Origin of the sequence: Aestuariibius violaceus (assembly GCF_040779325.2) — a bacterium.
GTDB classification, from domain to species: domain Bacteria; phylum Pseudomonadota; class Alphaproteobacteria; order Rhodobacterales; family Rhodobacteraceae; genus Aestuariibius; species Aestuariibius violaceus.
Window position 1 is genome coordinate 1 of record NZ_JBFONT020000013.1, and the last position, 55893, is coordinate 55893.

Sequence of the window (55893 nt, forward strand, 5' to 3'; positions counted from 1 at the left end):
GCGCAGGATCGCAGCGACACATCCAAGCCAGCATAGTATTCCATTCGAATTCTCCCTTGTTCACAGTTTGCCTGTGATCCTATCGGGAGCTCGACCTCAGTGCAGGGTCAGCCCAATTACGCATGCTTTGTGCTGAAGGATTGTCATAAGTAGGATTGCCTTACGCCTTAACCCTGCGATTAAGGCGTCCTACAAGCGTTAACGGCTAGTCTTCGATCGCAGAGAAGGGAATTCGCTTGTCGGAACCAATAATTCGCCCCGCGTCACTTGGGGACTTCGGCGCGCTGTTGGAGTTATACTCTGAACTGACGGGTGGCCTTCCTGTCCTTGACGGAAACGCGGGAAGGGTAAAACTGCAGGAAATTCTTGAGCACGAAGGCACGTATTTGTTTGGAGCTGAGGTATCAGGAAAACTGGTTTCTGTCGCAACGCTTCACATTTGTCCGAATTTGACCTTTGGGGGTCGATCTTACGCACGGATTGAAAACGTGGTGACACTGGCCTCCTATCGAGGTCAGGGCCTTTCCAAGCAGGTCATGGAGCATGCGATTGAAACTGCTAGGAGTAAGAATGTCGTTTCAATCATTTTACTCACGGGAAAGGGTCTTGAAGCGAGAGGTTTCTACGAGAAATGCGGATTCAATGCCGAAGAAAAGTGGGGTATGATCTTAAAGTTCTAAGTATTGCGTTTCATTCGGAAATAGCCTGCTGCGGTCGCGTTGAAAGCCGATATTCATGCAAAGCGCAGCATCTGTCACTCCGGGCTCTTTCCGGCCGTTGTGACGCAACACCTCACCCCACCCGACGCCCCGACGCCCAGCGGTCGAGCCAGGCGAGACCGGCGAGCGACAGGCCGAGGGCAAGGAAGGAGCCGACGCGGACGAGGCCGGTGAGGCCCGCCGCGTCGATCAGGAAGACCTTCGCCACCGTCAGCCCGATCAGCGTCAGCCCCGCCCGGCGCAGCAGGGCAGAGCCGGAGGCGACGGCCTGGTAGAAGAGGGCTGCGCCCAGCAGCAGCATGGCGCCGGTATAGGTAGAGATCTCGCCCTGGGTGATGCCGTAGCGGATCGCCAGCCCTTCGGTCCCCTGCCAGAAGATGCGGATCTGCAGGATCGTCCAGAAGGCGGCGAGCCCGATGGCGCCGCCCATCGCGACGCGGCCCGCGGTCTCTGGCAGGCGCCGGCTCGCGACGGCCAGCAGGATGGCGGGCAACAGGTAGGACAGGGCCGACGAGTTGAAGATCGTCACGCCCGTGACCTCGGCCAGCCAGTCGTCGAAGAGCGGGTTGATCAGCAGCGCGCCTGCGAGCGCGCCGAGCGCCATGAGCGTGTAGATCAGCGCCAGGGTCGGGCGGATCCAGCCGGCGCGGCCCAGCTTCCTCAGACGCTCGTACTGGGCCAGCGCGAGGATGCCCCAGATCGTGGCGTAGATGCCGGCCGTCTCGGTCACGCCGATGGCGTTGGGCTCGACCTCGATCAGCCAGCGGGTGAAGAGGACGCTGATTGTGATGCCGCCGAAGGCCCAGAGCGCGGTTTCCAGGTAGACGCGGGTGCGGGGCCTGGGATGGGTCGTCAGGATGGCGAGCGCCGCGGCTGGCCCGGCCAGCGCGGCGGCGTGGTGGACCAGAACCTCGAACAGGGGTCCATACGTGCTGAACACGGTGCCCGGGTCGATCACCAGCCGCCAGGTCAGCGTAGCGAGGCCCGCCAGGGTGAAGAGCGTCATCTCGGGCATGTCGAAGCGCCGGTCGAGCAGGCTCGCCACGACAAGCAGGACGGCCAGCGCGACGGTGAGCGCAGCGAGCCCGAGCAGGGTGAAGAGCGCCAGCGCGATCATCGTGAGCGCGCCGAGCGTGGCATAGGCCGTCCGGTTGCGCGGGCCGCCATCGGCGGCGGCGAAGCGTTCGGCGAGCAAGGTGAAGAGCGCAGCGAGGCCCAGCAGGTGCAGTGTCCACGGCCAGGTGCCGAGGCGGAATTCCGGCGCCTGGAAGAGCATCAGAGCGAGCGCCGCAGCCGACGGCAAGGTCACGGCGAGCGCGGCCCAGAGCGCCCGGAAGGAGCGCGAGCGTTCCGACCGCCAGGCAAGCCCGAAGCCCGCGAGGACGGCAAGGACGAGCAGGACTGAGAGAAGGACCGGCGGGGCCGCCGGGATGTCGGGGCTGAGCATCAGAAGCAGGAAGATGGCGACGGGCGCGAAGACCGCATCGGCGATCGCCGGCGCGCGGACCGCCCAGATCGCGATGGCGAGCGTCAGAAGGGTCAGCCCGCCGGCGGCGATCACCACGGCATCGGCATCGGTCGCGAGGCCGAGCAGCGCGAGGCTGGCCGTGCCCACGGCGCCGGTCGCCGCGACCACGTGCCAGTCGGGCAGGACTTTCGGCCGGGTCTTGAGCGGCAGCCACAGCGCGAGAGGGCGGCCCTCGTGCATCGGAACAAGTCTGCGGATCGGCAGGACCAGCGCCGCAAGGGCCAGCAGGGTGACCATGATCTGGACCGGGATGGGCTCGGCCCCCATGCCGGCCATGACGAGGGCTGATCCGGGCGGCAGCGTCAGCGCCGCGCCGGTGATCCAGCCGGTCTGCTTGACGGCGTCGATCGCCAGCCCGGTGAGCGCCAGCAGGGTCAGGTAGACGATGAAGGGCGTCGCGTCGCCGCTGTCGGCGCCCAGCAGGTAGGGCGCGACCGCCCCGCCCGCGATGCCGATCGCTGCCAGGAACGGCCCGTAAAACCAGCCGAAGACCAGCGCCACCGCCGACACGGTGGCGAGGCCGAAGAACGTGCCCTCCACGCCGATCAGACCGTAGAGGTGGCGCGCGGCCAGCACCGCAGCGTAGAGGACGACGATCCCCGCGCCCGAGAAGGTCGAGGGCAGGAAGGCGGTGTGCGTGTCGGGCCCGTCGCCCGAGCGACGCCGGATCCATTCGCCCGCCGCGCAGAGCGAGGCGCCAAGGACGAGCGCAGCGAGGACCCGCAGGGTGGGCGTGAGGATGCCCGTTTCGATCCCGTACTGGACGAGGAAGATCCCGGCGAGCGCCAGCGAGATGGCCGAGAGGACATAGGCCCAGTTCTGCGCGAGCCAGCCGAAGAAGAGATCGGCCTGGGTCGGGCGGACCGCTGGCGCTGGCGGGCGCGGTGGGGCCGGGGTGGGTTTCGCTGCGGCAGGCGGGCGAGGCGGCGGCGAGGCCGTCGTGACAGGGTCCGGTGCCCGCGTGGCCTCTGGCACCGGGGACGGTGCGGGTGTCTTGGGCCGCGGTGCCTGCGTCGGAGCCGCGGTGGGTGCCGCCTTGTTGTCTGTGGTCGATTGAGGGGGACCGGCACGGAAGGCCGCGATCTGCTCGAGCTCCCGCATGCGGCGCTTCAGGCCCAGGACCTGGAAGACCAGAACGGGGACCGCGATCAGGCAGAACAGCCCGTAGACCACGACGAGGACCAAAAATCCCATCCGCTTCCCCTTTTCTCCCCTCCGGGCAGGCTAGGGGCCGGACGAGCGGACGGCGAGTGGGGTTTTCCGGACCATTCGCCCGGTGTGGCATTCCCGCCGTTGACCGCCCCGGCCGCCTGCGGGCAGAGAGGGCCCGGGGGCCGGGGAGGACAGGATGGGATCTCTCGATATCGGGGTGGCGGGGGCCGGAATCGGTGGGCTGGCATTGGCTTCTCTCCTGGCGGACCGGGGGCACAGGGTCACGGTGTTCGACCGGTTCGAGCGGCCCGCGCCCGTCGGCTCGGGCCTGGTGATCCAGCCGGTCGGGCAGGCGGTGCTGGACCGGATCGGGCTCGGTGTCTCGGCGCGGGCGGAGGGCGCGCCGGTCTGGCGCATGCTGGGGCATGAGGCCGATCACGGGCGGCGCGTGCTGGATGTCGTCTACGGGCCCGGCGGCGGGGCGCGATACGGGCTGGGGATCCACCGGGCCAGCCTGTTCGATCTGCTTCTGGCCGCGGCAGAGGCGCGGCGGGTGGACCTGCGCTCGGGCTGTGCGGTGGCCGGGGCGCGGGACGGGGTTCTGAGGCTGGCGGATGGCAAGGACGAGCGGTTCGACCTGGTCGTCGACGCGACCGGGGCGGGATCGCCCATCGCGCCGCTGGAGGCGCGGGCGCTGCCCTTCGGCGCGGTCTGGGGGACGGTCGATTGGGTGCCCGATGTGCTGCCGGAAGGGCAGCTGACCCAGCGCTACCGGCGGGCGGACCGGATGGCGGGGGTGTTGCCCTGCGGACGGGGGAAGGCCGCGATCTTCTGGTCGCTGCCGGTGGGGGCTTACGATGGGTGGCGTCAGGCCGGTCTGGTCCGATGGCGCGAGGAGATCGCGGCTTTGTGGCCCGAGGCTTTGCCGTTCTTCGAGCAGGTCGGGGGCGTCGATCAGATGACCATGGCCCGCTACGGGCACGGGACGCTGCGGCGGCCCTATGCCTCGCGGCTGGCGATCATCGGCGATGCGGCGCATCGGGCGAGCCCGCAGCTGGGGCAGGGGGCGAATATGGCGTTGCTCGACGCCTGGGCGTTGGCTTTGGCGCTGGAGGGACGGCCGGTGGCCGAGGCGCTGCGGGTCTACGGGCAGGCGCGGCGCTGGCACGTGCGGGCCTATCAGGCGATGAGCCGGGCGTTTACGCCGCAATACCAGTCGGACAGCCGGGTTCTGCCGTGGCTGCGCGACCGGGTGCTGTTCCCGGTCTCGCGCGTGCCGCCGGTGCCCCGGATCCTGACGGCTTTGGTTTGCGGGACGATGCTGCCGCCTCTGGGGAGCCTGGAGCCGCGGGAGACGGCGCTGGCCGACCGGCCTGCCTAGGGCGCAGCGCGCTTGCGTTCGTCGTCAAGCGCGCGGGGCGGCTGGCGGGCGGCGCGCAGCGCCGTTGTGGCCTCCTGCCCCTCGACCGCGGCTGCGGCCAGCGTGGCAAGGCTGTAGGTCGGTACCTTGGCGTGGCCTGCAAGGAGCGCGCGGGCCAGCGCGTGGATCGTCAGATAGCTCTGGTGCGCGCCCAGGATCGCTGCCCCCGGCGTGGGGTGGCCATTTGCGTTCTGCTCGCAAGCGCCTGCATCGACGGAAAAGTAGCTGCGGCAGATCATGGGGCGGGCCGCATAGGCGCGGCACATGTGTGTCTCTGGGTCGAGCGCGGGGCAGGCCTTGTCGTGCCACGCGCGGCCGTCGGGATGGCCCTTGAGCGGGGCGAGCGCGGTGTGCAGCCGGGCGGCCTCGGCCCTTGTGATCGTGCCGCCGTCGCGGCCGGTGAGGATGCAGCAGAAGGCGCAGCCTGCGCGGCAGGCGGCGCGGGTCAGGGGCTCGGGCGGGGATTTCGCCTGCATATCCAGTTCGATCCCGCCGATGCTGAGCGCGGCGCTGCCGTCGGCGAGGGCGCGGAGGACGTCCGCGTCGGCAACCTTCTGAGCCGCGGCGGTGTCGAGATAGACCGCCAGAAGCTTCTTCGCCCGATCCAGGAGAGCGGGCGGCGTACCGGACTGCCGCAGGGACGGCACCTTATTGCGCAGGTCGCGGAGTGTCGGCGGGGGGGAGGTGCGGGCCATGGGTGCCGGGATACCGTGGGCTGCCGGTATGGGCAAACGGATGGGGGCGGACAAATTTTTCCAGAAAAATTTGAAGGGGCAAAATCTTCTAGAAGATTTTGACTTTGCAGAATTTTCTGGAAAATTCTGGCATGGGGCCCGCAATCCGTCGGGTGGCCCCGTGTTCAGGAAGGATATGCCATGCCATCAGCCGATCTGCTTGCCGCCTTTTTCGTAGCGACCGCGGTCTTCGCGTACATGCCAGGCCCGGCGATGCTGTATGCCACGGCGCAGACCATCGCCCGCGGGAGGCGGGCCGGGTGGATGGCGGCTTTGGGCATTCATCTGGGCGGGTATGTCCATGTTGCGGCGGCGGCCCTTGGCCTTGCGATCCTCTTCGAGGCGGTGCCGGTGCTTTACACGGTGCTGAAGCTCGCGGGCGCAGCCTACCTGATCTGGCTGGGCGTGACGCTGTTCCGGTCGGACGCGCGGCTGCACGATGTGGGCGCCCAGATCGTGGCGAAGAGCCCTCGCCGGGCCTTCTGGGAAAGCGTCACGGTCGAGGTGCTGAATCCGAAGACGGCGATCTTCTATCTGGCCTTCCTGCCGCAATTCACCGACCCGGCGGCGGCTTGGCCCATCGGAATGCAGCTATTCGTGCTGGGGGCGATCGTGAACGTGGTCTTTTCCTCGGCGGATGTGCTCTGCGTCCTGCTCGCGGACCGGGTGAGCCTGTTTCTGAGGAACTCGCGAAGGGCGGGCCGTCTCGCCCAGCGGATCGGGGGCGGGATCCTCGTGGCGCTGGGGCTGAATGTGGCGTTGAACCGGCATTGAGGACCGCGGTCAGCCTTGGCTGTCGATGTATTCCCACACCTTGGAAATCACGACCGATCCCTCGCCCACCGCTGATGCGACCCGTTTGACCGATCCGGCGCGGACGTCGCCGACAGCGAAGATGCCGGGCTCCGAGGTCTCGTAGCCGGAGGGTTTGCCGATCGCCTCGCCCGTGCAGACGAAGCCCTTGTCGTCGAGCTTCACCAGGTTCTCCATCCAGCCGGTGTTGGGCGCGGCGCCGACCATGACAAAGACGGCGCCGGTCTTGAGGCGCCAGTCCTGGCCGGAGGCCTTGTCGCGGATCGTGATCGCCTCGAGCGTGTCGTCGCCGTGGAGCGCGCGCATCTCGGTATTGTAGTGGATGGTGATTGCCGGGTCGGCCTCGAGCCTTGACGACAGGTAATCGGACATCGACGTGGCGAGCGACGGCCCGCGGACCAGCAGGTGGACGTGCCGCGCCGTGCGGGAGAGGAACATGGCCGCCTGGCCTGCCGAGTTGCCGCCGCCGATGACGACGACGTCTTGGTCCTTGCAATAGCGCGCCTCGATATCTGTGGCGGCGTAGTAGATGCCGTGGCCTTCGAACTCCTCGATCCGGTCGATGGGCAGGCGGCGGTACTGGACGCCGGTGGCCACGATGATCGAACGGGCGCAGATTTCGCTGTCGTCGTCGAAGGTCACGCAGAAGATGCCGTTGTCCTCCTTGCGCAGCGCGCAGGCGCGGCGGGGGACGGCGAAGCGGGTGCCGAACTTCATCGCCTGTACCTCGCCCCGCCAGACGAGGTCGGCGCCCGAGATGCCCGTCGGGAAGCCCATGTAGTTCTCGATGCGCGACGACGTGCCGGCCTGGCCGCCGATGGTCTGATCCTCGGCGACGATGGCCGAGAGCCCCTCGGCCCCCGCATAGACGCCCGCGGCCACACCGGCGGGGCCACCGCCGACGATGAGGGTGTCGAAGACGGCGCCGTCTTCGACCTCCATCAGCAGGCCGAGCCGTTCGGCGACCTTGGCGGGCGTTGGGTTTTCGATCGCATCTTTCTTGCCGAAGATGACGGCGGGCTGCGCCTCGCCGATATGGCATTGGTGGGCGATCGCCTCTGCCTCGTGTTCGCCGAGCGTGAGTTCCCGGTAGGGGATGCGGTTGCGGCCGGCGAAAGTGGCGATCTGGCGGATCTCGCGGCTGACCTCGCCGCCGATCAGGGTGAGCGAGGCGTCGTCGCTTTCGATCTGGCGGCGGCGGCGGGCCGCGTAGACGGTGATGATGATGTCCGACATCTCGGGGATCTGGGACATCAGATCGAGCATGTCCTGGCGCGGCACGCAGAGCAGCGTCGTGTCCCTGACCGCGCGGGCGGACATGAGGTTCTTGCCGCCGGACAAAAAGCTGATCTCGCCGAAGAACTGGGTGGGGCCCAGCGTCGCCTCGCCGTAGCGATCGCCGGTGCGGGGGTTCACGGCTTCGATCTCTCCGTCGAGGAGGTAGTGGAAGGTATCGAGCGGATCGCCGGCGCGGACGAGGTAATCGCCCGCCTTGAGGTGCTGTTCGATGCCGAGCCGGCGCATGGCGGCGACGTGGTTGTCGTGGAGGGGGGTGCGCACCATCGTGCGCAGGTCGGCGGCGAGGGATTCCATCGGGTTACTCCTTTGCGCCGCCAAATAGGCCAGTCAGCGCGCGTTTCACGAGGTTGGTCACGGAGGGTCTGCGTTCGGCGAGAAATGGCAATGGGCGGCAGACCTCGATCGCGGCGACGCCCACGCGCGCGGTGAGCGCGCCGTTGATGATGCCCTCGCCGAAGCGGCGCGAGACGCGGGACAGGACGCCGCCGCCCGCCACCGACGAGATCAGGTCGTCGCCTACCGCGACGGCGCCGGTGGCGACGAGGTGCGAGAGGACGGCGCGTGTCAGCCGCCAACCGCCGAGCGCGCCGGAGCGGCCGCCGTAGATTTCGGCGATGCGGCGGATCATGCGGAGATTGGCGGTGAGCGCGGTGAAGACGTCGGCCAATGCCAGCGGCACGATCGCGGTGACGGTGGCGACCTGGCGCGCGGCGGCCTCGACCTCGCGCCGGGCGCGGGCGTCGAGGGGGGCGAGGAGGGTGGTTTCGGCGAGCCCGAGGAGCGCGTCGGCGTCGAGCGGCTCGTCCTTCCGCTCCTCCAGCCGGTCGCGGCCCCAGGCGGTGTCGGGGCGGCCTGCGTAGAGGCGGGCGAGGTCGGCGGTGACGGCGCGGGCGGCCGTTAGGTCGGCCGCAGCGATGGCGGCATCGGCCGCCTGGTGCAGGTCATCGATCCGGCGCAGGCGGAAGAGCGCTGCGGCCTCGCGCAGGGCCAGCGCCGCGAGGACGAGGAGGAAGGCGGTCAGGAGGGCCGTCGCAATGGCGCCGAGGATGGCGTTGCGGGCGATCAGGCCGGTCACGAAATCCCAGGCGGCGACGCCGAGGGCAAAGGTGACGATGGCCACGAGCAGCGACCAGAACCAGCGGGCGAGGGGGGACGGGCGGGCGGCGGCGAGGCGCGCGGCCTGTTCCATCGCCGCCGGCGGGCGCGTAGGCGTCAGGTCGGGGACGGGCGGCGCGCTAGCGGGGCTGTCGGCCGCCCGATCGTCGAGATCGATGAGGACGGGCCCCTTGCTCATGGCGCGAGGCTTTGGGGCGGGGCAGAATTTTCGACGAAAATTCTGGAGGTACAAAATCTTCTGGAAAATTTTGGTTTTGCAAATTTTTCTGGAAAAATTTGGTGTCGCGTGGCGGTCACAGGATGTCTCCGAACAGGAACTCGGCGGCGCGGTCGAGACGGATATGGGGTGGCCCCTCGCCCGGTTTCAACGTCAGCGGCGCGGGGGCGAAGGTCATCACCTCGTAATCGGCGTCGAGCCAGGCGTCCGATCCCCGGCGGGCGGGGTCGAGGAGATGGGAGGGATCTTCAGGCAGGGTGCCGGGGTGGAAGGCGGCCTGTTTGCCGGTCAGCAGCGTCCCGCGGACCACGTCGAGGGGGCTGCCGTCATGCGTCACGCGGTCCTCGGTCGTGGCGCGGAGCGCGGCGATGGCCAGCGCCTTGGTCTTCGCGCCCGCGAAATCGGCGCGGTCCTTGGCGTCGCGCAGCAGGGCTTGGGCGATGGCTGTCAGCTGGGCATGCTGGGAATGGTGCAGGTGGTCGGCCTTGGTGGCCGCGAAGAGGATGCGTTCGACCCGCCGGCCGGTGAAGAGGCTCGTCAGGAATGCGTTGCGGCCGGGGCGGAAGGCCGAGAGGATCTCGGCCATGGCGAGGCGCATGTCCTCGACCGCGGGCGGCCCCGCATGGATGGCGCCGAGGACGTCCACGAGGACGACCTGACGGTCGATCCGGGCGAAGTGGTCGCGGAAGAACGGCTTAACCACGTTGCGCCTGTAGCTGTCGTAGCGGCGGGCGAATTCGCGGGCGAGCGAGCCGCGGGGGGCACTGGACGGCGGCAGTGGCGCGAAGGTGAGAACGGGAGAGCCCGCAAGGTCGCCCGGCAGCAGGAACCGGCCCGGCGTGCAGTCGGAGAAGCCCGCGGCCCGGGCCGCCTGGAGGTAGGCGGTGAAGCCGGCGGCGAGCATCTGGGCCTTGGGTTCGTCGAGCCTGGCCGCGGGATCGGTGTTTGCGATCTGGGCGCGGAAGGCCTCGGCCTCCTGTCGGGTCTCGAGGCGGGCGAGGGTGTCTTTCGACCAGGCGGCGTAGTCCTTGTCGAGAAGCGCCAGGTCGAGAAGCCATTCGCCGGGATAGTCGACGATGTCGAGGTGGACCGTGCGCGGCCCCTGCAGCCCGCCGAGGAGGCCCGCCGGTTGCAGACGCAGCGACAGGCGCAATTCGGAGATCGACCGGGTGCCTTCGGGCCAGTGGGGGCTGGCGCCGGTGAGGGCGGCGAGGTGATCCTCGAACGGGAAGCGGGGGATCGTGTCATCGGGCTGGGGCTGGAGATAGGCGGTGCGGATGGCGCCCGAGGACGCGGCGCGGAAGTTCACCATGCGGTCGCGGTCCATCAGGTTGGCCACGAGCGAGGTGATGAAGACGGTCTTGCCGGACCGGCTGAGGCCGGTCACGCCGAGGCGGATCACCTTGTCGGAAAACGGCGCCGTCAGCGTGTCCGTCACGCCCTGAACGCCCTGGGCGATGCCCTCGACCAGCCTGCCTACGACCATGGAGGGCATCCTTCTTTCGTCATCCGGGGCAAGATAGGGGCGGCGGGGCGTAATGGGTAGGGGCGCTGTTTCGGAGCGTGGGCGTGGTTGGAGAAGGCGGAATGAGTATTTTTGGCCAGATGAAGGGGGGAGGGTGCGCCTGGCATTGATCTTGGGGACGGGGGCGCTTAGGGGCGCGGGCCATGCCGAGATACGCGCTGAAGATCGAATATGACGGGGGGCCGTTCGCCGGGTGGCAGCGGCAGGCGGATCAGCCGTCGGTGCAGGGGGCGGTGGAGGCGGCCTTGGCCAGGCTGGAGCCGGGGCCGCACACGATCGCGGCCGCGGGGCGGACCGATGCGGGGGTGCATGCGCTGGGGCAGGTGGCCCAGGCGGATCTGGGCAAGGACTGGGATCCGTTCCGGCTGTCGGAGGCGCTGAATTGGCATCTGAAGCCCATGCCGATCGCCGTTCTGGAGGCGGCTTTGGTGGATGATGCGTGGCATGCGCGGTTTTCGGCGGTGGAACGGCGCTATCTGTTCCGGTTGGTGGTGCGCCGGGCACCCGTCACGCATCTGAAGGGGCGGGTCTGGCAGGTGCAGAACCCTTTGGATACGGAGGCGATGCGGGCGGGGGCGGCGGCTTTGGTCGGGCGGCACGACTTCACGACGTTTCGGTCGGTGATGTGCCAGGCGAAGAGCCCGGTGAAGACGCTGGACGAGATCCGCATCGAAGAGCGCGCGGTGAATGGCGGGGTCGAGATCCGCTTTCATCTGCGAGCGCGGTCGTTTCTGCACAATCAGGTGCGATCAATCGTTGGGACCTTGGAGCGGGTCGGGGCAGGGTCCTGGGCGCCGGAGCGGGTCGTTGAGGCCTTGGCCGCTCAAGATCGGGCGGCGTGTGGTCCGGTTTGTCCGCCGGAGGGGCTGTATCTGGCCGGGGTCGGCTATCCGGAGGATCCGTTCGCGCGGGGATGGGCGGCCTCGTAGACCTCCATCAGGCGGGCCGTGTCGACGGCCGTGTAGGCCTGGGTCGTGGAGAGCGAGGCGTGGCCGAGCAGTTCCTGGATCGCGCGCAGGTCGCCGCCGGCCGACAGGAGGTGTGTCGCGAAGGAGTGGCGGAGCGCGTGGGGCGTGGCCGTGGCGGGCAGGCCGAGCAGGGCGCGGGTTTGCGCCATCGCGTTCTGGATGATCTTGGGGTTCAGTTTGCCGCCGCGCGCGCCGCGGAAGAGCGGGCTGGCGGGGGCGATGTCGTAGGGCACGAGCGCGGTGTAGCGGTCGACCGCCTCGCGGGCGGCGGGCAGGACGGGGACGATGCGCTCTTTACCGCCTTTGCCGGTGATGCGGAGGGTTTCAGCCAAGGGTGCGTCGGCGCCGGTGAGCGACAGCGCTTCGGAGATCCGCAGGCCGCAGCCGTAGAGGAGCGTGACCACGGCGGTGTCGCGGGCGGCGATCCAGTCTTCGCGGGCGGTCTCGGCGACGGTCGTCAGGACGTCGCGGGCGGCCTCGGGCGCAATGGGGCGCGGCAGGCGGGTCTTGGCCCGGGGCGCGCGGGTGGAGAGGATCGCCGTCGGCTCTAGCCCCTCGCGGCGGGCGATCCAGCGGGTGAAGCCTTTGACGGCGGAGAGGGCCCGGGCGAGCGAGCGGGCGGAGAGGCCGCGGGCGCGTTCGTGGGCCATCCAGGCGCGCATGTCGCGGGTTTCGACCCGGGCGAGCGGGGCTGTGCCGTGGGCGCCGCCGGAATGGTCGGCCATGAAGGCGAGGAAACGCGAGACGTCGCGGCGGTAGGCGTCGAGCGTGTTCTGCGAGGCGTCCTTGAGGGCCTTTTGCGCGGCCAGCCAGCTTTCGAGCGCATCGGAAAGGGCTGGCGAGATCAGGGACATCCTAGTCGAGCCAGGTGCGCATCACCCGCTCGAAGCACCCGGCGAAGAAGTCAAGCAGGTCGATGCCTTGCTGGGGCGTGAAGCGGTTTTCGTCGCGGGAGCCCATGACGAGCATGCCGGGCATGCGGCCGGGGCCGAAATCGAGGCGCAGGCAGGCCTCTGATTTGACCGCACGGCCGAAGATGGCCGAGCCGTCGGGAAGACGGCGGAGGACGACGTTGCGGTTGGGCGCGTCGCGGCCGCGGTCGATATAGGTGGTGACGAAGCCGGGTTCGGCCGAGCTGAGGACACGGCCGAGGCGATCGAGGGCCGGGTCGTTTTCGGTTTCGAGCGTTTCGAGAACGAGGCGCATCGTATCGACCTGAAGCATGTCGGCGACCTCTCCGCCCAAGTCGGACAGGAAGGTTTCGAAGTCGCGGGCATCCATCATCCTGAGGATCGCGCGGTGGACCTGGTGAGTGCCGGCGAGGTTGTCGTAAGCGGCGGAAATGACCGTGCGGTGCAGATCCTCGAGCCGGTCGAGGCGGCCTTCGAGGCGGGTCATGGCGACGCCGCGCAGGTCGACGACGTTGCGCCCGTGATTGCGTTCGTTGGCGGAGACGAGGGCGCTCATCAGGTCGGCGTCCTCGAGGAGCATGTCGGGATTGGAGAGAATGCGGTTGCGCACACGCTCTTCGAGCGCGGTTTGGGATTGGGTCATCTGCTGCCTCGTCAAGGGCCGGGTTTGTCCCGGTCGCAATTGGGCGTGAGCATAGGAATCGGGGATTTGCCTGTCCAGCGCGGCGATGACGTAGCGGCGGGATGCGGCTTTTGGGCCGCATTGGCTTGTGAGGCGCCGTATCCGATGTCTGGCCCGGCGGAACCGCCGGGCCGCGCCCGACCCTCCCCACGGGAGGGCGCTCGGTGATGTCACTCGCAGCTTAACCGACATGGATGCTTTGAAGCGAGCGCCTCGATCATATCGGGTAGCGCCCACCCAGGGTCGGGCGCGGCCCTCATTTCTTAGTTCCCGAGTGCCGCTTCGATCTTTGACACAACCGCACGCGAGAGCGGCCCGGGGTTGCTGCCCCAGGTGGCGGCGACCTCTCCGTCGCGGCCGATCAGGGCCTTGTTGAAGTTCCAGCGGGGGACGAAGCCGGCCTCGTCCAGCAGCCAGTCGTAGACCGGGTGGGCGTCCGCGCCGCGGACGGAGGTAATGGTCGTCATCGGCAGGTCGAGGCCGTAGGTGAGTTCGCAGAACTCGGCCACCTCCTCGTCGCTGCCCAGCTCTTGCCGGAAATCGTCGGAGGGGACGGCGAGGACGACGAGACCGTCGTCGCGATAGCGCTCCCACAGCTCTTGCAGGCCCGCATATTGATCGACGAAGCCGCAGAGGGAGGCGGTGTTGACGATCAGGATCGGTTGGCCCGCCCAGTCGGACAGCTCCAGCGTGCCGCCGTCGATGGAGGGGAACGTGTCCTCCTCGGGCAGGGCGGCGGCGAAGGTGGGCAGGCAGCAGAGCAGAAGCGTCCGGATCATGGTTTCATCCTGTAGCCGATGCGGAACCAGTACCAGCAAAGGGCGATAAGCCCGGCGCACGAGATAAGGCAGACGGCGAGGCCCAGCCAGGGCGAGCTGTCGGAGACGCCGATCATGCCATAGCGCGCGCCGTCGATCATGTAGAAGACCGGATTGAAGCGGGTGATCGCCTCGAGCGTCGGCGGCAGGGCCGTGATGGAGTAGAAGGTGCCCGAGAGGAACGCGAGCGGGGTGACGACGAAGTTGGTGATCGCCGCCATCTGGTCGAACTTGTTGGCGAAGATCGCAGCGACGATGCCGAGGGCCGCCATGAAGGTCGCTCCAAGCAGGGTGAAGGTGAGCGCCCAGAGCGGATGGGCGATGCCGATCCCGAAGGCGAGCCACAGGCCGATGGCGATGACGGCGGCGACGATCAGGCCGCGGGCGATGCCGCCTGCGATGTAGCCGGTCACAAGCTCGCCTCCCGAAAGCGGCGGCATGAGCGTGTCGACGATGTTGCCCTGCACCTTGGCGACGAGGATGGAGGACGACGAATTGGCGAAGGCGTTCTGGATCACGGTCATCGTCAGGATGCCCGGCGCCAGGAATTGCATGAACGGCACCCCCAGCACGTCGGGCCGCCCCGGACCGATGGCGATGGTGAAGATCAGAAGGAACAGCCCCGCGGTGATGAGCGGCGCCGCGATGGTCTGGGTCCAGACATTGAGGAACCGCAGCACCTCGCGCTTGGCCAGCGTCCAGGTGCCGAGCCAGTTGATCCGCCCGAAGCGGCGGTTGCCCATCGTCTGGTCGCCGGCATGATCTGCAGGTGCGGCGGTTTCGGTCATTCGGGTCTCTCCTTGCGTCGCGCGGGTTGTATCCGGCGATGCGCTGCTTAGAATAGGGGCTTGTCAGAATTCTCAAGGCCCAGGCTCGGGCCCGGGCCCGGCCTGACGCCTCGCCCGCAGATTAGCAAGGAAGATCCATGTCCTGGACCGACGAGCGCGTCGAAACCCTCAAGCGCATGTGGAATGAAGGTCAATCCGCCAGCCAGATCGCGAAGGAGCTGGGCGGAGTGACGCGGAACGCGGTGATCGGCAAGGTGCACCGCCTTGGCCTGTCGAACCGGTCCGGCGGCGCGCCCGCCGCACCGGCCAAGGAGAAGGCCGCACCGAAGCCCGCCACGCCGAAGCCCATGATGACCGAATCCGCCTCGCCCAAGCCCACGGCCGCGCCGCCGATGAGTCCGGCGCGCAAGGCGATCATCCCGGCGGGCCAGCCCCTGCCGCCGCAACCCTCGGCCAACGAGATCAGCCCCGAGGCGCTCGCCAAGGTCAACGAGGTCGAGAAATCGGCCAAGAAGATCAGCCTGATGGAGCTGACCGAGCGGACCTGCAAGTGGCCCGTGGGGGACCCGGCGACCGAGGATTTCTGGTTCTGCGGTCTGCCCGTCCAGCAGGGCAAGCCCTATTGCGAGGCGCATGTGGGCGTGGCGTTCCAGCCGATGTCGTCGCGCCGCGACCGCCGCCGGTAGGGTGAAGCGGCCGATCCCGATCCTCCGCAGCTTTTCGGACGCGGAGGCGAAGGACTTGGACGCGCTGCTTGCGGAGCCGTAGAAGCGGGGGCATCCGCGGCTTAATCCCGGCATCGAAGAGCGGCCCTGGGGCCTGCGCGACCTGGCCGTCCTTGATCCCCCCGGCACCCGGAGTGTCGTTCTGTCGCCGATCCCGGCGGAGTAGACGCCGGGCCGGGAACAGGTCGTTGTCCGGCGCGTTGGCCGGGGACATGCCTGCCCCCTCCCTTCCCTCCGGCGAAAGACCGCCGCGTGATCGCGACGATTGCGGTCCTTGGTGCGGTTTCGGCTGCGCTGGTCCTCGGTGCCGTTCTTGGCCTGTCCGGTCTGCTCCGCGACCGGACGGAGGGCTTTCTGGTGGCGGTCGCCGGCGGGGCGTTGATCGTGTCGCTGATGCTGGAACTGGTCCAGCCGTCGGTCGAGACGACGAGCCTGGGGCTGACGCTGATCTTTCTGGTCACCGGGGCGCTGATCTTTACGGCGGTGGATTACTGGGTCGACGAGGTCTGGGGAGCGGAGAACGGCAGCGGGATGCTGGTCGCCGTGACACTGGACGGCATTCCCGAGAACGTGGCGCTTGGGGCGCTTCTGGTCAGTGCCGGGCCGATGGAGGCGGCGGCGCTGGCGGGTTCGATCCTGTTGTCCAACCTGCCGGAAGCCTCGGCCGGGGCGCGGCGGATGCAGGACAGCGGATTGTCGCGGGGGGCGGCCTTCGGCGTCTGGGCTGCGGCCGCGGGGCTGCTGGCCGCGGCGGCGATCCTCGGGAATCTGCTGCTTGACGGGGTGTCGGAGCAGGTTCTGGCCGCCGTCCGGTCCTTTGCGGCCGGATCTGTCATCGCCGCGCTCGCTACCGAGATCTTCCCGAGCGCCTTTCGCCGCAGCGCGCATTACTCCGGCATCGCGGTGGCGATCGGCCTCGCGCTGGCGATGATGCTGCACGAGGCCGGTTAAGCGGGTGCCTTCTGACCCATCGACGCCAGCGCCCGGGCATGGATCGTCTCGCTGATCGCGGTGAAGGCGAGCGCCACGACGATGCCGCCGAGGAAGCCGAAGAGCGGCTCGCCCTGGCCCGCGCGGTTCAGATGCGCCTCGCCGATGCCGATCACCAGCCAGTCGAGGCCGAGCATGACGAGGAGGATCATCCAGAGGCTCGCCCCGTACATCAGCCGCTGATTGGGCCGGAAGCGGAAGCGGGCATGGAGGTGGTAGCTGTCGATATCGACCTTGGTGCCGAACTGGTAGCTGGTCAGGATCTCTCCCACGCAGAACCCGGCAAGGCCGAAGAGGTAGGCGGCGACGCCTGCGGCCAGCATCATGCCGTCGGAATGGAGCGGGGTGACGCCCGCGCCCGGGATGCCCGTCAGGTAAGTGTCGAGCCAGCCGCCGATGCCTTTCTGCGAGAAGTAGATGACGAGGGCGGCGAGGACGCACAGCGCCGCGACCGAAGCCATCAGGGCCGCGTTGATCGTGGAATAGCGGTCGCGGTGGCGGCGGAGGTCGGCCTGGAGGCTGCCTTCGCGGAAGCTTTCAAGGTCTTCCAGCGCGCCGGTCGGGTCGGGATCCGGACCCGTGAGACCATCCTCGGCGATGTCGCGGAGCCGGGTGAAGCGGTCGTCCTGGCTGCCGCAATTGACCATCTCGCGGATGGTTTCGGCCGTCAGGTGGATGCGGTGGTAGAGCGCGCGGGCCTCGGGCGGCATGCGGGTGCGGTCGCGGGGCCGGTGAAAGATGAGGTCGACGGCATTGCCGTCACGCTCTTCGATCTGGACATCGGTGAAGTAGAGCGCCGGGCTGTCGCCGGGCGCGGAGGCGGAAACGATCTGCATGGGTCTTCCCCATTGAAACCTGAAACAACAATGTGTGGAGCATAGCACAAACGGCGGTTGCGGGCTAATCCCGTGTGCCGCCTTGGGACCTGCGCGGCGTTTCGGCCGTTTCGCCCGCCGCGATCAGCGGCTATAGGGCGGCCCATGTCCGCCAACCCGCCCGATCTGCGCCCCGATATTGCCCGCCCGCGCCTGCTGCGCGAACCTGTGCGTGCGGGGCGCAAGCAACCGACCATCGGGATGGTCTCGCTGGGCTGTCCGAAGGCGCTGGTCGACAGCGAGCGGATCCTGACGCGGCTGTGGGCCGAGGGTTATGCGATCTCGCCCGATTACGCCGGCGCCGAGGCGGTGATCGTGAACACCTGCGGCTTCCTCGATTCGGCGAAGGCCGAGAGCCTCGAGGCGATCGGGGAGGCCTTGGCCGAGAACGGGCGGGTCATCGTGACAGGCTGCCTGGGGGCGGAGCCCGATTATATCACCGGCGCGCATCCGACGGTGCTGGCGGTGACGGGGCCGCACCAATACGAGCAGGTGCTGGATGCGGTTCATGACGCGGTGCCGCCCGATCCCGATCCGTTCGTGGATCTGCTGCCGCCCGCGGGGGTGAAGCTGACGCCCCGGCACTACAGCTATCTGAAGATTTCCGAGGGCTGTAACCACAAGTGCCGGTTCTGCATCATTCCGGATATGCGCGGGCGGCTGGTCTCGCGGCCCGCCAAGGCAGTGCTGCGGGAAGCAGAGCGGCTGGTTGAGAGCGGGGTCAAGGAGCTTCTGGTGATCAGCCAGGACACTTCGGCCTATGGGGTGGATCTGCGGGCCGCTCATCGGTCTTCACAGACCTCTTCGCTGGGGAGCGAGGAGGGCCGTAAGGACCGAGGAGCGGCTGCCTTGACCACGCTGGCGCGGGATCTGGGAAGCTTGGGCGCCTGGGTGCGGCTGCATTACGTCTATCCCTACCCCCATGTGCGGGAGCTGATTCCGCTGATGGCCGAGGGGCTGGTGCTGCCCTACCTGGACATCCCGTTTCAGCACGCCCATCCGGACGTGCTCAAGCGCATGGCACGGCCTGCGGCGGCGGCGAAGACGCTGGACGAGATCGCCGCGTGGCGGGCGGTTTGCCCGGAGATCGCGCTGCGCTCCACCTTTATCGTCGGCTATCCAGGCGAGACCGAGGCGGAGTTCCGGACTCTCCTCGACTGGCTGGACGAGGCGCAGCTCGACCGGGTCGGGTGCTTCCGCTACGAGAATGTCGAGGGCGCGCGGTCGAACGCGCTGCCCGATCACGTGCCCGAGGATGTGAAGGAAGAGCGCTTTCACCGCTTCATGGAGAAGGCGCAGGCGATTTCCGAGGCCAAGCTCGCCGCGAAAGTCGGCCGGCGGATCGAGGTGATCGTGGACGAGGTCGACGCCGAGGCGGCGACCTGTCGAACGAAGGCCGACGCGCCCGAGATCGACGGTAATCTCTTCATCGACGAGGGCTTCGAGGGGCTGGCGCCCGGCCAGATCGTGACCGTGACGGTCGAGGAGGCGGGCGAATACGACCTTTGGGGGCGGCTGGCCTAGGCGCCGGAGGTCTTCGGGATGCGGCGGGCGCGGGTCTCCCGCCAGGCGAGCAGGGCCGCTCCGGTCAGGATGATCGCGGCGCCCAGGAGGCTGATCCAGTCGGGGATGATGCCGAAGATCGCCGCATCGTAGAGTGCCGCGAAAAGCAGCGTCAGGTATGTGAAGGGCGTCACCAGCGAGGCGTCGGCGCGGGCCATCGCGTTGACGAAACAGGCCTGGGCGCAGGCCATGAGCACGCCGAGCCCCGCGAGGGCTGCCCATTGCGCGGGTGTCGGCATCTGCCAGACGGGGATGACGGCGGTGGAAGCGAGGATCCAGCCGATCGTGTTGTTGACGAGCAGGATCTGGAACGGGCGTTCGCGGCTTGCCAGCTTCTTGATGAAGATCAGCTCCAGCCCCATCACTGCCGCTGCACCAAGCGCCAGCAGCGCCGCTACTTGGAACGTGTCCGGTCCCGGGCGGAGCAGGACCAGCGCCCCGGCGAAGGCGATGGCGGCGGCGGACCAGCGGACGGGGCCGACCTTCTCGCCCAGCAAGGGAATGGCAAGGATCATCCCGAAGACCGGATTGAGGAAGCTGATCGCGGTCGCGTCGGCCAGCGGCATCCGCGCGGCGGCGGCGAACATGAGCGTCACGCCGATCGCACCGCAGGTCGTCCGGGCCATGTGGAGGCCGAGATGGGGCCGCTGGAGCTCCGGGCGGAGGATCGCGGCGACCGAGGCGAGCGCGATCAGAGCGAAGAGGAACCGTCCGTGCGTCACCTGAAACGGGTGCAGGGGCTCGCCCAGCGCATCCGTTCCGAGTACCTTGGCAAGTAGGGTCGTGCCCGCGATGAAGGCGGTCGCCACCAGGATCAGGGCGATGGCGAGAGGCGGGTTCGGGCGGGTCATGGGCCTCTCGGCGGGTCAGAACAGTCTGTCGGTATCGTCCCGCAGGGCTTCGGCGATCGTTTCGTCAGGGTCAATAACGAAGTCCTTGTCGATCCTGAAATGTCGGATCTCCCGCAGGGTCGTGGGCGCGAAGCCGGACCAATTCGCTCAAGTGACAGCTGCGCATGAGCGCCGCCGGTTCGGCAGAGCTTCATTCAGGCCGCCCAGCAGAGCGGCGCGGGCAGCTCTGCAGCGGCATAGTCGATCCGCAGCACCCGCCGCCGTGCCGGTGCGGTGCTGGGGCGGGACCGGTGGAGGACCAGCATGTCGAGGATGAGGATATCCCCTCGACCAGCCGTGGAAAGCTCGGTCGGGCCGGCAGAGGCGATCCGCTCGGCATCGGATGCCGGGACGGCTCCGCTCCGGTGGCTGCCGGGGGCGATCTCCATCGCGCCTGTTTCGGCGGTTTGGGGATCGAGATGCAGGCGGACGAAGCGCTTTTGCCGGAAGATCTCGACCGGGGGTTCGCAATGCCAGATGCCGTCCTTGCGGCTCCAATTGGTGAAACCGGGGACATCGTGGCGGTCAGCGACGGCGATGACACGGTCTTGGTGCCAGGGGACGGTCCAGTTGTCGTCAGCAGTCTTGTCGAAGGCTACGGCGCGGACGGGGCGGGCGCCCGGCAGGTGGGGGGCGATTGCGTCATGGAGCGGGCGGCCTGGGCCGGTGAGATCGCGGAGGGGGCCGTTGAGGGACAGGCGGCCGTTGCCCTTGACGAGGGCATCGAACGGGGCGAGCGCGTCTGCATTGAGGGCATTGCGGAGCCACAGCCGGCCGGTCTCGGTGACGGTGTCGGTCATGGGCGAAGAGGGCTTTGCGTCGCAGGCAGGGTCAAGCATGGTCTTGGGATGGAGAGTGCCCGGTTGGAGGTGAGGCGCACAAGATCCCTTTCCTTCACGCAAGATCATCGCTAAGCAAGCTTCATGACCATGACGCTACAAAGCTTGCTTCGACGCCGACGCTGATCCTTTCAGCCGCCGTCCCGTCCTGTTCATCTCTCAAAATCGTTGACCTTGCTCCCTGCCCTCGGGCACGAAGCCTTATCTGCAAAGGGTTGCTCCCATGATCCCGTCTGTTCTGCCGACCTATAACCGCGCGCCGTTCGCTGTCGACCGGGGCGAAGGCTCCTGGCTGTGGATGGAGGATGGGCGACGTTTCCTGGACCTCGGCGCGGGGATCGCGGTGAACGCGCTGGGGCACGCGCATCCGGCGCTGGTTGAGGCGCTGACGGCGCAGGCGGGCAAGCTCTGGCATGTGTCGAACCTCTACCAGATCCCGGCGCAGCAGGCGCTGGCCGACCGGCTGGTGGAGGAGACGTTTGCTGACACGGTGTTTTTCACCAATTCGGGGACGGAGGCCTGTGAGCTGGCCGTGAAGATGGCCCGGAAATACTGGGATGACAAAGGGGCCGACCGGAAGGTGATCCTGGCCTTCGAGGGGTCGTTCCACGGGCGGTCCTCTGCCGGGATCGCGGCGGCGGGGTCGGAGAAGATGACGGCCGGGTTCGGGCCGCTGCTGCCCGGGTTCCGGCATCTGCCCTGGGGCGATCATGATGCGCTGCGGGCTGCGATGGCAGAGCCCGATGTGGGCGCCGTTCTGATCGAACCGGTGCAGGGCGAGGGCGGGATCCGGCCCTTGCCGGACCAATGCCTGAAGGGGCTGCGGGATCTTTGCGATGAGCATGGCGTTCTGCTGATCCTCGACGAGGTGCAGTGCGGCGTCGGCCGGACGGGGCGGCTTTTCGCCCATGAATGGGCGGGCGTGACGCCGGATATCATGATGGTCGCCAAGGGGATCGGCGGGGGCTTCCCGTTGGGCGCCGTTCTGGCGACGGAAGAGGCCGCCTCGGGCATGGGCAAGGGCACCCATGGGTCGACCTACGGGGGCAACCCGCTCGCCTGTGCCGTGGGGCTGAAGGTGATGGAGATCGTGGCCGACGACGCCTTCCTGTCCGACGTGCGGCGCAAGGCGGGGACGCTCAGGCAGGCGCTGGAGGGGCTAGTCGCCTCGCATCCGGATGTCTTCGAAGGGGTGCGCGGGTCGGGCCTGATGCTGGGGCTGAAGTGCCGGGTGCCGAACACGGATGTGCTGACGCGCGCCTATGACGAGGGCGTTCTGGTCGTGCCTGCGGCGGATAATGTGTTGCGGCTGCTGCCGGCGCTGACGATTTCGGAAGAGGAGATCGCCGAAGGCGTCGCGCGGCTGGATCGTGCGGCGGGGGCGCTGAAGGCCGATGCCGCCTGAGGGGGCGGATGTCTCGGGCTTGCAGGCGTCGGTCGCGACGATCCTGCGGGTGATGAAGATCACCGAGACGTCCTTTCGCGTGGCCCATCGGGAGCTGAATTTTTCCCCGCCCGACCTGCAATCGCTGCGCTTTATCGCCCAGAACCCCGGATGCCGGTCTGGGGAACTGGCCGCCTATCTGGGGGTCGTGCCGACCACGGCGACAAGCGTCGTCGACCGGCTGGTCAAGCGCGGGCTCGTCTCGCGCACCCGGCCCGAGAGCGACCGGCGGTCGGTGGCCCTGACACTGACCGAGGACGGGCGGGAGGCCTTCGCCCGGATCGACGCGGAAGAGAAGCAGACCATGCGTGTGATGCTCGATGCGCTGCCGGACGCGGATCGGGAGGGGTTCGTCCGGGCGATGGCACAGATTGCAGAGCACGTTTCAAAAATTCGTTAATTGCAAATTACGAAATTCGTATTAAATGCGACCTCAGTCGGATTTTCGGAGGCTGGGATGCGCAGGATTTTACGGTGGGGTGCAGCGGGTATTGGTGGCGTCTTTGTCGCGGCTTTGGTCGCGCTGGGGCTGTGGCATCTGTTTGACCGGACACCTGCGCCAGCGGCGGTGGCTGAGACTGAGACCCGGTTCGACGCAGGGCGGCTGCTGGTTCTGGCTGATGCGGACATGGCGGCGACGGCCTATGCGGACGGGGTGCTCTACCCGATCGTGGGGGCGGAGGATGCGATGATCGTCCTCGGCGGCGATGATCTGGGCGAACGGCAGGAGATCCGGGCGCCGAACACCGTGATGGGCTGGCCGGGGGCGATGACGGCCGATCCGGACGGGCGGTTTGCCTATGTGATCGAGGGCAACGGTATGGTGGACCGGTCGGTCGAGGCCGTGCCCTCGGTCTGGGTCGGTGTGCCGGACGGCGATCTTCTGACCGTGATCGATCTGGCGGGCGGTGAGGTCTTGCAGGAGATGAGCGTGTGTTTGCGGCCGAAATCGGTGGATATCGCGCCGTCAGGGGGTTGGCTGCTGGTGGCGTGCGGCGAGGCGGATGGAGAGCTGGCGATCGTGCCGCTTGAAGACGGTCTGCCGGGCGCTGTGCGGCGCTTCGATCTGGACCTGCCGGAGCTGTCGGAGCGGCGCCGGGATGAGGGGCTGACCTATGCGATGGTGCATCCATCGGGTGCGGCGGCGGGCGTTATTCAGAGTAACGTCGGTGTGGCCCTTGTCCGGTTTGAACTGGACGAAGGCGGGGTGCCTGTGGCTGCGGAGGCAGAGGACGTCGCGCTGGATGACGGCTGGCTGTCCGTCGGGCGGTGGACGCGGGAGGGCGGGCACTTTCTGGTCGCCGATGTTGCCTGGGGTCCGGCGCCGACCGATGCGCTGTTCAACGGGCCGGGGGCGATCCTCTCCTACGCGCTGGACCCGGAGGGGGAGGCGCGGGGTCTCGTCTCGGAGGCGGTCGTGTCGAAAAGCCCGGAGGCGTTTGAAATCAACCGGGCGGGCGATCTGGCTGTCACGGTCAATATGGAGCGGACGTATCTGCCGCAGGGTATCCCTTTGGGCATCGCGCCGGGACGCGGGGCATCGTCTTTGTCGCTCGTGACGGTCGACGGGGGGACCGGGCAGCTCGAGACTGTGACGGAGCCGGTCGGTTTCCGCGGCGTGCTGCCGGAGGATGCGGTGTTCGACCGGGACGGGGATCACCTGGCGGTCGTAATCTATCAGGACCACGACGCGCCGCGCAGCGACGGCTGGGTTGAATTCTTCGGGATCGAGCGGGAGGGCGCCGGGATGCGGATCGTGCCGACGGGAGAGCGGATCGGGCTGCCCCGAGGCACGCACGATCTCTTCGTGATCGACTGATGCGGTTCCGGGAGGTCTGTCCGCAAGTCTTCATGGCCAGCCGGGGCGGGGTGAACATGTATGTCATCGCCCATTCGGACGGGACTGTGCTGATCGATGCCGGCCTGCCCGGTGGAGCATCGGCGCTGATCGCGGCTTTGGCCCGGTTTCCGGACCTCGCCGGGGTCGTTCTGACCCACGGCCATTACGACCATGTCGGCGGCGCGGCGGTGGTCGCACGGGCGCGGGGTGTGCCGGTCTGGATGCATCCTGACGATGCGGCTCTGCTGGCTGAAGGGCGCTGGCGGCGGGCGGGGCGCGCGTCTCCGACGCTGCACGGGCCGCTCCTCAAGCGGCTGGTGGCGGATCGCTATCCTGATGAGGTGCCGGCGCTGGCGGATGTTCTGCCTGCGCAGAAGGCGATTCCGCTCGCGGGCGGGATCGAGGTCATTCATTGCCCCGGGCATTCCGCAGGGCAGGTCGCGCTGGTCTGGCGCGAGGCCGGGGTCGTCTTTGCCGCCGACGTGGTGATGCATATTCTGGGGCTGAGGGAGCCAATCCTCTACGAGGACCGTGCGGAGGGCCTCGCCAGCATCAGGCGGCTCGCGGAGGCTGCCGAGGGGGCGTCACTGATGGTCTTCGGTCACGGCGGGCCGCTGCGCGATCCCGGACCGCCGATTGCCCGGTTTGCCAGGCGTTTGGAGGGGGTTTCAAGCCACGGGCGGGATGTGTAGCAAGGGCCGATCCACGATCCCAATGCCCGATCCCCGATGAGTGACGCGATGAACCATTTCCTCGATATCCACACGACCGCCCCGGACGACCTGCGCGCGATGATCGATGGCGCCCGCCGGATGAAGGATGCGCGAGCGGGGCGGACCAAGGCGGCGCCGGACGACGAGCAGCCGCTGAAGGACCGGATGGTCGCGCTGATCTTCGAAAAGCCGTCGACGCGGACGCGGGTGAGCTTCGATGTGGGCGTGCGGCAGATGGGTGGGGAGACGATGGTGCTCTCCGGCTCGGACATGCAGCTGGGGCACGGGGAGACAATCGCCGACACGGCCCGGGTGATGAGCCGCTATGTCGACCTGATCATGATCCGGACCTTCGACGAGGCCGTCTTGAGCGAGATGGCGGAATACGCCGATGTCCCGGTGATCAACGGGCTGACCGACCGGACCCATCCCTGCCAGATCATGGCCGACGTCATGACCTATGAAGAGCACCGCGGGCCGATCGACGGGATCAAGGCGGTCTGGTGCGGTGACGGCAACAACGTTTGTGCCAGCGTCATGCATGCCGCGGCGCAATTCGGGTTCGATCTGACCTTCACTGGGCCCGAGCAGCTGGATCCGGAGGAGGAGTGGCAGGGGCTTCTGCGCCGGTCTGGCCGGTCCTTTGCCATAGAGCGGGACGCGGACAAGGCTGTGGAGGGGGCGGATCTGATCTTCGCCGATACCTGGGTATCGATGCATGATGCGCAATCGGCGCGGGAGCGGCGGCATAACATGCTGCGGCCCTATCAGGTGAACGAAGCGCTGATGGCCAAGGCCAAGCCAGACGCGCTCTTCATGCATTGCCTGCCCGCGCATCGGGAGGAAGAAGTGACGAGCGAGGTGATGGACGGGCCAAACTCCGTCATCTTCGACGAGGCGGAGAACCGGCTGCATGCGCAGAAGGCGATCCTGCGGTGGTGTTTGGGGGTGTGAGCCGCGGGGCGAGGCAGAATTTTCTAGAAAATTCTGGATCGTCAAAATCTTCTGGAAGATTTTGCCGCTGCAAATCCTTCTAGAAGGATTTGGCTACGGAAGGATGGCGAGCCAGAGCCAGATCGTCAGGATCGAAAGGGCGGTACCGATCAGGACACCCGAGGCGGCCACCCGCCTTGCCCGGCCATACATGTCGGCGAAGATGTAGGTGTTGATCCCCGGCGCCATCGCCGCGGTCAGCACGGCTGACCGGAATGCCGCTTGGTCGAGGTCAGTCGCCGTGCCCAGCCCCCAGACGATCGCGGGGTGCAGGATCAGGCTGACCGCGCAGACGCCGAGGATCAGCCGCAGGTCGCCTTCGGGCTTGTAGCGGTAGAGCACACCGCCGAGGCCGAAAAGCGCCGCGGGCAGCGCGGCCCGCGCCATGAGGTCGAGCGCGTCGCCGACGGGCTCCGGCACGGGCAGGCCTGTGAGGTTGACGATCAGGCCGAGGGTGATGCCGATGATCAGGGCGTTGGAGAACATCGCCTTGAAGACCTTCGCAGGCAGATGCCGCGCGGGGGTGCCGCGGGCGCGCACGATCTCCATCACCGTGATGCCAAGGCCGTAACAGAAGGGCGAATGGACGGCGATGATGGCATAGTTCGCTTCGAGCGCGTCCACGCCGTAAGCCCGTTCCGTGATGGGCAGGCCGAGGAGGAGGGAGTTGGAGAAGAGGCAGCAGAAGCCGATCGCCACGCAATCCTCCCACGGGCGCCCGGTCAGCAGGCGGGCGCCGAAGAGACCTGCAAGGAAGCCCGCCGTGGCGCCTGCGTAGAAGCTGCCGAGGAGGGCGAGGTCGAAATTAGCCTGGAGGTCGAGGGTCGAGATGGCGTTGAAGAGCAGGCAGGGGATCGCGAAACCTTGCGTGAACTTCATCAGCCCGTCGACGCCGCTGTTCGAAAACCAGCCCAGGCGGACGGCGCCGTAACCGGCCCCGATCAACAGGAAGACCGGGAGGATGACGAGGGTCAGCGCGGCCATGTCAGGGGGTGCGCCCGTGGTGGCGTCGGACGCCTCCGGCGGAGGTATTTAGGGCGAGATGAGGAGGGGGCGGACGGTATTCAGACGTCATGGGTGATGGTCATGCCGTCATGGGCGGGGCGCACGTTGTCGGGGGTCTCGGCCAAGACCGTCTCGTAATCCAGGTCGATATGCATGTTCGTCAGGATGGCCTCTTTCGGGGCCGCTTTTGCGATCCATTCCAAAGACTTGGCGAGATGCGCATGGGTCGGGTGCGGATCGCGGCGGAGCGCGTCGAGGATCCAGTGATCGAGGTTTTCGAGTGCTTGCCAGCTGTCTTCGGGGATCTCGGCGACATCGGGCAGATAGGCGAGGCCGCCGATGCGGAAACCGAGGGCGTCGATCGAACCGTGGTCGACTTCGAACGGCGTCAGCGGGATCGGGCCGCCGGCACCGTCGATCTCGAACGGGCCTTTGATCGTGTGCAGGTCGAGGATCGGCGGGTAGGGGGAGCCTTCGGGTTGGACGAAGGCGTAGCCGAAGCGGGAGAGAAGCGCGTCCTGCGTGTCTCCGTCGGCCCAGACGGGCAGGCGTTGGCGCATGTTGAAGACGATCATGCGCAGGTCGTCGATCCCGTGGACATGGTCGGCGTGGGAATGGGTGTAGACGACCGCGTCGAGCGTGCCGATGCCCGCATCCAGAAGCTGGGAGCGCAGGTCTGGCGAGGTGTCGATGAGGACGCGGGTGGTGCCGTCGTCGCCTTCCTGTTCGACCAGGAGCGAGCAGCGGCGGCGTTGGTTTTTCGGGTTTTTCGGGTCGCAATCGCCCCAATTGTCGCCGAGGCGGGGGACGCCGCCGGAGGAGCCGCAGCCGAGGATCGTGAAGCGGCGGACGGGCATCAGGCGGCGGCTTTCCAGGCCGCGGCCTTTGGGAAGAGGCGGTCGAAATTGTTCTGCGTCTGGGCGGCGAAGTCCTTGTATTCCATGCCGAAAAGCTCGGCGCCGACGCGGGCTGTGTGGGCTGTGTAAGCCGGTTCGTTGCGCTTGCCGCGATGGGGAGGAGGCGCGAGGTAGGGACTGTCGGTCTCGACCAGGATGCGGGTGAGGGGGGCGGCGGCGAAGATATCGCGCAGCGGCTGAGATTTGGGGAAGGCGGCGATGCCGGACATCGAGAGGTAGAAGTCGAGGTCGAGGGCGGCCTGGGCGAGGGCAGGCCCCGACGAGAAGCAGTGCATCACGCAGGCATAGGGGCCTGCGCGGTGTTCCTCGGTCAGGATGCGGGCCATGTCATCGTCGGCATCGCGGGCGTGGATGATGAGCGGCAGGCCGGTCTGGCGGGCGGCCTCGATATGGATGCGCAGGCTCTGCTGTTGGATCGCCTTGCTGTCGGCCGTGTAGTGGTAGTCGAGTCCGGTTTCGCCGATGCCGACGAATTTTGGGTGGGTCGCCAAGGCCTTGAGCTGATCGACGGTGGCCAGCGGTTCGTCCGCGGCGCTCATCGGGTGGGTGCCGGCGGCGTAGAAGACTTCCGGGTACGTTTCGGCGATTGCGCGGACGTTCGGTTCCTCGCGGAGCTTGGTGCAGATCGTGACCATGCGGGTCACGCCGGCGTCGCGGGCCCGGGCGATGAGCGCGTCGCGCTCGCCCTCGAATTGCGGGAAGTCGAGGTGGCAATGGCTGTCGGTGATGGCGGGCTCGGGCAAGGTGTGTCCTCAGGCGGCGAGACGGGCGACCGTCTGTTCGATCCTGAAGGCCATATCGAGGATCACCTGGGCGGGGTCAAGGTTGACCGCCTGGGCGTGGCGCGCGCGCGCCGAGAGGTCTTCGGCCAGGGTGGCCCAGCGGCGGGCGGCGGTGGCGTCAGGGCTAAGCTTTTGCAGCAAAAGGGATTCCCCTGGTGCGGCCTGGATGGGGGGCGGCCCGGTGAGGCCCGCGCGGGCGAGGCGGGAGACGGCGATTTCGGCCAGGTCGAGGAGGAGGTCGAAGCGCTGGGCGTTCTTGGCGCCGGTGACGCTGTCGGCGAGCTTGAGAAGGGCGGGGCGGTCGATATTCGGGAGGCCGGACAGGAGCTTGATCAGGTCCGCGTAGAGCGCGAGGCCGTCCATGGACAGCAGCCGGATCGCGTCGCCGGCGGAGCCTGCGGAGAGGGCCGAGAGGGCAGGGCTTTCCTCCGCCGGAAAGCCCGCCTGGGTGAGCGTGGCGGCGATGTCGTCCGGGCCGAGCGGGGCCAAGCGGAGGCTTCGACAGCGGGACCGGATCGTCGGCAGCAGGCGGGAGGGCTGGTGGGCGATCAGGAAAAGCGTCGTTTTTTCAGGGGGTTCTTCGAGCAGCTTGAGCAGCGCGTTGGCGGCCTGGTTGGTCATCTCGTCGGCGGCGTCGACGATGACGGCGCGGTGGCCACCATCGGCGGCGGAGAGGCCGAAGAAGGATTTCAGCGCGCGGACCTCATCGACGCCGATCGCCGTCTTGAGGCGCTTGGTCTTCTCGTCGGTCGCGCGGCGGAGGAGGAAGAGGCGCGGATGGCTGCCCGCGCGGAGGAGGCGAAGATCGGGGTGGTCTTCGGGGAGGTCGAGGCCAGTTGTGGTGTCGGAAAAGAAAGTATTTTCAGTGGGTTGAGCGAGGAGAAAGGCGGCGAGCTTCCAGGCGAGCGTGGCCTTGCCGATGCCGCGCGGGCCGGTCAGGAGCCAGCCGTGATGGAGCCGGCCCGTTGCGTGGGCGGCCGTGAACGTGCGTTGCGCGGCATCCTGGCCGAAGAGCTGGTGCGTTTCGCGCGGGTGGGGCGCGCCGGGGATGCGGTCGGGTTCGGGGAGCGCTTCGTCTGACATCCTACCACGGATAGCGCGGTGTTGCGTGGGGCGGAAGGTGGGTGTTGCATCGGGGGTGTTTCGGACGACAATGTTGGGGTCTTTGACCCATCGGACCGGAACGCTCCACCGGAGTGTTTCCGAGGCGGTCCTCAGCCTCCGGCGGGAGTATTTTGGGCCAGATGAAGACGTGGACTCTCTCCGTCCCGGGCGGCGTTAAGGTTAATCGGTGTCGAGGTCTCGGGCCTGATCGGGTTCGGCGAGTGTGTCCCGGGCCCGCTTCCGCCTCCGGCGGGCATATTTGTGGCCAGATGAAGGGTGGCTCTCTCGCTCCGGGCGGGCGTTAAGGTTGATGGGTGTTCAGGTTAATACTTGGGCGGGCGCAATGGTGTGGCGATGGGGTTTGGGAGGATCGGGCTTTGGGTGGGCAGAGGATTGAGTTTGAAGATCATTTTGATGGGGAGGCGCTCGATCCCGCGAAGTGGTTCGCGGCTTATCTGCCGCATTGGAGCGCGTTGAAGCGGACGCGGCCGAATTATCGGATTTCGGACGGGGTGTTGCGGCTTTTCGTGGCGGAGGATCAGGGGCCGTGGTGCCCGGATCTGGATGGGGATGTGAAGGTGTCGAACCTGCAGACCGGGCATTTCTCGGGGCCTTTGGGCAGCGCGCGGGGGCAGCACCGGTTCCGAGAGGGGCTGGTGGTGCGGGAGGAGATCTCTCCGCAGCGGCTTTACGTGCCGCATTTCGGGCGGGTCGAGATGCGGGCGCGGGCGCGGCTGGGGCCGCAGCATCTGGCGGCCTTGTGGCTGATCGGGTTCGAGGAAGTGCCGGAACAGTCGGGGGAGATCACGCTTATGGAGGTCTTCGGGACGGCTGTGGGGCCGGAGGAGACTGAGGTCGTGCAGGGGATCAAGGCGATCACGGATCCCGCGCTGGAAGATGAGCTGAATGAGGTACGGTTGCCGCTGCGGGCCGAGGAGTGGCACGTTTATGGGATGGATTGGACACCGAGCGGGGTGCGGTTCTTTGTCGATGGGGCAGAGACGTTCCGGACCCGGCAGGCGCCGGATTATCCGATGCAACTGATGCTGAATTTCTATGAACTGCCGGGGGAGGACCCGGCGGGGGAGGGCTGGTTCGACGTCGATTATGTGCGGGGGTTTGCGCCGGAAAGCGGTTCTGGCTCAGAGGTTTAGAACGCTTTCCGCGCGGGCTGCGATCTCGGTGGCGACTTGGGCTTCGGGGCGGTTGCCGTCGATCAGGATGCAGCGCTCGGGATGGTCGTGGGCCAGCGCCAGGAAGCCGTGGCGAAGGGTTTCCTGGAAGGGCAGGCCCATCTCCTCGAACCGGTCTTCGCCGGAGCGGCGGGCGAGGCCGCGGGTGAGCGCCTCGGCCGGGTCCATGTCGATGACGAAGGTCAGGTCGGGCTCGCGGGCGATGATGCGGGCGTGCAGGTCGTCGACCACGGCGCGGAGGTCACCGCGGGTTGCGCCCTGGTAGATCCGGGTCGAGTCGGCGAAGCGGTCGCAGACCACCGGGCGGCCTGCGGCGAGTGCGGGTTCTATCGTCTTTTCAAGGTGATCGCGGCGGGCGGCGGTGAAGAGCAGGATTTCGGTTTCCGCCGACCAGCGGGCCGGATCGCCGGTAAGGAGCAGGGCGCGGATTTCCTCCGCGCCGGGCGAGCCGCCGGGTTCGCGGGTCAGGACGGGGTCGAGGCCGCGGGCCTGAAGGTGTTCGGCCAGACGCCGGGCCTGGGTCGATTTGCCGGAGCCGTCGATGCCTTCGAAGGTGATGAGGGGGGCGGGTGTCATCCGGCCTGTTTTGGCCGCGGGGGCGGAAGTGTCAACGCGGTGTTGACGGGCCGGACGTCCGGATATCGGGGTGGCAGCAGGATTTGTGGCGAATCGGCTGTTAACGCGGAGTTTTCAGAGGTTTTGGCCCTGCGGCATCCGGGCGGCATCCGGTCGGCATCACGTCGGAGGGGGACGGCCGGACGGATGGGGTAACGGACCGTACGGTCGGTGCGAGGCGCAACGGCCGGACGACGCATAAGCCGTCACTTATATGGCATCGTCAGATGCCAGTCGACCCCGTCCGGGTCGAACCGGGCGGTCACCGTGCCACCGGTCGCATCGGTCAGAAGACGGCCGGTTACGAGCGAGCCGAAGCCGCTGCCCTGTGGCTTGGTGATGGGCGGCCCGCCCCTTTCCGTCCAGGAGATGGTAAGCGACCGGTCCTCGCCCAGGCCGTCCACGTCCCAGGAGAGGTCGACGCGACCCTCCGGCGTGCTGAGCGATCCGTATTTGAGCGCATTGGTCGTCAGCTCGTAAAAGGCCATCGACAGGGCGAGGGCCTGCCGCGAAGGCACTTCGGCGACGGGCCCCTGCATCGTCACGCGGTCGGGCGCGATGCGCCCGATGACCCCTTCTGCAATCTCGTTGACCAGCGCGCGGTCCCATTTCGCGCCGACAAGTCGTGAATGGGCGTCGGCATAGGCTTCGAGCCGGTGATCGATGGCCTTCCGCGTCTCGTCCGAGACATCGAGCTGCCGCAGGGACAGGCTGACGATGGATTTCATCACCGTGAAGGCGTTCTTTACGCGGTGGTTCAGCTCGGCGATCAGGATGTCCTGCGTGCGGCGCAGGATGACTTCCTCGTCGATGTCGATCAGGGCGACGGCGGCGCCGCTGGGCGCCCCGTTTCCGTAGAAGGCCGGGCGTCCGATGATGCGCATCCAGAACCGGCTTCCGTCACCACGCTGGTAATGGACGTCCATTTCGGCGTGGTCCTCGCCATCCCGGATGACCCGGGCGAGCGGATATTCGTGGCTTTCGACGCGGCGCCCGTCCGCGTGATAGGACACCCATTCGCCGTAGGAGTCGGTATCTTCCGAATGGAGCACCCCGTGGCGCACCATGTCTTCGACGCGGCTGTTGCCGTGGAAGATGCGGCCGTTCTCGTCGGCGAGAACGACGCCGACAGGCACGGTTTCCAATGCTGCCTCGAGGAAACGGAGCCGTTCGAGCCGTGCATCATTCTGCTTGAGCTGTTCGGTAAGTTGGGCGTTTTCAAGATCCAGCTTGTCAATGCGCCGGTTTAGGTCTTCGCGATTCATCTTGCACCAAGGATGTCCTGCGACAACCTATCGTGCGTTCTGCGCCGCGGCACAAGCATTCCGCTGCGGCGCGCTTTGCGCCGCCGGGCGCCGGAGGACCCCGCGCTCAGCTCGCCTCGTCGGGCGCCAGCTCTTCCGCCGCCGCGTCGAGCGCGTCGGTGATGCCGGCCTTCTCAAGCAGCACTGTCGCCGCGCGACGCATGTTGGGCATGAAGCCGCCGCGCGGGATGTCGGCCCCGGCGACAAGCGGATAGCGCGTCTCGGGCAGGCCCTCGAACCGGACGACGAGTTCGGCGAGCGTGTCGCCCGCGGCGATCGGCGCCTCGATCGGACCGGTATAGTCGACGGTCGCCTCCAGGCTGTCCTCCCCCAGCATGGGGGCGAGGATGGTCAGATCCTTGGGCAGGGTCAGGCCGACGGAGGTCTCGGCCCCCATCCAGACGGGGGCCTCGGCGATCTGGGTGCCGGCCGCGCCGACCTCTTTCTCGGCGAATTGACGGAAGGCCCAGCTGACGAGGCGTTCGGATTCCTCGGCACGCTGGGCGGCGGTGTCGAGGCCGGTGACGACGAAGATCACCCGACGCCCGTCCTGTTCGGCGGAACCGGTGAGACCATAGCCTGCCTCGCGCGTATGGCCCGTCTTGAGGCCGTCGACACCGATATTCATGCCCAGCAGCGAGTTGCGATTGCGGGTATTGGCCGGCGCGCGGCCGTCGAAAGCGAACTCGGTTTCGGCGAAGAGGGGGTAGTAGGTCGGGAAATCCTCGATCAGGCGTTCGGCGAGGATCGCGAGGTCGCGCATCGACATGACGTGACCGTCGGCGGGCCAGCCGCTGGAATTCTTGAAGACGCTGTCATCCATGCCCAGCTGCTGGGCCCGGTCGGTCATCATGCGGGCGAAGCCGGCCTCGGTCCCGTCAGGGCTGATCGCCTCGGCCAGCACCACGCAGGCATCGTTACCGGACAGCACGATAATGCCGCGGATCAGATCCTCGACACTGACGCGATCGGTCGTGTCGAGAAACATCGTCGAGCCGCCGAAGCTGGCCGCGTGGGACGAGACCGGCAGCATGTCGTCGGGCGAGAGGCGGCCATCGGCGATCGCCTCGAACGTCATGTAGAGCGTCATGAGCTTGGACATCGACGCGGGCGGCATCGGCTGGTTCGCGTTCTTCGACAGAAGGACGGTGCCGGTGCCCTGGTCGATGACATAGGCCGCGGTCGCGCGGGTTTCGAATGCGTGGGCGGTGGTGGCAAGGGTCGCGAAAGCCAGCCCCAGAAGAAGGCGCGTCTTCATATTCGTCCTCGTGCGGTTGCGCGCCCGGGTTCGGACGCTTTGACCTTAATTTGCCACGATGAAGGCGTCGGTAAAGCCCTCGGACCTCACAGCTGCGAGAAGGCGCGCGCGTTCCTCGGTCGACGACGCCGGACCGACGAGGATCCGGAAGGCATTGCCGCTGGCCACGACGCGGGCCGGCAGATCCTCGGCCGTGAGCCGCGCGGCGGCCGCATCGGCATTGCCGCGGCTGGTCGAGGTGGCGGCCTGGATGAAGGGCCGGTCGAGGGAGGCGGCGGGGGTGGCTGTGGCGCCCGCTTCTGCCGCGTCGATGGCTGCGGCGGCCCCGGCGATCGGGTCGGCCCCGTCGAGCGGCTGGGTCTCGATCGCGCCGGGCGCCTCAAGCCCTTCTGTCGCGGCCTCGGGCGGCGCCTCGACGACGACCTCGACCTGTTCGGTGCGCACGGCGACGACGTTGAGCTCGGTTGGCTGGCCCGCGACGATGCCGAGCGCCTGTGCGGCGTCGGAGGAGACCTGAAGCCGTGGTCCGGGCGCTTCACGCTCGCGCCGGAAAAGGGCGCCGGTGACGTTGATGTCGGTCTGGGTGTTGCGGATGATCACCCGCTCTGGCTCTTCCACGTCGGGATGGGCGACCCAGATACCGCCGAGCGACGGGCGCCCGTCCCACAGCCCCGGTTCGGTGACCGAGAAGATGTCGGGTTTTTCGACGTCCTGTTCGATGACGTTGACCTGTCCGGGGCCTGCGGCGGCCACCGCCGCGCTGTCGTCGGAGCTGTTGCCGCCGCCACCGCCAAGATTGAAGCCATCTTCGCATCCGGAAAGCGCGATCAGAGCGATCGCCGCGGGAAAGAGCCTGCTAACGGTCATGGATTGTCCGTCCCTTTGCCTGTCTGGGGCAGTGTGCCCCGCTTATCTGGGGACGTTGCCCCGCTGCCGCCGATCCGGTCTGAGGCCGGATTTCGACGCAGTTTAACGCTACCGGGCCGTCGTGGGAAGCCTGCCGGTTCCCTGGTCGGCGATTTTCCGGACGGCTTGCGGAGCGCGCCCCGGCGCCGTATCTGCGGAGACGACCGGAGGAGTGGCAGAGTGGTCGAATGCGGCGGTCTTGAAAACCGTTGACCGTTAACGCGGTCCGTGGGTTCGAATCCCACCTCCTCCGCCATCTTTGGATGTCATGAGGCTATCGTCGATATCGTGGATTAGCTTTTTGCCCTTGTTCTCAGGAGGTAGAGCTGATTCGTGATTATCTTTCTTTCGGCCTGCTTGTCGTCGCATTTGTTCAATGGGTGATATGATATGCGGTGTCAGATCGATGACCCTCCATCGTGGAAAACTCACCAAACGGCTTGTTCAGTCTCTGCGCGCGGGACGGCATGGTGATGGCGGCGGGTCAGATCTTGTTGTGACCACTCCGGTGCGCTTCGCTGGATCGTGCGTTTGACGGTTTCGGGGCATAAAAGTCGATACGGTCGGCCTCTTCGTACTGATTACGGGTTGGGAAGCGCGGCTCTAGTTTCCCTTGATGAAGCTCGCGCGCTTGCTTTGGAGTGTCGAAAGAGAGCTCGTCGCGGTGAACCGGGGGGCTCACGACGCAGGTGACACTCATCTTCGAGAGTGTCGCATTGCAGGTCGTTCAAGATCACCGATCGACCTGGTGACCCGTCCCGTTTGAGCACAGTGATCTTGAGTGGAAGACTGGCTTGTTCGAAGGAGAAGGCTCGCTTGAAGCGTCTCCTGGCTGATGCCGAACTCGATAAGGTGATCCTGAAAGAGGCCGCCTCGGGAAACTCTGGTATGGCCCTCCCTGGTGATGTTGCCCAGGCGCTCTTTGCCGCACTTCACATCGGGTTTCACATACATCGGTGGCATCAACCGGACGGTACGACCGAGCGTCGACAGCTCCCGCGCCCGATCGTGGCGCGACGCGCAGGCTTCGACGCCGATACGACAGGGTTCAAGCTGCTCGAAGAACGTGCGCCCCTGACGTCGCCTGAAGGGCCGGTTGAAAGCAGCCTGTCCATCTTCGGCGACGCCAGGACCATGGAAACCGGATCTGGCCAAATCCAGGCCAACGGTCGCAACTTGCATGGGCAGGCTCCTCGCAATCGCAGATTACGACACCTGCCCCATGCCGCATCGCGACACCGGAGAGCGCGAGACATCCACCCAACCTGCTCTCTAACCACGTGAAAAGTCGGTCGCTTCAGCCAATTGCAGACACGGTTGAATTCTGAAGAGTTCAACGATAGCGCTTAGATCATGAAGTGCTTCCTTAAAATCGCTGCTGCATTAAGAACAGGCACGTCAAGGAAATCCTTCGAAAATATCTTAAAAACAATGGCTTATCCCAGGGTCAACGTACCGCTGGCGGGCATGCCTTGGTCGATGACCCGTGTCTCCGGTATGCACGATGGAAGGGATTTAGCCGCAAGGGGTGACGTGTCGGGTCTGTGACCAAGTCATGGAGATATACGGATTCCGGAGCGATCGAGCCGCTTATGGCATGGGATCCGGACTGGCCGTCCCGGACCGTTCCGTCGACGCTGGAACAGGTACTCTCGTTCGACCAAGAACACGTCTATGCCGTGATTGACGCGGCCAAGGTCTTCGGACTTCCGGAACTCCTGCACGCATCCGAGCTTGAGCACGGATGTCTCTACCATGGCCGCGCGAAGGAAGAATGGGGGGACGTAGCACCCTGGCTTGTACGGCTAGACCCGGACCATGGCTTGACGCGCCAGCTTTTCCTGCCCGGCGACGATCGCGCGGCGCTATCCTTTCAGAAGGCCGCGGCGCTTTTCCTGCTGTCAACGGACGGTTTCGACGCGGTGGCGGCCCATCTTCGCCGGTTTACCAAAATGCGGGCGGAAGACGGGCGCGTCCTGATGCTTCGTTTTTATGACCCGGTCACGTTTTCGGACCTGTTGGACGTGATGCCACCGTCACAGGTCGCAGAGCTGCATGGGCCCTTCAAGATCGTCTGTCTCCAGGCGAACGGCACCTGGTCTTGCACAGAGGCCGTACCATGCTGACTCTTTCGAATGAAACGCTTGCCGGCCTGGACGCGCTTCAGATTGACCGCGACGTGCGCAGTATCGCGGATTGGCTCTACAGCAGGTTCGAGCCGTGGTTTCTACAGATCGGGGCAGGATCCCACGACGTCGCCCGTTCGGTACGGCGCATCCAGCAATGGTCGGACGTCAGGGCCCTCAGACGCGATAAGGACATCCGAATGCTGGCGCTCATGAGCCTGACTCAGGGGACATTCTTTCACGCCGACCCGAGGTTTGCGAGGACGCTCGATCGGGCCGTCCGGCGATTTGAGCTTGATCCAGACGCAAGGCTCGACGGTATCTACGCAGCCTTCGAGGGATGGCGCCGGGAGGTCGTGGGCCCGGGCGGCTGGCGCACAGTTGCTGACAGGACCGCAGCGCTCCTGATAGACACAGCTGTTATTGAGACGGCCAATCCCGACGAGATTACCACCCATGTCCTCCCCGCACAGGCCAAATGGACGGGATCGGCTGCTCAGGATCTTTTCCTGAAGTTGGTCGTGGACGAAGGCAGGCACCGGTCGCTGCCCACGCGCCGCCATCACGCCTGCCACATGGCGATATCGACACTCATCGGATATCGCTGGATGACGGACCCCAAACTGACTTGCCTTGCCGGTCTGCTCTCGAACGAAAGCGATCCCGAGGCGATGGCCCAAGGCCTTGCAGGACGACTGACGGAGCATAGCATCTGATGGCACATGACGACCCCTTTGATCCTGATAGCACCGACGGGGCCGCAGGTGACGCAGCGGGTGCCAGTCCACAGCCCGTGGGGCACAGTGTCCATCCTTGCAACAACTGGGTCGACGTCATCGCGCTAGACGAGGTGACCGGCGAACCAATCGCGGACCTGCCCTACAAGGTCTTCGATGTGCCAACCGGTGACGAGGTTGCCTCAGGCACCACCGATGGCTCGGACGTTCCGCAAAGCCACTGCATCGGCGATGAATACACCGAACTGGTGGTGTTTTTTGGAGAAGATGCCGCCATCGACGAAGCTCGCGAAAACATCGAGAGGATGCAGCGCGATCGTCAGCTTGCCGCCCAGCACCAGGCCGAATGGAATGGCATCCCCGCCGGCCTTGCCCGAGAGGAATTCGAGGCGCAGTACGTCGCCTTGATCCGCAGGACGGGCCGCCTTGTCAGCCCCCGGATCGGCATCCTGGAAATGTCGTGGCACGGCTGGGGCGGCATCTTCGATCATATCCTCGGCGGGGCCGAGTACGCGCGGGAGGAATTCTTCCGCCTCAACATTCGCCTTTGTTGGGAGGAGTACCAGCTTGTCACAGGCGGGCGCGATGCCACCCGCGGAGAGGCGTTTGGCGGAGGTATCGGCAACGGTCTGACCTTCGGGTTCGGAGAAGAATTCGCCGCCTACCTCGATAGCGTGATGCTGTCGGACAAGACCTATTCTGAGATCTTGGCTGAGCGTCGCCGCATTCAGGATATCGAGCGGATCTCCCACCCCAACTACTTTCTGACCGGAGAGATCGTCGGCGTCATCCCGACCATCTTCATCCCCGTCGGCGGTGCGGCAGCGGCGGGCGCGCGCACAGCCGCGACGACAACAGGCGCGGTCGTCCGCGGCGCGGCTTACTCCGCAACCGCCGGCTTCACCTTGGGAACGATCGAAGGCTTCGGCAATGCCCGCGGTGGCTTCGTAGAGCGGATGCGTCAGGGCCTGATCGCGGGCACTTTCGCTGCGGTGGGCAGCCTTGTGCTGGCCGGTCTTGGCGTCCTCGTCGTGCGCGGCGTGTCACGCCGTGTCCTTGTCGCCCGCATCGCGACACGACCTCACTGGAGAAGCCCGGCCCAGAAGGACATCGTCGCTTGGATCGGCACCGGCATCCGCAATCACCCGCTCCGCCAGGCCTATGAGGCCGCGGTACCGGACCGTGTCGGCCGCATCGCGGCTGAGCTGACCGCCGATGCCTCCGACGAGGCCGCCGAGCAGATCGCGCGCCGCGCCAGCCAGATGCGCCGAGAGATCGGAGAGGAGTTCAAGGACGTCACTCCCAGCCCACTGATCGACTACATTCGCGAGGTGAACATAGCCCGCTATGACGACCCTCTCGGGCCGACATTCGACCGCTTGCTTCGGGACAAGCTTCAGGCAGGTATGACGCGGCGCGAAGCTTACGAATCCATCATCGCTGGCGCACAGAGGCCGAACCCGGATGTCGACCGGCTGCTTGCCGGCTTTGACCAGTGGCTCTCCGGCAAACCGCCGGAATTCATCGCAGAGCACTGGGAGCGCCTTGCCCCCCAATTCGCGGATGATGCGAGCGCGCTGCGTGACTTGATGAGGAGAACCGGACAATGACGATACGTGTGCTCGGCGGGCGACCGGAAGACCGGGATCATGCACTCTACGATGATGAGACTGGTCAGTTCGAACGCCGGAAGGGTTTGGCTCCGCTGGATGACCTCCGAGGTGGCTTCACCGAGCTCTCCGAGGGGGATTTCTGGGGCGTTTTCCGGCGCGACGACGACAGCAAGGTCTATTTTCGCAATGACCGCATGTACGCGGACGATCCCGATCGTTTCCTCGTCTTCGTGGATATCCTAGGGCCGACACAGGCCCGCGCCCACTACGTGTTGGACGGGGAAATCGTCGAGCAGGCCGTCTACACCAGGGTCACCGGGATCGGGGTCAATCCCTTCGATGCCTTTGAAGAGGACGTCGACAAGCTGATGTTATTCTCCAAACAGCATGAGCCGCGCCGGGTAAGGTGGCCCGATCTTTTTTCGCAGGAACTCTGAGCGAGGATCGGATTGGCCTGCTATCTAATGCGGCCGCAGCGCACTCTATCGCGCCGTGACGTTCGATCGTCGATGTCATTACCCGCTCCTGCCGCTTTACCCTGGGTAATGTGCCGCCATCTCCATCGGCAAAGACGCAAGACAGTTTGATTGGATGGCGCGAAAATCTTCTGTCAAAAGGGGGGCACGGTCTGAACTGCTGCGCAAACGCGGACAGGAGGACAGGCGTCTCAGCCTAAGGATATCCGTCAGATTGGACTGGCGTGAACCTATGTTGGGTTTGATGAGTTCGCGTTCGTTGCGTGACATGCACTCACCGCAGGAAGTCCACAACTTCAAGAGAATGACTTTGCAAAGGGCGACGGTTGAGACGCTTGCAAAGGTGGCAATTGGCGTCGTCGGCAAACCGTCAGTTTCGAGTTGATCATCCGAGATCGCGTCGACGGCTTGCGAACTTGTGGTGTTCTGAAAGGATCCTAAAGCCTTCTTCGCGCGTCGGTACGGAGCACAGAGCGACGAGTATAGGCAGTTGACAGACACGAACCGTATGCCTCTTTCCGGGCGACAAAGCCAAAGGTATTCGTTGCAGCGATATCGCAGGCCGATGAGGCGGATTGGCATCTACAATGCCAACGCGCATGATGGCAGCGACACATCCAGTCAGGCCAAGTCCCCCGTCGTCATTCTCCCTTGTTCACAGATTTCCTGTGATCCTATCAAGAGCTCGGCCTTTGATCAGGAAGAGCCCAGTTACACATGCCCTGGGCCGCGAGTGACGCCCCCTTCCGTCCTGCTCTGCTCGGGCGTTTCACGGCTTGCGGGGTCGGCGTTGCCCTTAATTTCCAAGGTCGTTGCGTTGTATCGCGTGCATGATTATGCCTTTTCGGCAACCGAGACGGTATCAGTCAAGCAATGTCGTTCACGCTCAAGCAGGCCAAGTACTTTGTCGGCGTGGCAGAGCATGGCTCTTTCAGTCGTGCCGCCGCGGAGCTGGCGATTTCTCAGAGCACGCTGACTGAAGCCGTAAAGGACCTGGAAGGGCATTTGGGGCTCAAGCTCTTTGAGCGCCGGAGACGCGGGGTGGAGATGACCCATCACGGACATGTCTTCATCCGTCATGCTAAAGCCATTCTGGCAGAGATCTCCAATGCCGAGATGAGTCTTGCCGAGGAGCGCGGGACTGTGGCGGGGAGCTTGAACATCGGTGTCACCTCGCTGACTTCAGGTTACGTCCTGTCGGACCTTTTGTCGCGATTTCGCAGGGCGCAGCCCGACATTGACGTCAGTGCGCTGGAAGACAGCGCGGAATATCTTGAACACCTGCTCATTGGCGGGGAATTGGATGTTGCCGTCATGCTCATTGACCGGTTGCGAAACCCGGCGGCCTTGCATTCTGAGCTTTTGGCAGTCTCACCCTATCGATTGTGGTTGCCTCTGGGCCATCCGCTTTCCGCGCTTGAGAGCATCTCGCTTGAAGATCTTGCAGCTGAACCTCAAATCGTTCTCGACGTAGACGAGATGCAGGACGAAGCCGCGCGGCTGATTTCCAGCTTTCCAGTCAAGCCTCGCGTTGCGTTTCGTACACGATCGGTCGAGGCTGTCAGATCACTCGTGGCAAGCGGGGCTGGCGTCTCGTTCTTGCCGGATCTGGTCTATCGTCCTTGGTCGCTGGAAGGCGATCGGATCGACAGCCGGGATGTTTCAGCCAAGTTACCGGTCATCCAGGTCGGGTTGGTTTGGCGGCGCGGGGCCAGTGTGTCCGATGCCACGCGCATGTTCCTGTCTGTGGCACAAAGTTTTCACGCGCCGCGCCTCCGTTAATTCGGAAAATCCGATATCATGGCTCAAAACTTTGAATTTGCCTGAATTTTGCGGCTTCTTCATGCTCTCATCAACAACAACGTGAATCGTAAAACGGGGAGCCTCACCTTGAAAAATTTCTTGAAATCCACTGCCGTTGGCTGTGTCGCAGTCTCGGTCATGGTACAGCCGTTGGCCGCGGAGATGGTCATGGAGTTGGGTGACGGCGAGGGACAGTTGAACATCGTAGCCTGGCCTGGCTATATCGAGCGCGGCGAGACGACGGCCGAATTTGACTGGGTCACAGGCTTTGAAGAGGCCACGGGCTGTAGGGTCAACGTCAAGACCGCGAACACGTCCGACGAGATGGTTGCTCTGATGAACGAGGGCGGTTTTGACCTCGTGACGGCCTCTGGCGATGCCTCTTTGCGGATGGTCGCAGGTAACCGGGTTCAGCCGATCAACACGTCGCTGATCCCCAGCTGGGACACCATTGACGACCGTCTTAAAGAGGCGCCCTGGCATTTCGTCGATGGCCAGCATTTCGGTACACCCTATATGTGGGGACCGAACATCCTGATGTACAACACCGAGATTTTCGGTGACAGCCCGCCCACCTCGTGGAACGTGGTGTTCGAGGAGATGACGCTGCCAGACGGCGAAAGCAATGTGGGTCGGGTCCAGGCCTATGACGGGCCAATACATATCGCAGATGCAGCGCTTTATCTGATGACGCACCAGCCTGAGCTTGGGATTAGGTCACCTTATGAACTGAACCAGGATCAGTATAACGCCGCGCTGGATCTCTTGCGGGTGCAGCGTACGCTGGTCAGCCGTTACTGGCACGACGCGTTCATCCAGATCGACGACTTCAAGAATGAGGGCATGGCTGCGTCTGGATCCTGGCCGTTCCAGCGCAACCTGCTGCAGGGCGACGGCGCACCGATTGACAGCGTCTTTCCCAAAGAGGGCGTGACCGGCTGGGCCGACACCACGATGATGCATGTGGACAGTGAAAACCCGAACTGTGCCTACATGTGGATGGAGCATACGCTCTCGTCGAACCTGATGTCCGACCTTTCGGTCTGGTTCGGTGCAAACCCGGCGGTTCCTGCCGCCTGCACCGACGGGCGCGGGATGCAGACCGCCGAGGGCTGCACCGCCAATGGTTTCGACAATTTCGACCAGGTGCGGTTTTGGACCACGCCCGTGACCAGTTGCGAAAGCCAGGATGAGTGTGTGCCTTACTATCGTTGGGTATCCGACTACATCGGCGTGATCGGTGGACGGTAACGCCTTCGACACTTTGCGCGGCACACCATCCACCGCGCAAACCCCGAGGCAGGACATGACAGCAGCAATCAGTTTTTCAGGCGTATCGCGCCACTTTGGGGATGTCCGCGCTGTGGATGATGTGTACCTGGAGATCGGCGCAGGCGAGTTCTTTGCCTTTCTAGGTCCCTCAGGGTCTGGAAAGACAACATGCCTGCGTCTGATCGCGGGGTTCGAGCAACCCACTTATGGAACGCTCTCGATATTTGGCGAAGAGGCGACCCAGACACCGCCCTACCGCCGCCCCGTGAACACCGTTTTTCAAGACTACGCCCTGTTTCCTCATCTGAACGTGCGGGACAATGTTGCCTACGGCCTGATGATCCGCGGCGACAGCAAGGCCGCCCGCCGGTCCGTGGCGGATGAGGCCCTGGGCCTGGTGGCGCTGGACGGCTTTGGGGACCGTAAGCCATCAGAGTTGTCCGGCGGCCAAAGGCAGCGCGTGGCGCTGGCCCGGGCGCTGGTGATGCAGCCCAAAGTGCTGCTATTGGATGAGCCTTTGGGCGCGCTCGATCTAAAGCTGCGGGAACAGATGCAGGACGAGTTGAAGACGCTGCAACGCCAGCTTGGCATCGCCTTTGTCTTCGTGACCCATGATCAGGGCGAGGCGCTTTCCATGGCCGACCGGGTAGCCGTCTTCAACGACGGCCGTATTCAGCAGGTCGGCAGCCCCGAGGACATCTATGACCGGCCCGAAACGCCGTTTGTGGCCGATTTTGTGGGCGCGTCGAATGTTCTGCCCGCGCATCTTGTTGCGCGGCTGACCGGACAAAGCGCCCCAGCCAGTCTGCGCCCCGAGGCTATCAGGATCGGTGATGGCCCCCTGTCCGGCCGGGTCACCGGGCAGGCTTTCCTTGGTTCGGCCACGCGGATCGAGGTGGAATGCGATGAGATCACACTCAAGGTGTTGCTTCCCAAAGGCACATTTGTGCCTGAACCGAACGCCACCGTATCGCTGACTTGGGATCCGGCTGCGCTGCACATCATGGAAGCCGCCTATGGGTGAGGCTGCGCGCTCTCCTGTGTCGGATGCATTGTGGCGGCGTCCCAACCTGCTTCTGCTGCTGCTGGTCACGCCGCCTCTTCTGTGGTTGGGGATCGTTTACCTTGGCTCGCTGTTTGCGTTGCTGGCGCAAAGCTTTTTCTCAATCGACGAGTTCTCTGGACTCATCAATTACGAATTCACGCTCAAGACCTATGGCGAGCTGCTGCGGGCGTCGAACCTCGACATCCTTCTACGCACCGTGGCGATGGCGAGCGCGGTCACGATCGCGGCGGCCATCGTCGCCTTCCCCATCGCCTATTACGCCGCGCGATACGCCCGCGGAAAGTGGAAGGCGGTGTTCTACCTTGGCGTGATGCTGCCTCTTTGGTCCAGCTACCTTGTAAAAGTCTACTCCTGGAAGCTGATCCTCGCCAAAGAGGGCATTCTGAACTGGATGTTCGAGACCCTGCATCTTGCCTGGGTGCTGGAGGCCTATCTTGCAATTCCGGTCATTGGCGGCAATTCCCTGTCGGTCAGTTGGACGGGCACGTTCCTTGTCTTCCTCTATGTCTGGCTGCCCTTCATGATCCTGCCGGTTCAGGCGTCGCTGGAACGGGTCCCGCCGTCGATGCTGGAGGCGTCCGGCGACCTTGGCGCGCGTCCCGCTAAGACCTTGCGCCACGTGATTTTGCCGCTGGCTCTGCCGGGGATCATTGCGGGGTCGATCTTTACCTTTTCGCTGACCATGGGGGACTACATTATCCCACAGATTGTCGGCACGTCGGCCCGAATGATCGGTCAGGCCGTGTACCAGTTCCAGGGCACCGCCGGAAACATCCCGCTTGCGGCTGCGTTTGCAGTGGTCCCGATCCTGGTGATGGGCATCTACCTGACGCTCGCCAAACGCGCGGGGGCCTTCGATGCACTCTAGAGCAAGTCTGGGGTTGAAGGTCGCGGCCATCGGAGGGCTGCTGTTCCTCCACTTGCCGATTCTTCTGATTTTCATCTACGCGTTCACGACCGAGGACAAGTCCTATCAGTGGCCGCCCCCGGGGCTCACCTTGAAGTGGTTCGAAGTCACCTGGAACCGCCCCGATGTCTGGGAGGCGTTTGGCCTCAGCCTGCGGGTGGCCTCTATTTCAACGGTCATCGCCATCGTGTTGGGTACCCTCTGCGCTGCAGCCGTGGCCCGATCAAGGTTCTTTGGACGCGAGACGATCTCCCTTTTGGTCATCTTGCCGATTGCTTTGCCTGGGATCATCACGGGCATCTCGCTGCGGTCGGCCTTCAGCATTGCCGATATCCCCTTCAGCACATGGACCATAATTCTGGGCCACGCGACCTTCTGCATCGTCGTCGTATACAACAATGCAGTGGCGCGGTTCCGGCGCACTTCGTCCAGCCTGATCGAGGCGTCCATGGACCTTGGCGCGACTTATTGGCAGACCCTGCGCTTCGTCATCATGCCCAACATCGCAACGGCCTTGCTGGCCGGAGGGATGCTCGCTTTTGCGCTTAGTTTTGACGAAGTGATCGTCACGACCTTCACCGCGGGCCAGCAACAGACCCTGCCGATCTGGATGCTCGAAGAACTGGTGCGCCCACGCCAGCGCCCGGTCACAAACGTGGTGGCAATGGTCGTGGTCATCGTCACATTCCTGCCGATCCTCGGCGCCTATTACCTGACCCGTGGCACCGAAACGGTGGCAGGTCAGGGCAAGTAATCAGCCTCAGGGAGAAACCTCATGCAAACAGAAATGCTGATCGGAAATGCCTTTGAGGCCGGAACAGAGACAGAAGAAACCGTCCTGAACCCACGCACTGGCGAGACGATCCTGAAAATGCCAGAGGCAAACCCCGACCAGATCGACCGCGCCGTGTCGGCAGCCCGGTCTGCCTTCCCCGGATGGGCCAAGACCACCCCCGCAGAACGCTCCGGCCTGCTTTTGCAGATTGCAGATGCAGTGGAGGCCGACCTGGAACACCTTGCGGCACTTGAAGCCCTGAATTGCGGCAAGCCCATCAACGAGGTGAGGAACGAGGAAATCCCCGCCGTGGCCGACTGCTTCCGCTACTTTGCAGGCGCTGTGCGCAACATGCACGGGCCGGTGGCGGGAAGCTACATGGACGGGCATACGTCGATGATCCGCCGCGACCCCATCGGCGTGGTGGCCTCCATCGCGCCTTGGAATTACCCAATCATGATGATGGCATGGAAGCTGGCCCCGGCGCTTGCCGGTGGCAACACGGTGGTGATGAAACCCTCCGAACAGACGCCGCTGACCGCGCTGGCCTTCGCCAAGATATTGTCGGGTATCCTGCCTGAAGGGGTCGTGAATGTGATCACCGGGCACGGCAGCTCGGTCGGTAATGCGCTGGTGAACCATCAAGGCGTCGACATGATCTCGATCACCGGTGATGTGGCGACTGGCAAGAAGGTGCTGATGGCGGCGTCAAAAGGCGTAAAACGCACCCATCTTGAACTTGGCGGCAAGGCTCCTGTCATCGTCTATGGCGATGCTGATCTGGCGCGCACGATCAATGGGCTCAAAGCGTTTGGCTACTACAATTCCGGTCAGGATTGCACTGCCGCCTGCCGGGTCTATGCCCATGCCGATATCTACGACAAGTTCGTCACCGACCTTTCTGCCGCCGCTGCCAGCATCGTCTATGACAATGCTGACGACACACTCAATGAGATACCGCCATTGATTTCGCCCCGCCAACTCGACCGGGTGGCCAGCTTCGTCGAACGTGCCGCCGAGCAGTCGCATATCGAAGTGGTGACCGGTGGGACACAGGCGGAGGGTCACGGGTTCTATTATACACCGACCGTTGTCGCAGGAGCATTGCAGCACGACGAGATCGTGCAGCGCGAAGTCTTCGGACCCGTTGTTTCCGTTACCCGGTTTACCGATGACGATCCGGTCATCGACTGGGCCAACGACAGCCCATATGGCCTGGCCAGTTCGGTCTGGACCGGAGATATTGGCCGCGCGATGGAAACCTCCGCCGCACTTCAATACGGGTGCACTTGGGTGAACACGCATTTCATGCTGGTCAACGAGATGCCGCATGGGGGTCTGAAACAATCGGGCTATGGCAAGGACATGTCGATGTATGCGCTCGAGGACTACACAGCGGTGCGTCACGTGATGATTGCCCATTGAGGTTATCGTCAGACACTAAAGGGTCGCGGCAGTCCGAGCATGTCGGAGGTCGGACGGCCGCTTTGTCCGTGGTGCGGTCCTTCGACTCCGTCAGATGCTAAGCTTTCTCTGAGAGTCTGCTCGAGGCAAGCTGCAACGCGGCGTTTAGCTGTTTCGCAGATAGCCAGTCTGGGCCTGCATCTTCAAGTAAGAGCCCCTTCCGTGCATAGGATAAACACTGTTTCGATATAGTGCGATCATGTACTGGCCAGCCGCTCTCAGATATCGATAGCTCATAGAGCGCAAATCTAGCTGTCCGGTTTCGAAGTTATCGGTACCTGGACACGTTGGCCTCCATGAAGCCATGTCATGATATGACCTGCTTCCACCAATCGTCGATTTCACTCACCGAAACACGTTCGGATAGCCCAATGCCGACGAGTGTCGGGTCGGAATGCCCCTTCGAGATACTGACCTCGATTTGCTGACCCACAACTTGCACATCCCTGCACGTGCCGTTCCGGTCCATGACGCTTCCCTTCAGGCGGAACAGGCCGGCCGGCCGGCGCGCTAGATCGGTGGGCAAAAGGTCCGCATCCACGCCGATCGCGTTTCGGCGGCACCACGACGTATAAGCCGGATGCGGTGACGTTGGTGCGGGGACCTGGTCCATCACGGGTTCGTTGAAAACCAAATGGGCCAAAGCGCCGGTATCCTCGGCAGACAGGACTTCGGATCGCGTCAGCTCATCAAGACCCGGCACCTTTACGCCTCTTTGCGCTTTGGTCACCACGATCAAGTCCGCTTTGACGATCTGTTCGCGCACCTGATCGCCGATCAGCGGATCGGACATCAGGCTCTGGAACTCGAGGCCGTCGACGAGTGTCACGATCCCGGCATATTGCATGTCTGGCTCTGCCAGGGCCGCTTGGGCGATGCGTGCCGGATCGGAGATGCCGCTTGCTTCGATGACGATATGGTCGGGGCGCGGCGCGCGGTCGAGCGCGTCCGCCAAGGCCAGGAACAAGTCCGCCCCCATCGTGCAGCAGACGCATCCGTTGGTAAGCGCGATCGTGTCCTCGTCCCTCGATGCAAGCAGCCGTTCATCAATATTGATCGCCCCGAAGTCGTTGACGAGGATGAGGAGCCTCAGCCCGTGATCGGAGGCGAGCAGGGCATTGATGAGCGTGGTCTTCCCGGCGCCCAGATAGCCCGAGATGACTGTCATGGGCACAGGTTTCATACCAGCTTCACCCGACCACGAAAGACGGTTCCCAGGACTGGGACGTCCTTCAGAGAGGCCGGGTCTATCTCAAGCGGGTTCGAACCGAGCACTGCGAAATCTGCACTTTTGCCGATGGAAATCGAACCAATCTCAGCGTCCAGCTTGAGCGTTCGCGCGGCACCAAGTGTAATGGCATAAAGCGCTTCGGCAACGGAGATGCGCTGCGCGTCCCCCAGCACCCTCCCCGACATGGTTTCCCGGTTGATTGCACACCACGCCGTGAAGAGTGGCCCCATTGGCGTGACAGGCGCGTCCGAGTGGATGGCGACGGTCAATCCTGCGTCGAGCGCGGATCGGACGGCATCCATGCGGTTTGCGCGATCAGGTCCGATCGTCAAGGCGACATGTTGATCGCCGAAGTACCAGAGATGATTGGCAAAGAGGTTCACGCTGATCCCAAGATCGGCACATCGCCGAAACTGTCCGTCATCCATCATCTGTCCATGTTGCAGGACATGCCCGTGATCCGGCCAGGGGGCTTCGCGCATGGCGCTTGCCAAGGCGTCGATCACGATGTCCGAAGCTTCATCTCCGTTGACGTGAATGTGCATCTGTACGCCTGCGGCATGAAGCGCGGCACAGGTCGTGCGGATCTGTTCCGGAGCCATGTTCCAGATACCGTTTGGCTGCCCGCCGACATAACCGGGCCACTTGACCCGCGCGGTCCAGCCTTGGATCGATCCGTCGGTCATCAGCTTCACCGCGCCCAGCCGCACCTTGTCGGTGGATCGCGATTTCAGGGCGAGCGCACGTTCGGCAAGTGCCCCAGGATCGCCTGAGGCAGCCAAGGCGGGAACAATCCGAAGCGGAAAGGTCTCTTCGCCGGTCACAGAAAACATGATGTCGAGGTCTTCGTCTTCGAGGTGCGAAAACAGGTCGGTGACCGTCGTCACCCCCGCGCGCGTCGCAACCTGCGCATAGGACTGGATCGCACTTGCACGTTGAGACAACGCCCGAAAGTCGATGCCGAGGCGCCGCATGATCGGGAACATCGCCGCCATTTCCTGCAACTCACCCGTTGGTGCCCCGTCTGGCCATTTGACGACGCCTTCCGCGAGGGTTGTTTCAGAGTACCCCACCATGTCGAGTGCAACGGAATTCACGCACATCAGGTGGAAGTTGGAAAACAGGATCGCGACGGGCCGCGTGGTGGATACCGTGTCGAGATGGACCCGGCTCAGACGATCCTCCGCCAGGAAGATTGGATCGAACCCCCAACCGATCAGCGGCGCGCCGGCAGGCAGCTTCGCGTCAATATCAGCCAGACGCGCAACCACATCTTCGAGGCTCGGCAAACCCGTCCAAAGACGTCCCTGGGGGTCAATTCGGTCGTGGTATCCGGTGTAGGCAAACTCCCAGATCGCCCCCGCCAGCATATGCGCGTGGCCTTCGACAAACCCGGGCATAAGCACCGCATCAGCAAGCGATGCGTCATGTGTGACGTCACCCCATTGATCCGCACAGGTCGTGTCACCTACGGCCAGAATGCGACCGTCACGCACCGCGACATGGGTGGCGTCGGGCACCGTTGAATCCATGGTAATGATTGTTTTTGCTTGAAAAACCTTGATGTCTGACATGCAAATTCCCGCCGGTATGCGCCCAAGGCCTACAGCAGAATCGCCTCGGGACAACGCGTTTTGCTGTCTGCACCACCAGAGACTGGTCTCATGAAGGGACGGACGGGACTGGCAAACTGCGTAGATACTCAACGAAGTGTAGGTTTGGTCCCACCACATTGTCGCGCCGCCAGATTGCGGTCGTGATCAGGCGCTCGGATACGTCCTCAATCGGGATGACCGCAAGGCCGGGCGCCAACGCGCTGCACACCTTCTCGGTCAACACGGTGACCCCCATCCCGCAGGACACAAGCCCCAGAATCCCCGCTGTATTGAACGCTTCCTGCACGATGCGCGGCGTGAAGCCAACGCGACGGCAGAGCGGGATCAAGTAGTCATAGAAGTGCTGCCAATCGGTAGAGTTGCCATGGACGAAGTTTTCAGTGGCCAGGTCGGCAAGACCGATGGCATCCCGCTGGGCAAGCGGGTGCCTGTCAGCGCAGACACAAACGAATTTCTCGGATTGCACCGGGTGCTGATCATAGCCGGCTTTGTTCACCGGCCCGGTGAGAAACCCGATATCAAGCTTGCCGTCCTCAAGCCGAGCCAGCTGGGTCAAGGTCACCCCATGCTGCGGCTGAAGCGTGATTTGCGGCTGCCGCTCCTGAAAGTCCTTGAGGATCGTCGGCAGGGAACCGGCGATAGCAAAGTCGGTGTAGCCGATGCGCAAGGACCCGATGCGACCGTCATGCGCGTTGCGCACGTCTTCGGTGGCGCGCTCCATAAGGCTGAGGATCTTGTGGGCCCGCTCAAGAAAGACCTGACCCGACGGGGTGATCTGTACATTTCGGTTTGACCGGACAAACAAGGCCACCCCCAATTCCGCTTCAAGCGTCTGGATCGCGCGGCTGAGTGCGGGTTGCGCAATGCCAAGCCGATCTGCCGCGCGGCGAAAATGCAGGTCTTCCGCGACCGCGACAAAGTAGCGAACAAGGCGCAGGTCAGAGCGCATGATGCCGGACGGGTATCAAAACAGTCATAATTGATATTATGCCAGCGCCATTTCCCATGCAAAGCTGAAAGAAAAAAGTTGAACAACAAGGAGAGTGACCATGGGATTTCACACGAAAGCACTTGCGGCAGTCGCAGCGCTGTCGATGTCGGCGGCGACAGCGTCGGCGCAGGACATCACGATGAATGTCGGTTTTGGCGCGCCGGAGGATTCTCTGTACGGCCGTTTCGGAGCCATTTTTGAGGAACTGGCGGAAGACTACACAGGCGGCACTGTCGATGTGCGTTTGCGCTGCTGCAACCAGATTGCCACCGAAGACGAGGGCTTCCGCGCAATGCAGCTGGGTACGGTCGATGGTTTCTTCATCACCGCCAACAATGTCTCACCACACTGGCCGCTCATGGATGTGACGGTCTTGCCGTATATCTTCCAGAACACCGATCACCTTGAGCGGGTCGTCGATGGTGAAGTTGGCGACTTCATCCGTTCGCAACTCTTGGCAGATACAGGCGTGCATCTGCTCAGCTTCGGTCCGGCACTCTATCGCGACTTCTACAATTCCGTTCGCCCGGTCAACACGATGGCGGATATGGAAGGGCTCAAAATCCGCACGCCCAATAACGCCGTGATGCTGGCCACATTCGAAGCATTCGGTGCGAACCCGGTGCCCTTGGCATGGTCCGAAACACCGACGGCATTGCAGACCGGAACTGTGGATGGCGGGGACAACGGGACATCCTTCATTCGCGACATGAGTTTTTACGAGTTTATGCCGAACCTCGTAATTCTCGAGCATTTTGTGTCGATGGCACCGTTGTTCGCATCGTCCAGCTTCATGGATCGTCTAACGGACGAACAGCGCGAGCAGATCATGCGCGCAGCGGTCGATGCGGGCAATCGCTTTAGCGAAGAGGTCCGGGCCGAGACCGAGGAAGTGCGCCAGTGGCTGGTGACCGAAGGCGGCATGACCCGGACCGATCCGGATCGCGCGGATTTCATTGCCGCCGCGCAGACCGTGCAGCAGGCGGTTGCTGCAGAGCGGGGGCAGGAATTTGTGGATCTCGTCAATATGATCAACGCTGCCGCCGAGTAAGCGGCTGGCAACAATCGAAGGGGCTGCCCGTGCGGCCCTTTCCCAAAGGTCTTGAGGCATGAATGGCCGTCTTACGTTGGCTCGAAAAGCATTTTGAAGAAGCGCTGTGTTGCATTGCCCTTGTTGTCATCGCCATTGCGGTGATGGCTCAGGTTCTGGCGCGATATGTGTTCGAGGTCGCGCTGCACTGGACTGAGGAAACAGCCGCAATTTGCATGGTGTGGGCCGTCTACATGGGCGCATCGCTGTGCGTTCGGGAGCGCTTCCACATCCGCATCCTAGTGGCGGTACAGGCCCTGCCAATACATCTGGGGCGCTATGCGATCTTCACGGCTGACTTTGCCTGGGCGGCATTCAGCGTAATAATGATCCGCGTAAGCTGGGACTATCTGACAGTGCTTTGGAAGTTTCCGTCGCACAGTCCAAGCCTGGGCATCAACGAATTCTACCCTCAGACAATTCTGGTGATTGGCTACAGCTTGATGCTGGCGCGGCTGATCCAGACTTATGTACTCTGGTATCGGGATGGGGCCGAAGGGTTGCCGGGGATGCTGGTCGAAGACGGCGATGTCGTCGAAGAGGAGCATCTGTTTTGAACGAGCTTCTTCTTCTGTCGCTGGCCTTTGTCTTTCTGACGTTGATCGGCGTTCCACTCTTTGCCGCGGTCGGCCTGACGACGGCGCTCGCGCTGTTACTGATCGACATCCCCTATACGCTGCTTGCGCAGACAGGGTATAACAGTCTGACACCCTTTCCATTGTTGACCATTCCGCTTTTCGTTCTGGCCGGGCGCTTGATGGAAACGGGCGGCATGGCGAACCGCATGATCGGCATCGCAACCAAGCTTGTCGGCGCCTATCGCGGCTCCATGGGGCTGGTCACAGTCTTTGCATGCATGCTTTTCGGCGCGTTGTCCGGATCCGGTCCGGCGACGACTGCGGCAATCGGGTCGGCGACGGTGCCGGCTATGAAGAGAGACGGCTACGACGTGCCCTTTGCTGCTGCAATCACCGCAAGCGCCGGTGCATTGGGCAGTCTTATCCCGCCGTCAAATCTGATGATCATCTACGGACTTGTCTCGGAAACCTCGATCCCGCGTCTCTTTCTTGCAGGTATTGTTCCCGGCGTCATCGTGACGACTTTGCTGATGGTAACAACTTATATCATTGCGCGCCGTCGAAGCTATGGCGGTGGAGGTGATCCGTTCACATGGGGGCCGTTCCTAAGCGCTGCCTGGGAGGGGAAGTGGTCCATCGGGGCGCCAGTGCTCATCCTCGGCGGCATCTACGGCGGCATCTTCACTCCGACCGAAGCTGCCGGTGTTGCCGTGTTCTATGCGCTTTTTGTCGGGCTGTTCATCTACCGCGAACTGACTTTGCGCAAAGTATTGGAGGCGCTGCGCTTCACAGCCCTACTGACGGGCATCCTGATCCTGCTCACACCGACGCTGGCCTTCGGCCAACTCACGGCCTTCTACGATGTGCCTGCCGCCATTCAGACGGGGATCACGTCGATCACCACAAGCCCCTTTCTCGTACTGCTGTTGATCGGCATTTTTTACATCTTCATCGGTACGTTCATGGAAAGTCTTGCCCAGATCGTGCTGTTCACGGCTGTCTTCTTGCCGCTCGTGACCTCCCTGGGAATTGATCCTGTGTTGTTCGGGATCTTTACGGTCATCACCTGCGAAATCGGCTTCCTGACGCCGCCACTGGGGGCAAACCTGACCATCGCGTCGCGCATCTCGAAAATCTCTCTCGAACGGATTTCGGTCGCGGTGCTGCCGTTCATCGGTGCCTATATCCTGGGGATGATCATCCTGATCCTCTTCCCTGACTTAACCCTGTTCCTCCCAAACTGGGTCTATGGCCCTGCATCCGTGAGGTAATCCAATGTTCGATCTGGTCCTGAAGGGTGGAGAGGTCCACGACGGCTCGGGTGCCGCACCAGAGGTGACGGATGTGGGCATAAAGGACGGCATGATCGTCGAGGTTGGTGAGATCACCTCTGACACCGCGACCGAGACGATCGACGTATCAGGCCTTACAGTGTCTCCGGGCTTTATCGACATGCATACCCATTCGGATTTTACCCTGATCGCGGACGGTCGCGCCGAAAGTCAGGTGCATCAGGGTGTAACTACAGAGGTCATCGGCCAATGCGGCATCTCCTGCGCGCCGGTCTGTTCGCATGGCGCGATCCGGCAGGTGTCGCCTTGGTTCACCGAGAAGGCCAAGCATCGGAAATGGCTAGGCTTTGGCGAATATCTCGACGTGCTGGACGACACTGAACTGGGCGTCAATGTGGTGGCATTTGTGGGCCACGGCACGATCCACCGCGCCGTTCTGGGCGACGAACTGCACGCCGGCGAACCCGATGACGTGGCAAAGATGGCCAAGTTGGTGGACCAATGCATGGAAGAGGGCGCGGGCGGGTTTTCTTCTGGCCTCGAATACTTCCCGGGAAGTCTTGCCGCGCCCGATCACCTGATCCCAATGGTCGAGGTCGCTGCAAAGTACGGTCGGCTCTATGCCACACATGTCCGCAACCGCGACACCGCTTATGACCTTGGTTTCGCCGAAGCCATGAGCACCGCCCGCCAGGCCGGAGCAAGGCTTCAGATCAGCCATATCCAGCCCAAATTCGGCGCGCCCAGCCACGCCATGGAACACACGCTCGAAATGATCGACATCGCGCGGAACCATGACGCCGACATCGCTTTTGATGTGATCCCGCATGATTGGAACCACACATTGATGGCTGCAATTTTGCCAAAGTGGGCTCAGGCGGGCAGTATTGATGATGTCCTGAAACGCTTGGCCGATCCGGTGGCGCGCGAGCGGATCAAGAACAACCCCAAACCGATGTGGCTCATTGTCAAGGCGAGGCAATGGAAAGATATCATCCTGCTGAACGCGACCGAGAACACCGATCTTGTCGGTGCGAGTTTTGAAGAGATCGGTCGTTTGCGCGGTGTCGATCCCTACGACGCCGTGCTCGATATCCTCTTGGAGGAAGGCGCGAACATAATGTCCACGATGTGGTCCTCAAAGAGCTTCCTGAACTCGGACATCGACCTCTGCCTCAAACAACCGGAATGCGCCGTAATCTCAGACACCGTTGCCATCGCCAATGACGGTATACTCAGCAATCATATTGGATCATTGAGTGGCTACGGTTGGGCCGCCCGGTTCTTGCAATACTACGTGCGCGACCGCGGTGTGTTGAGCCTTTCGGAGGCGCTTAGGAAGATCACGTCAATTCCTGCAGAGCGCCTCGGCTTGAAGAGGCGCGGCAAGCTCCGCAAGGGGTTTCACGCCGATATATGCGTGTTCGATCCCACCGCCATCACAAGCAACGCAACAGCCCGCCATCCGCGCCGCTATGCAAGCGGTATCGTCCATGTCCTGGTCAACGGCACTCTGTCCATGCGCAATGGACAAAGGACGACCAGGAACAACGGTACGGTCCTGCGAGACTTCTCCCGAATTGCCTCCTAGCAGAACGGTCGGCCCTTCTGTGTGACGCAGGCGGGGTCGTGAACGTGAAGCGTGCCGAACGGATCTGGCGGCGGGAGGGGCTGAGGGTTCCCCATAAGCAACCGAAGACGACGAGGCTCTGGCTGGGCGACGGGTCCTGCATCCGTCTGCGGCCGGAGCGATCCGACCATGTCCGATTCTACGACTTTGTCGAGAGCCGGACCCATGAGGGAGAGAGGTTCCGGATGCTCAACCTGATCGACGAGTTCACCGGCGAGTGTCTGGCAATCCAGATTGACCGGCGGCTTAGATCGACGAACAGTATCGATGCGCTATCGGCCACCAGCCCCGGAGGTTGTGCAATGGCCGGCTCCGCCATTCGGAGCCGCTTCGCCGGCCAACCCAACCGTAGTTGCCAGACCCATCTGGCACCAAGACTGAAACCGGACCACTTCGTTGAGGCAGGTTAGGCGCAGCCAGCTGAACCAGATTGGGTGGATGGCTCGCGCCCCCGGCGTCGCGATGCGGCATTGTGCAGGTGTCGTAATCTGCGGTTGAGAGGAGCCACCCCATGAAAGTTGCGACCGTTGGCCTGGATCCTGCGCCTCCAGGCTCGCCTGAGCCGACAGGCTCGGCTTCT

50 protein-coding genes, 1 tRNA gene and 4 pseudogenes (1 of these 55 only partly in view) are annotated in these 55893 nt (G+C 64.5%); 30 read left to right on the forward strand and 25 right to left on the reverse strand.

Annotation, left to right across the window (positions count from 1 at the left end; all coding sequences use genetic code 11):
• Window positions 1–236 precede the first annotated feature (236 nt).
• Window positions 237–680 carry a GNAT family N-acetyltransferase gene (locus AADZ90_RS20670; RefSeq protein WP_367312791.1) on the forward strand — a complete coding sequence of 148 codons (444 nt, stop codon included), beginning with the start codon at window positions 237–239 and terminating at the stop codon, window positions 678–680.
• A 112-nt stretch (window positions 681–792) separates the two neighbouring features.
• On the opposite strand, the gene AADZ90_RS20675 is transcribed toward AADZ90_RS20670, so the two are convergent.
• A complete protein-coding gene (locus tag AADZ90_RS20675) occupies window positions 793–3441 on the reverse strand; it encodes a DUF2339 domain-containing protein (protein ID WP_367312790.1) in 2649 nt (882 codons plus the stop codon).
• Between the two features lie 154 nt (window positions 3442–3595).
• Between AADZ90_RS20675 and AADZ90_RS20680 the strand changes: the two genes are divergently transcribed.
• The gene (locus AADZ90_RS20680) at window positions 3596–4780 is read left to right on the forward strand and encodes an FAD-dependent oxidoreductase (protein WP_367312789.1); all 1185 of its coding nucleotides are present in this window, start codon (window positions 3596–3598) and stop codon (window positions 4778–4780) included.
• Here AADZ90_RS20680 and AADZ90_RS20685 read toward each other — a convergent pair.
• Window positions 4777–5514 (reverse strand): YkgJ family cysteine cluster protein, encoded by a 738-nt coding sequence (locus tag AADZ90_RS20685; protein WP_367312788.1) that lies wholly within the window; start codon window positions 5512–5514, stop codon window positions 4777–4779. The two genes, AADZ90_RS20680 and AADZ90_RS20685, sit on opposite strands and share 4 nt — an antisense overlap.
• Window positions 5515–5694: 180 nt before the next feature.
• Here AADZ90_RS20685 and AADZ90_RS20690 point away from each other — a divergent pair, with 180 nt between their 5' ends.
• Window positions 5695–6327 carry a LysE family translocator gene (locus AADZ90_RS20690; RefSeq protein WP_367312787.1) on the forward strand — a complete coding sequence of 211 codons (633 nt, stop codon included), beginning with the start codon at window positions 5695–5697 and terminating at the stop codon, window positions 6325–6327.
• 9 nt (window positions 6328–6336) lie between these two features.
• Here AADZ90_RS20690 and AADZ90_RS20695 read toward each other — a convergent pair whose 3' ends face one another.
• The 3 genes from AADZ90_RS20695 to AADZ90_RS20705 all read right to left on the reverse strand — a co-directional run bounded on the left by AADZ90_RS20695 (window position 6337) and on the right by AADZ90_RS20705 (window position 10484).
• Window positions 6337–7959 carry an FAD-dependent oxidoreductase gene (locus tag AADZ90_RS20695; protein WP_367312786.1) on the reverse strand — a complete coding sequence of 541 codons (1623 nt, stop codon included), beginning with the start codon at window positions 7957–7959 and terminating at the stop codon, window positions 6337–6339.
• 4 nt (window positions 7960–7963) lie between these two features.
• A complete protein-coding gene (locus AADZ90_RS20700; RefSeq protein ID WP_367312785.1) occupies window positions 7964–8959 on the reverse strand; it encodes a YcjF family protein in 996 nt (331 codons plus the stop codon).
• Between the two features lie 115 nt (window positions 8960–9074).
• Window positions 9075–10484: a YcjX family GTP-binding protein gene (locus AADZ90_RS20705; RefSeq protein ID WP_367312784.1), complete on the reverse strand. Its 1410-nt coding sequence runs from the start codon at window positions 10482–10484 to the stop codon at window positions 9075–9077.
• A 182-nt stretch (window positions 10485–10666) separates the two neighbouring features.
• On the opposite strand from AADZ90_RS20705, the gene truA reads away from it, so the two are divergent.
• Window positions 10667–11452 carry a tRNA pseudouridine(38-40) synthase TruA gene (gene truA / locus AADZ90_RS20710; RefSeq protein WP_367312490.1) on the forward strand — a complete coding sequence of 262 codons (786 nt, stop codon included), beginning with the start codon at window positions 10667–10669 and terminating at the stop codon, window positions 11450–11452.
• Here the strand turns inward: truA and AADZ90_RS20715 are convergent.
• The 4 genes from AADZ90_RS20715 to AADZ90_RS20730 all read right to left on the reverse strand — a co-directional run bounded on the left by AADZ90_RS20715 (window position 11410) and on the right by AADZ90_RS20730 (window position 14690).
• Window positions 11410–12345 (reverse strand): tyrosine recombinase XerC, encoded by a 936-nt coding sequence (locus tag AADZ90_RS20715; RefSeq protein ID WP_367312491.1) that lies wholly within the window; start codon window positions 12343–12345, stop codon window positions 11410–11412. The two genes, truA and AADZ90_RS20715, sit on opposite strands and share 43 nt — an antisense overlap.
• A gap of 1 nt (window position 12346) precedes the next feature.
• Window positions 12347–13045, reverse strand: a complete 699-nt coding sequence (locus tag AADZ90_RS20720; RefSeq protein ID WP_367312492.1) for a DUF484 family protein — start codon at window positions 13043–13045, stop codon at window positions 12347–12349.
• 302 nt (window positions 13046–13347) lie between these two features.
• Window positions 13348–13863, reverse strand: a complete 516-nt coding sequence (locus AADZ90_RS20725; protein ID WP_367312493.1) for a glutathione peroxidase — start codon at window positions 13861–13863, stop codon at window positions 13348–13350.
• Complete coding sequence (locus AADZ90_RS20730; protein WP_367312494.1) at window positions 13860–14690, reverse strand: ABC transporter permease; 831 nt, start codon at window positions 14688–14690, stop codon at window positions 13860–13862. The genes AADZ90_RS20725 and AADZ90_RS20730 overlap by 4 nt, the downstream gene beginning before the upstream one ends.
• 137 nt (window positions 14691–14827) lie before the next feature.
• Between AADZ90_RS20730 and AADZ90_RS20735 the strand changes: the two genes are divergently transcribed.
• Complete coding sequence (locus AADZ90_RS20735; protein WP_367312495.1) at window positions 14828–15376, forward strand: GcrA family cell cycle regulator; 549 nt, start codon at window positions 14828–14830, stop codon at window positions 15374–15376.
• A gap of 291 nt (window positions 15377–15667) precedes the next feature.
• Complete coding sequence (locus AADZ90_RS20740; RefSeq protein ID WP_367312496.1) at window positions 15668–16366, forward strand: ZIP family metal transporter; 699 nt, start codon at window positions 15668–15670, stop codon at window positions 16364–16366.
• Here the strand turns inward: AADZ90_RS20740 and AADZ90_RS20745 are convergent.
• A complete protein-coding gene (locus tag AADZ90_RS20745) occupies window positions 16363–17241 on the reverse strand; it encodes a hypothetical protein (protein ID WP_367312497.1) in 879 nt (292 codons plus the stop codon). The two genes, AADZ90_RS20740 and AADZ90_RS20745, sit on opposite strands and share 4 nt — an antisense overlap.
• Before the next feature lie 144 nt (window positions 17242–17385).
• Between AADZ90_RS20745 and rimO the strand changes: the two genes are divergently transcribed.
• Window positions 17386–18804: a 30S ribosomal protein S12 methylthiotransferase RimO gene (gene rimO / locus AADZ90_RS20750; protein WP_367312498.1), complete on the forward strand. Its 1419-nt coding sequence runs from the start codon at window positions 17386–17388 to the stop codon at window positions 18802–18804.
• On the opposite strand, the gene AADZ90_RS20755 is transcribed toward rimO, so the two are convergent.
• Together AADZ90_RS20755 and AADZ90_RS20760 are read right to left on the reverse strand one after the other, a co-directional pair.
• Window positions 18801–19694 carry a DMT family transporter gene (locus AADZ90_RS20755; RefSeq protein ID WP_367312499.1) on the reverse strand — a complete coding sequence of 298 codons (894 nt, stop codon included), beginning with the start codon at window positions 19692–19694 and terminating at the stop codon, window positions 18801–18803. The genes rimO and AADZ90_RS20755 overlap by 4 nt on opposite strands.
• Window positions 19695–19888: 194 nt before the next feature.
• Window positions 19889–20533, reverse strand: coding sequence for a phytanoyl-CoA dioxygenase family protein (locus AADZ90_RS20760; RefSeq protein ID WP_367312500.1), 645 nt, complete (start codon window positions 20531–20533; stop codon window positions 19889–19891).
• A 262-nt stretch (window positions 20534–20795) separates the two neighbouring features.
• Here AADZ90_RS20760 and AADZ90_RS20765 point away from each other — a divergent pair, with 262 nt between their 5' ends.
• Genes AADZ90_RS20765 through argF form a run of 5 tightly spaced genes read left to right on the forward strand, consistent with a single transcriptional unit; the run spans window position 20796 to window position 25523 of the window.
• Entirely contained in the window at window positions 20796–21977 is a 1182-nt protein-coding gene (locus AADZ90_RS20765; protein ID WP_367312501.1) for an aspartate aminotransferase family protein, read from the forward strand.
• Window positions 21967–22416 (forward strand): MarR family winged helix-turn-helix transcriptional regulator, encoded by a 450-nt coding sequence (locus AADZ90_RS20770; RefSeq protein ID WP_367312502.1) that lies wholly within the window; start codon window positions 21967–21969, stop codon window positions 22414–22416. The genes AADZ90_RS20765 and AADZ90_RS20770 overlap by 11 nt, the downstream gene beginning before the upstream one ends.
• Window positions 22417–22473: 57 nt before the next feature.
• Window positions 22474–23835 (forward strand): hypothetical protein, encoded by a 1362-nt coding sequence (locus tag AADZ90_RS20775; RefSeq protein WP_367312503.1) that lies wholly within the window; start codon window positions 22474–22476, stop codon window positions 23833–23835.
• A complete protein-coding gene (locus tag AADZ90_RS20780; protein ID WP_367312504.1) occupies window positions 23835–24548 on the forward strand; it encodes an MBL fold metallo-hydrolase in 714 nt (237 codons plus the stop codon). The genes AADZ90_RS20775 and AADZ90_RS20780 overlap by 1 nt, the downstream gene beginning before the upstream one ends.
• 48 nt (window positions 24549–24596) lie before the next feature.
• On the forward strand, window positions 24597–25523 hold the full coding sequence (gene argF, locus AADZ90_RS20785) for an ornithine carbamoyltransferase (RefSeq protein ID WP_367312533.1): 927 nt from the start codon (window positions 24597–24599) through the stop codon (window positions 25521–25523).
• A 93-nt stretch (window positions 25524–25616) separates the two neighbouring features.
• Here the strand turns inward: argF and AADZ90_RS20790 are convergent, their stop codons facing one another.
• The 4 genes from AADZ90_RS20790 to AADZ90_RS20805 form a co-directional block, all read right to left on the reverse strand.
• Window positions 25617–26546: an AEC family transporter gene (locus AADZ90_RS20790; protein ID WP_367312505.1), complete on the reverse strand. Its 930-nt coding sequence runs from the start codon at window positions 26544–26546 to the stop codon at window positions 25617–25619.
• A gap of 80 nt (window positions 26547–26626) precedes the next feature.
• A complete protein-coding gene (locus tag AADZ90_RS20795) occupies window positions 26627–27424 on the reverse strand; it encodes an MBL fold metallo-hydrolase (RefSeq protein WP_367312506.1) in 798 nt (265 codons plus the stop codon).
• Window positions 27424–28227, reverse strand: a complete 804-nt coding sequence (locus AADZ90_RS20800; RefSeq protein WP_367312507.1) for a TatD family hydrolase — start codon at window positions 28225–28227, stop codon at window positions 27424–27426. The genes AADZ90_RS20795 and AADZ90_RS20800 overlap by 1 nt, the downstream gene beginning before the upstream one ends.
• A 9-nt stretch (window positions 28228–28236) precedes the next feature.
• Window positions 28237–29349 carry a DNA polymerase III subunit delta' gene (locus AADZ90_RS20805; RefSeq protein ID WP_367312508.1) on the reverse strand — a complete coding sequence of 371 codons (1113 nt, stop codon included), beginning with the start codon at window positions 29347–29349 and terminating at the stop codon, window positions 28237–28239.
• A gap of 335 nt (window positions 29350–29684) precedes the next feature.
• On the opposite strand from AADZ90_RS20805, the gene AADZ90_RS20810 reads away from it, so the two are divergent.
• Complete coding sequence (locus AADZ90_RS20810; protein ID WP_367312509.1) at window positions 29685–30524, forward strand: glycoside hydrolase family 16 protein; 840 nt, start codon at window positions 29685–29687, stop codon at window positions 30522–30524.
• Here the strand turns inward: AADZ90_RS20810 and tmk are convergent.
• From tmk to AADZ90_RS20830, 4 genes are all read right to left on the reverse strand, one after another.
• Window positions 30513–31139, reverse strand: coding sequence for a dTMP kinase (gene tmk / locus AADZ90_RS20815; RefSeq protein WP_367312510.1), 627 nt, complete (start codon window positions 31137–31139; stop codon window positions 30513–30515). The two genes, AADZ90_RS20810 and tmk, sit on opposite strands and share 12 nt — an antisense overlap.
• Window positions 31140–31384: 245 nt before the next feature.
• Window positions 31385–32443, reverse strand: coding sequence for an HWE histidine kinase domain-containing protein (locus AADZ90_RS20820; protein ID WP_367312511.1), 1059 nt, complete (start codon window positions 32441–32443; stop codon window positions 31385–31387).
• A 106-nt stretch (window positions 32444–32549) separates the two neighbouring features.
• Window positions 32550–33740, reverse strand: a complete 1191-nt coding sequence (locus tag AADZ90_RS20825) for a D-alanyl-D-alanine carboxypeptidase family protein (RefSeq protein WP_367312512.1) — start codon at window positions 33738–33740, stop codon at window positions 32550–32552.
• A 45-nt stretch (window positions 33741–33785) separates the two neighbouring features.
• On the reverse strand, window positions 33786–34607 hold the full coding sequence (locus AADZ90_RS20830; protein WP_367312513.1) for an SPOR domain-containing protein: 822 nt from the start codon (window positions 34605–34607) through the stop codon (window positions 33786–33788).
• Window positions 34608–34812: 205 nt separating this feature from the next.
• On the opposite strand from AADZ90_RS20830, the gene AADZ90_RS20835 reads away from it, so the two are divergent.
• Window positions 34813–34902 (forward strand) — tRNA-Ser (locus AADZ90_RS20835).
• Window positions 34903–35576: 674 nt separating this feature from the next.
• Here AADZ90_RS20835 and AADZ90_RS22465 read toward each other — a convergent pair.
• Window positions 35577–35828 (reverse strand): annotated as a pseudogene (locus AADZ90_RS22465) (IS110 family transposase); the annotation flags it as partial.
• Between the two features lie 410 nt (window positions 35829–36238).
• Here AADZ90_RS22465 and AADZ90_RS20845 point away from each other — a divergent pair.
• From AADZ90_RS20845 to AADZ90_RS20890, 10 genes are all read left to right on the forward strand, one after another.
• Window positions 36239–36772: a DUF4123 domain-containing protein gene (locus AADZ90_RS20845; RefSeq protein ID WP_367312514.1), complete on the forward strand. Its 534-nt coding sequence runs from the start codon at window positions 36239–36241 to the stop codon at window positions 36770–36772.
• The gene (locus AADZ90_RS20850) at window positions 36766–37488 is read left to right on the forward strand and encodes a hypothetical protein (RefSeq protein WP_367312516.1); all 723 of its coding nucleotides are present in this window, start codon (window positions 36766–36768) and stop codon (window positions 37486–37488) included. The genes AADZ90_RS20845 and AADZ90_RS20850 overlap by 7 nt, the downstream gene beginning before the upstream one ends.
• Complete coding sequence (locus AADZ90_RS20855) at window positions 37488–39119, forward strand: hypothetical protein (RefSeq protein WP_367312518.1); 1632 nt, start codon at window positions 37488–37490, stop codon at window positions 39117–39119. Before AADZ90_RS20850 ends, AADZ90_RS20855 begins: the two co-directional genes overlap by 1 nt.
• Window positions 39116–39559, forward strand: a complete 444-nt coding sequence (locus AADZ90_RS20860) for a hypothetical protein (RefSeq protein ID WP_367312519.1) — start codon at window positions 39116–39118, stop codon at window positions 39557–39559. The genes AADZ90_RS20855 and AADZ90_RS20860 overlap by 4 nt, the downstream gene beginning before the upstream one ends.
• Before the next feature lie 912 nt (window positions 39560–40471).
• The gene (locus tag AADZ90_RS20865; protein ID WP_367312520.1) at window positions 40472–41380 is read left to right on the forward strand and encodes a LysR family transcriptional regulator; all 909 of its coding nucleotides are present in this window, start codon (window positions 40472–40474) and stop codon (window positions 41378–41380) included.
• A gap of 189 nt (window positions 41381–41569) precedes the next feature.
• Entirely contained in the window at window positions 41570–42652 is a 1083-nt protein-coding gene (locus AADZ90_RS20870; RefSeq protein ID WP_411997134.1) for an ABC transporter substrate-binding protein, read from the forward strand.
• A gap of 112 nt (window positions 42653–42764) precedes the next feature.
• A complete protein-coding gene (locus tag AADZ90_RS20875) occupies window positions 42765–43697 on the forward strand; it encodes an ABC transporter ATP-binding protein (RefSeq protein WP_411997135.1) in 933 nt (310 codons plus the stop codon).
• Window positions 43690–44607: an ABC transporter permease gene (locus AADZ90_RS20880; protein ID WP_367312523.1), complete on the forward strand. Its 918-nt coding sequence runs from the start codon at window positions 43690–43692 to the stop codon at window positions 44605–44607. Before AADZ90_RS20875 ends, AADZ90_RS20880 begins: the two co-directional genes overlap by 8 nt.
• On the forward strand, window positions 44597–45400 hold the full coding sequence (locus tag AADZ90_RS20885; RefSeq protein ID WP_411997136.1) for an ABC transporter permease: 804 nt from the start codon (window positions 44597–44599) through the stop codon (window positions 45398–45400). The genes AADZ90_RS20880 and AADZ90_RS20885 overlap by 11 nt, the downstream gene beginning before the upstream one ends.
• A gap of 21 nt (window positions 45401–45421) precedes the next feature.
• Window positions 45422–46846, forward strand: a complete 1425-nt coding sequence (locus AADZ90_RS20890; RefSeq protein ID WP_367312525.1) for a gamma-aminobutyraldehyde dehydrogenase — start codon at window positions 45422–45424, stop codon at window positions 46844–46846.
• Between the two features lie 346 nt (window positions 46847–47192).
• On the opposite strand, the gene AADZ90_RS20895 is transcribed toward AADZ90_RS20890, so the two are convergent.
• The 4 genes and pseudogenes from AADZ90_RS20895 to AADZ90_RS20910 all read right to left on the reverse strand — a co-directional run.
• Complete coding sequence (locus AADZ90_RS20895) at window positions 47193–48053, reverse strand: CobW family GTP-binding protein (protein WP_367312526.1); 861 nt, start codon at window positions 48051–48053, stop codon at window positions 47193–47195.
• Window positions 48054–48064: 11 nt separating this feature from the next.
• Window positions 48065–49636, reverse strand: coding sequence for an amidohydrolase (locus AADZ90_RS20900; protein WP_411997137.1), 1572 nt, complete (start codon window positions 49634–49636; stop codon window positions 48065–48067).
• 142 nt (window positions 49637–49778) lie between these two features.
• A complete protein-coding gene (locus AADZ90_RS20905; protein ID WP_411997138.1) occupies window positions 49779–50453 on the reverse strand; it encodes a LysR family substrate-binding domain-containing protein in 675 nt (224 codons plus the stop codon).
• A gap of 48 nt (window positions 50454–50501) precedes the next feature.
• Window positions 50502–50681 (reverse strand): annotated as a pseudogene (locus AADZ90_RS20910) (LysR family transcriptional regulator); the annotation flags it as partial.
• A 100-nt stretch (window positions 50682–50781) separates the two neighbouring features.
• On the opposite strand from AADZ90_RS20910, the gene AADZ90_RS20915 reads away from it, so the two are divergent.
• The 6 genes and pseudogenes from AADZ90_RS20915 to AADZ90_RS20940 all read left to right on the forward strand — a co-directional run.
• The gene (locus AADZ90_RS20915) at window positions 50782–51774 is read left to right on the forward strand and encodes a TRAP transporter substrate-binding protein (protein WP_367312529.1); all 993 of its coding nucleotides are present in this window, start codon (window positions 50782–50784) and stop codon (window positions 51772–51774) included.
• Window positions 51775–51836: 62 nt separating this feature from the next.
• Window positions 51837–52370: a TRAP transporter small permease gene (locus tag AADZ90_RS20920; RefSeq protein WP_367312530.1), complete on the forward strand. Its 534-nt coding sequence runs from the start codon at window positions 51837–51839 to the stop codon at window positions 52368–52370.
• On the forward strand, window positions 52367–53662 hold the full coding sequence (locus AADZ90_RS20925; RefSeq protein ID WP_367312531.1) for a TRAP transporter large permease: 1296 nt from the start codon (window positions 52367–52369) through the stop codon (window positions 53660–53662). Before AADZ90_RS20920 ends, AADZ90_RS20925 begins: the two co-directional genes overlap by 4 nt.
• Before the next feature lie 4 nt (window positions 53663–53666).
• On the forward strand, window positions 53667–55274 hold the full coding sequence (locus tag AADZ90_RS20930) for an N-acyl-D-amino-acid deacylase family protein (protein ID WP_367312532.1): 1608 nt from the start codon (window positions 53667–53669) through the stop codon (window positions 55272–55274).
• Window positions 55226–55591 (forward strand): annotated as a pseudogene (locus AADZ90_RS20935) (IS3 family transposase); the annotation flags it as partial. The gene AADZ90_RS20930 and the pseudogene AADZ90_RS20935, both read left to right, overlap by 49 nt.
• Window positions 55592–55852: 261 nt before the next feature.
• Window positions 55853–55893 (forward strand): annotated as a pseudogene (locus AADZ90_RS20940) (transposase) (its annotated part continues 121 nt past the right edge of the window); the annotation flags it as partial.

Coding starts and splice junctions, on each gene's coding strand:
- AADZ90_RS20920 (WP_367312530.1), top strand. CDS start 51,837: ATGGCCGTCTTACGTTGGCTCGAAAAGCATTTTGAAGAAGCGCTGTGT.
- AADZ90_RS20780 (WP_367312504.1), top strand. CDS start 23,835: ATGCGGTTCCGGGAGGTCTGTCCGCAAGTCTTCATGGCCAGCCGGGGC.
- AADZ90_RS20845 (WP_367312514.1), top strand. CDS start 36,239: ATGGCATGGGATCCGGACTGGCCGTCCCGGACCGTTCCGTCGACGCTG.
- AADZ90_RS20715 (WP_367312491.1), bottom strand. CDS start 12,345: ATGTCCCTGATCTCGCCAGCCCTTTCCGATGCGCTCGAAAGCTGGCTG.
- AADZ90_RS20790 (WP_367312505.1), bottom strand. CDS start 26,546: ATGGCCGCGCTGACCCTCGTCATCCTCCCGGTCTTCCTGTTGATCGGG.
- AADZ90_RS20860 (WP_367312519.1), top strand. CDS start 39,116: ATGACGATACGTGTGCTCGGCGGGCGACCGGAAGACCGGGATCATGCA.
- AADZ90_RS20865 (WP_367312520.1), top strand. CDS start 40,472: ATGTCGTTCACGCTCAAGCAGGCCAAGTACTTTGTCGGCGTGGCAGAG.
- AADZ90_RS20770 (WP_367312502.1), top strand. CDS start 21,967: ATGCCGCCTGAGGGGGCGGATGTCTCGGGCTTGCAGGCGTCGGTCGCG.
- AADZ90_RS20760 (WP_367312500.1), bottom strand. CDS start 20,533: ATGACCGACACCGTCACCGAGACCGGCCGGCTGTGGCTCCGCAATGCC.
- AADZ90_RS20825 (WP_367312512.1), bottom strand. CDS start 33,740: ATGAAGACGCGCCTTCTTCTGGGGCTGGCTTTCGCGACCCTTGCCACC.
- AADZ90_RS20700 (WP_367312785.1), bottom strand. CDS start 8,959: ATGAGCAAGGGGCCCGTCCTCATCGATCTCGACGATCGGGCGGCCGAC.
- truA (WP_367312490.1), top strand. CDS start 10,667: ATGCCGAGATACGCGCTGAAGATCGAATATGACGGGGGGCCGTTCGCC.
- AADZ90_RS20805 (WP_367312508.1), bottom strand. CDS start 29,349: ATGTCAGACGAAGCGCTCCCCGAACCCGACCGCATCCCCGGCGCGCCC.
- tmk (WP_367312510.1), bottom strand. CDS start 31,139: ATGACACCCGCCCCCCTCATCACCTTCGAAGGCATCGACGGCTCCGGC.
- AADZ90_RS20905 (WP_411997138.1), bottom strand. CDS start 50,453: ATGGAGCGCGCCACCGAAGACGTGCGCAACGCGCATGACGGTCGCATC.
- AADZ90_RS20915 (WP_367312529.1), top strand. CDS start 50,782: ATGGGATTTCACACGAAAGCACTTGCGGCAGTCGCAGCGCTGTCGATG.
- AADZ90_RS20855 (WP_367312518.1), top strand. CDS start 37,488: ATGGCACATGACGACCCCTTTGATCCTGATAGCACCGACGGGGCCGCA.
- AADZ90_RS20850 (WP_367312516.1), top strand. CDS start 36,766: ATGCTGACTCTTTCGAATGAAACGCTTGCCGGCCTGGACGCGCTTCAG.
- AADZ90_RS20725 (WP_367312493.1), bottom strand. CDS start 13,863: ATGATCCGGACGCTTCTGCTCTGCTGCCTGCCCACCTTCGCCGCCGCC.
- AADZ90_RS20890 (WP_367312525.1), top strand. CDS start 45,422: ATGCAAACAGAAATGCTGATCGGAAATGCCTTTGAGGCCGGAACAGAG.
- argF (WP_367312533.1), top strand. CDS start 24,597: ATGAACCATTTCCTCGATATCCACACGACCGCCCCGGACGACCTGCGC.
- AADZ90_RS20730 (WP_367312494.1), bottom strand. CDS start 14,690: ATGACCGAAACCGCCGCACCTGCAGATCATGCCGGCGACCAGACGATG.
- AADZ90_RS20830 (WP_367312513.1), bottom strand. CDS start 34,607: ATGACCGTTAGCAGGCTCTTTCCCGCGGCGATCGCTCTGATCGCGCTT.
- AADZ90_RS20930 (WP_367312532.1), top strand. CDS start 53,667: ATGTTCGATCTGGTCCTGAAGGGTGGAGAGGTCCACGACGGCTCGGGT.
- AADZ90_RS20765 (WP_367312501.1), top strand. CDS start 20,796: ATGATCCCGTCTGTTCTGCCGACCTATAACCGCGCGCCGTTCGCTGTC.
- AADZ90_RS20680 (WP_367312789.1), top strand. CDS start 3,596: ATGGGATCTCTCGATATCGGGGTGGCGGGGGCCGGAATCGGTGGGCTG.
- AADZ90_RS20685 (WP_367312788.1), bottom strand. CDS start 5,514: ATGGCCCGCACCTCCCCCCCGCCGACACTCCGCGACCTGCGCAATAAG.
- AADZ90_RS20755 (WP_367312499.1), bottom strand. CDS start 19,694: ATGACCCGCCCGAACCCGCCTCTCGCCATCGCCCTGATCCTGGTGGCG.
- AADZ90_RS20745 (WP_367312497.1), bottom strand. CDS start 17,241: ATGCAGATCGTTTCCGCCTCCGCGCCCGGCGACAGCCCGGCGCTCTAC.
- rimO (WP_367312498.1), top strand. CDS start 17,386: ATGTCCGCCAACCCGCCCGATCTGCGCCCCGATATTGCCCGCCCGCGC.
- AADZ90_RS20870 (WP_411997134.1), top strand. CDS start 41,570: ATGGAGTTGGGTGACGGCGAGGGACAGTTGAACATCGTAGCCTGGCCT.
- AADZ90_RS20775 (WP_367312503.1), top strand. CDS start 22,474: ATGCGCAGGATTTTACGGTGGGGTGCAGCGGGTATTGGTGGCGTCTTT.
- AADZ90_RS20735 (WP_367312495.1), top strand. CDS start 14,828: ATGTCCTGGACCGACGAGCGCGTCGAAACCCTCAAGCGCATGTGGAAT.
- AADZ90_RS20720 (WP_367312492.1), bottom strand. CDS start 13,045: ATGACCCAATCCCAAACCGCGCTCGAAGAGCGTGTGCGCAACCGCATT.
- AADZ90_RS20880 (WP_367312523.1), top strand. CDS start 43,690: ATGGGTGAGGCTGCGCGCTCTCCTGTGTCGGATGCATTGTGGCGGCGT.
- AADZ90_RS20885 (WP_411997136.1), top strand. CDS start 44,597: ATGCACTCTAGAGCAAGTCTGGGGTTGAAGGTCGCGGCCATCGGAGGG.
- AADZ90_RS20795 (WP_367312506.1), bottom strand. CDS start 27,424: ATGCCCGTCCGCCGCTTCACGATCCTCGGCTGCGGCTCCTCCGGCGGC.
- AADZ90_RS20675 (WP_367312790.1), bottom strand. CDS start 3,441: ATGGGATTTTTGGTCCTCGTCGTGGTCTACGGGCTGTTCTGCCTGATC.
- AADZ90_RS20820 (WP_367312511.1), bottom strand. CDS start 32,443: ATGAATCGCGAAGACCTAAACCGGCGCATTGACAAGCTGGATCTTGAA.
- AADZ90_RS20690 (WP_367312787.1), top strand. CDS start 5,695: ATGCCATCAGCCGATCTGCTTGCCGCCTTTTTCGTAGCGACCGCGGTC.
- AADZ90_RS20895 (WP_367312526.1), bottom strand. CDS start 48,053: ATGACAGTCATCTCGGGCTATCTGGGCGCCGGGAAGACCACGCTCATC.
- AADZ90_RS20695 (WP_367312786.1), bottom strand. CDS start 7,959: ATGGAATCCCTCGCCGCCGACCTGCGCACGATGGTGCGCACCCCCCTC.
- AADZ90_RS20705 (WP_367312784.1), bottom strand. CDS start 10,484: ATGGTCGTAGGCAGGCTGGTCGAGGGCATCGCCCAGGGCGTTCAGGGC.